This is a genomic window from Ancylobacter tetraedralis, from assembly GCF_014195655.1.
GTDB classification, from domain to species: Bacteria; Pseudomonadota; Alphaproteobacteria; order Rhizobiales; family Xanthobacteraceae; genus Ancylobacter; species Ancylobacter tetraedralis.
In genome coordinates, this window is sequence record NZ_JACICD010000002.1 from 114,346 (window position 1) to 169,407 (window position 55,062).

At 68.9% G+C, this 55,062-nt stretch carries 59 protein-coding genes and 1 tRNA gene (1 of these 60 only partly in view); 39 read left to right on the top strand and 21 right to left on the bottom strand.

What is annotated here, in order from left to right:
* The first annotated feature begins 175 nt into the window (after positions 1-175).
* The 5 genes from FHS55_RS05800 to dnaQ are packed head-to-tail and all read left to right on the top strand — an operon-like array spanning position 176 to position 3,862.
* Positions 176-1,045, top strand: a complete 870-nt coding sequence (locus FHS55_RS05800) for a pyruvate, water dikinase regulatory protein (protein WP_183188767.1) — start codon at positions 176-178, stop codon at positions 1,043-1,045.
* Between the two features lie 19 nt (positions 1,046-1,064).
* A complete protein-coding gene (locus FHS55_RS05805) occupies positions 1,065-1,709 on the top strand; it encodes a Maf family protein (RefSeq protein ID WP_343056068.1) in 645 nt (214 codons plus the stop codon).
* Positions 1,706-2,551, top strand: coding sequence for a shikimate dehydrogenase (locus FHS55_RS05810; protein ID WP_183188769.1), 846 nt, complete (start codon positions 1,706-1,708; stop codon positions 2,549-2,551). Before FHS55_RS05805 ends, FHS55_RS05810 begins: the two co-directional genes overlap by 4 nt.
* A complete protein-coding gene (gene coaE, locus FHS55_RS05815) occupies positions 2,548-3,171 on the top strand; it encodes a dephospho-CoA kinase (protein ID WP_343056008.1) in 624 nt (207 codons plus the stop codon). Before FHS55_RS05810 ends, coaE begins: the two co-directional genes overlap by 4 nt.
* Positions 3,164-3,862: a DNA polymerase III subunit epsilon gene (dnaQ, locus tag FHS55_RS05820; RefSeq protein ID WP_183188770.1), complete on the top strand. Its 699-nt coding sequence runs from the start codon at positions 3,164-3,166 to the stop codon at positions 3,860-3,862. The genes coaE and dnaQ overlap by 8 nt, the downstream gene beginning before the upstream one ends.
* Positions 3,863-3,919: 57 nt before the next feature.
* Here the strand turns inward: dnaQ and secB are convergent, their stop codons facing one another.
* Positions 3,920-4,381: a protein-export chaperone SecB gene (secB, locus tag FHS55_RS05825; protein ID WP_183188771.1), complete on the bottom strand. Its 462-nt coding sequence runs from the start codon at positions 4,379-4,381 to the stop codon at positions 3,920-3,922.
* Positions 4,382-4,782: 401 nt separating this feature from the next.
* Between secB and FHS55_RS05830 the strand changes: the two genes are divergently transcribed.
* From FHS55_RS05830 to FHS55_RS05845, 4 genes are all read left to right on the top strand, one after another.
* Positions 4,783-5,508 carry a Tim44/TimA family putative adaptor protein gene (locus FHS55_RS05830; protein ID WP_183188772.1) on the top strand — a complete coding sequence of 242 codons (726 nt, stop codon included), beginning with the start codon at positions 4,783-4,785 and terminating at the stop codon, positions 5,506-5,508.
* A gap of 186 nt (positions 5,509-5,694) precedes the next feature.
* Positions 5,695-6,903 carry a murein transglycosylase A gene (gene mltA, locus FHS55_RS05835; protein ID WP_246339891.1) on the top strand — a complete coding sequence of 403 codons (1,209 nt, stop codon included), beginning with the start codon at positions 5,695-5,697 and terminating at the stop codon, positions 6,901-6,903.
* 98 nt (positions 6,904-7,001) lie between these two features.
* Positions 7,002-7,583 (top strand): Smr/MutS family protein, encoded by a 582-nt coding sequence (locus FHS55_RS05840; protein WP_343056009.1) that lies wholly within the window; start codon positions 7,002-7,004, stop codon positions 7,581-7,583.
* Positions 7,580-7,945: a helix-turn-helix domain-containing protein gene (locus FHS55_RS05845; protein ID WP_183188775.1), complete on the top strand. Its 366-nt coding sequence runs from the start codon at positions 7,580-7,582 to the stop codon at positions 7,943-7,945. The genes FHS55_RS05840 and FHS55_RS05845 overlap by 4 nt, the downstream gene beginning before the upstream one ends.
* A gap of 87 nt (positions 7,946-8,032) precedes the next feature.
* On the opposite strand, the gene hslU is transcribed toward FHS55_RS05845, so the two are convergent.
* Both hslU and hslV read right to left on the bottom strand, forming a co-directional pair.
* The gene (gene hslU, locus FHS55_RS05850) at positions 8,033-9,343 is read right to left on the bottom strand and encodes an ATP-dependent protease ATPase subunit HslU (protein ID WP_183188776.1); all 1,311 of its coding nucleotides are present in this window, start codon (positions 9,341-9,343) and stop codon (positions 8,033-8,035) included.
* Between the two features lie 137 nt (positions 9,344-9,480).
* The gene (hslV, locus tag FHS55_RS05855) at positions 9,481-10,026 is read right to left on the bottom strand and encodes an ATP-dependent protease subunit HslV (RefSeq protein WP_183188777.1); all 546 of its coding nucleotides are present in this window, start codon (positions 10,024-10,026) and stop codon (positions 9,481-9,483) included.
* A gap of 178 nt (positions 10,027-10,204) precedes the next feature.
* On the opposite strand from hslV, the gene hisB reads away from it, so the two are divergent.
* From hisB to FHS55_RS05900, 9 genes are all read left to right on the top strand, one after another.
* Entirely contained in the window at positions 10,205-10,798 is a 594-nt protein-coding gene (gene hisB, locus FHS55_RS05860) for an imidazoleglycerol-phosphate dehydratase HisB (protein WP_183188778.1), read from the top strand.
* Between the two features lie 26 nt (positions 10,799-10,824).
* Positions 10,825-11,322 (top strand): DUF2628 domain-containing protein, encoded by a 498-nt coding sequence (locus tag FHS55_RS05865; protein ID WP_183188779.1) that lies wholly within the window; start codon positions 10,825-10,827, stop codon positions 11,320-11,322.
* On the top strand, positions 11,322-11,981 hold the full coding sequence (hisH, locus tag FHS55_RS05870) for an imidazole glycerol phosphate synthase subunit HisH (RefSeq protein ID WP_425485797.1): 660 nt from the start codon (positions 11,322-11,324) through the stop codon (positions 11,979-11,981). The genes FHS55_RS05865 and hisH overlap by 1 nt, the downstream gene beginning before the upstream one ends.
* Positions 11,978-12,712, top strand: a complete 735-nt coding sequence (gene hisA, locus FHS55_RS05875; RefSeq protein WP_183188781.1) for a 1-(5-phosphoribosyl)-5-[(5-phosphoribosylamino)methylideneamino]imidazole-4-carboxamide isomerase — start codon at positions 11,978-11,980, stop codon at positions 12,710-12,712. Before hisH ends, hisA begins: the two co-directional genes overlap by 4 nt.
* Complete coding sequence (gene hisF, locus FHS55_RS05880; RefSeq protein WP_183188782.1) at positions 12,709-13,527, top strand: imidazole glycerol phosphate synthase subunit HisF; 819 nt, start codon at positions 12,709-12,711, stop codon at positions 13,525-13,527. Before hisA ends, hisF begins: the two co-directional genes overlap by 4 nt.
* Positions 13,528-13,559: 32 nt before the next feature.
* A complete protein-coding gene (locus FHS55_RS05885; protein ID WP_425485787.1) occupies positions 13,560-13,871 on the top strand; it encodes a phosphoribosyl-ATP diphosphatase in 312 nt (103 codons plus the stop codon).
* A gap of 130 nt (positions 13,872-14,001) precedes the next feature.
* Complete coding sequence (coaA, locus tag FHS55_RS05890) at positions 14,002-14,961, top strand: type I pantothenate kinase (RefSeq protein ID WP_183188783.1); 960 nt, start codon at positions 14,002-14,004, stop codon at positions 14,959-14,961.
* 15 nt (positions 14,962-14,976) lie between these two features.
* Entirely contained in the window at positions 14,977-15,630 is a 654-nt protein-coding gene (locus FHS55_RS05895; RefSeq protein ID WP_183188784.1) for an alpha-ketoglutarate-dependent dioxygenase AlkB, read from the top strand.
* 136 nt (positions 15,631-15,766) lie between these two features.
* On the top strand, positions 15,767-16,741 hold the full coding sequence (locus FHS55_RS05900; protein ID WP_246339893.1) for a hypothetical protein: 975 nt from the start codon (positions 15,767-15,769) through the stop codon (positions 16,739-16,741).
* 49 nt (positions 16,742-16,790) lie between these two features.
* Here the strand turns inward: FHS55_RS05900 and grpE are convergent, their stop codons facing one another.
* Positions 16,791-17,405 (bottom strand): nucleotide exchange factor GrpE, encoded by a 615-nt coding sequence (gene grpE / locus FHS55_RS05905; RefSeq protein WP_183188785.1) that lies wholly within the window; start codon positions 17,403-17,405, stop codon positions 16,791-16,793.
* A gap of 79 nt (positions 17,406-17,484) precedes the next feature.
* On the bottom strand, positions 17,485-18,582 hold the full coding sequence (gene hrcA, locus FHS55_RS05910) for a heat-inducible transcriptional repressor HrcA (protein WP_183188786.1): 1,098 nt from the start codon (positions 18,580-18,582) through the stop codon (positions 17,485-17,487).
* Between the two features lie 177 nt (positions 18,583-18,759).
* On the opposite strand from hrcA, the gene rph reads away from it, so the two are divergent.
* The 3 genes from rph to hemW are packed head-to-tail and all read left to right on the top strand — an operon-like array spanning position 18,760 to position 21,345.
* Positions 18,760-19,473 (top strand): ribonuclease PH, encoded by a 714-nt coding sequence (rph, locus tag FHS55_RS05915; RefSeq protein WP_183188787.1) that lies wholly within the window; start codon positions 18,760-18,762, stop codon positions 19,471-19,473.
* 14 nt (positions 19,474-19,487) lie between these two features.
* Positions 19,488-20,171: an RdgB/HAM1 family non-canonical purine NTP pyrophosphatase gene (gene rdgB, locus FHS55_RS05920; RefSeq protein WP_183188788.1), complete on the top strand. Its 684-nt coding sequence runs from the start codon at positions 19,488-19,490 to the stop codon at positions 20,169-20,171.
* Positions 20,164-21,345, top strand: a complete 1,182-nt coding sequence (hemW, locus tag FHS55_RS05925) for a radical SAM family heme chaperone HemW (RefSeq protein ID WP_246339895.1) — start codon at positions 20,164-20,166, stop codon at positions 21,343-21,345. The genes rdgB and hemW overlap by 8 nt, the downstream gene beginning before the upstream one ends.
* A 51-nt stretch (positions 21,346-21,396) precedes the next feature.
* On the opposite strand, the gene FHS55_RS05930 is transcribed toward hemW, so the two are convergent.
* Positions 21,397-22,626 carry a penicillin-binding protein activator gene (locus tag FHS55_RS05930; protein ID WP_183188790.1) on the bottom strand — a complete coding sequence of 410 codons (1,230 nt, stop codon included), beginning with the start codon at positions 22,624-22,626 and terminating at the stop codon, positions 21,397-21,399.
* 190 nt (positions 22,627-22,816) lie between these two features.
* Between FHS55_RS05930 and rsmI the strand changes: the two genes are divergently transcribed.
* From rsmI to gshB, 3 genes are all read left to right on the top strand, one after another.
* Complete coding sequence (rsmI, locus tag FHS55_RS05935) at positions 22,817-23,734, top strand: 16S rRNA (cytidine(1402)-2'-O)-methyltransferase (RefSeq protein ID WP_183188791.1); 918 nt, start codon at positions 22,817-22,819, stop codon at positions 23,732-23,734.
* 37 nt (positions 23,735-23,771) lie between these two features.
* Positions 23,772-24,134, top strand: a complete 363-nt coding sequence (locus FHS55_RS05940) for a YraN family protein (protein ID WP_183188792.1) — start codon at positions 23,772-23,774, stop codon at positions 24,132-24,134.
* Positions 24,135-24,356: 222 nt separating this feature from the next.
* Positions 24,357-25,301, top strand: a complete 945-nt coding sequence (gshB, locus tag FHS55_RS05945) for a glutathione synthase (protein ID WP_183188793.1) — start codon at positions 24,357-24,359, stop codon at positions 25,299-25,301.
* Between the two features lie 138 nt (positions 25,302-25,439).
* Here gshB and FHS55_RS05950 read toward each other — a convergent pair whose 3' ends face one another.
* The 4 genes from FHS55_RS05950 to FHS55_RS05965 all read right to left on the bottom strand — a co-directional run bounded on the left by FHS55_RS05950 (position 25,440) and on the right by FHS55_RS05965 (position 30,304).
* A complete protein-coding gene (locus FHS55_RS05950) occupies positions 25,440-25,724 on the bottom strand; it encodes a BQ00720 family protein (protein ID WP_183188794.1) in 285 nt (94 codons plus the stop codon).
* Between the two features lie 45 nt (positions 25,725-25,769).
* A complete protein-coding gene (locus FHS55_RS05955) occupies positions 25,770-26,192 on the bottom strand; it encodes an Hsp20 family protein (protein WP_183188795.1) in 423 nt (140 codons plus the stop codon).
* A 452-nt stretch (positions 26,193-26,644) separates the two neighbouring features.
* Complete coding sequence (olsB, locus tag FHS55_RS05960) at positions 26,645-27,700, bottom strand: l-ornithine N(alpha)-acyltransferase (RefSeq protein WP_246339897.1); 1,056 nt, start codon at positions 27,698-27,700, stop codon at positions 26,645-26,647.
* Positions 27,701-28,771: 1,071 nt separating this feature from the next.
* On the bottom strand, positions 28,772-30,304 hold the full coding sequence (locus tag FHS55_RS05965; protein ID WP_183188796.1) for a YifB family Mg chelatase-like AAA ATPase: 1,533 nt from the start codon (positions 30,302-30,304) through the stop codon (positions 28,772-28,774).
* Between the two features lie 234 nt (positions 30,305-30,538).
* Between FHS55_RS05965 and FHS55_RS05970 the strand changes: the two genes are divergently transcribed.
* From FHS55_RS05970 to FHS55_RS05995, 6 genes are all read left to right on the top strand, one after another.
* Positions 30,539-31,012, top strand: a complete 474-nt coding sequence (locus FHS55_RS05970) for a formate dehydrogenase subunit gamma (RefSeq protein WP_183188797.1) — start codon at positions 30,539-30,541, stop codon at positions 31,010-31,012.
* An 11-nt stretch (positions 31,013-31,023) separates the two neighbouring features.
* Positions 31,024-32,583, top strand: coding sequence for an NADH-ubiquinone oxidoreductase-F iron-sulfur binding region domain-containing protein (locus FHS55_RS05975; RefSeq protein WP_183189234.1), 1,560 nt, complete (start codon positions 31,024-31,026; stop codon positions 32,581-32,583).
* A 14-nt stretch (positions 32,584-32,597) separates the two neighbouring features.
* A complete protein-coding gene (fdhF, locus tag FHS55_RS05980; RefSeq protein ID WP_183188798.1) occupies positions 32,598-35,453 on the top strand; it encodes a formate dehydrogenase subunit alpha in 2,856 nt (951 codons plus the stop codon).
* A 16-nt stretch (positions 35,454-35,469) separates the two neighbouring features.
* Positions 35,470-36,318: a formate dehydrogenase accessory sulfurtransferase FdhD gene (fdhD, locus tag FHS55_RS05985; protein ID WP_183188799.1), complete on the top strand. Its 849-nt coding sequence runs from the start codon at positions 35,470-35,472 to the stop codon at positions 36,316-36,318.
* Positions 36,308-36,604: a formate dehydrogenase subunit delta gene (locus FHS55_RS05990; protein ID WP_183188800.1), complete on the top strand. Its 297-nt coding sequence runs from the start codon at positions 36,308-36,310 to the stop codon at positions 36,602-36,604. The genes fdhD and FHS55_RS05990 overlap by 11 nt, the downstream gene beginning before the upstream one ends.
* A 309-nt stretch (positions 36,605-36,913) precedes the next feature.
* A complete protein-coding gene (locus FHS55_RS05995) occupies positions 36,914-38,752 on the top strand; it encodes a monovalent cation:proton antiporter-2 (CPA2) family protein (protein ID WP_183188801.1) in 1,839 nt (612 codons plus the stop codon).
* A gap of 51 nt (positions 38,753-38,803) precedes the next feature.
* Here the strand turns inward: FHS55_RS05995 and FHS55_RS06000 are convergent, their stop codons facing one another.
* The 3 genes from FHS55_RS06000 to gnd are packed head-to-tail and all read right to left on the bottom strand — an operon-like array spanning position 38,804 to position 42,182.
* A complete protein-coding gene (locus tag FHS55_RS06000; protein ID WP_183188802.1) occupies positions 38,804-39,631 on the bottom strand; it encodes an HAD family hydrolase in 828 nt (275 codons plus the stop codon).
* Positions 39,628-41,172 carry a glucose-6-phosphate dehydrogenase gene (gene zwf / locus FHS55_RS06005; RefSeq protein WP_183188803.1) on the bottom strand — a complete coding sequence of 515 codons (1,545 nt, stop codon included), beginning with the start codon at positions 41,170-41,172 and terminating at the stop codon, positions 39,628-39,630. Before zwf ends, FHS55_RS06000 begins: the two co-directional genes overlap by 4 nt.
* Positions 41,173-41,204: 32 nt before the next feature.
* Positions 41,205-42,182 carry a phosphogluconate dehydrogenase (NAD(+)-dependent, decarboxylating) gene (gene gnd, locus FHS55_RS06010; RefSeq protein ID WP_183188804.1) on the bottom strand — a complete coding sequence of 326 codons (978 nt, stop codon included), beginning with the start codon at positions 42,180-42,182 and terminating at the stop codon, positions 41,205-41,207.
* A 254-nt stretch (positions 42,183-42,436) separates the two neighbouring features.
* Here gnd and FHS55_RS06015 point away from each other — a divergent pair, with 254 nt between their 5' ends.
* Positions 42,437-42,652, top strand: coding sequence for a hypothetical protein (locus tag FHS55_RS06015; RefSeq protein WP_183188805.1), 216 nt, complete (start codon positions 42,437-42,439; stop codon positions 42,650-42,652).
* 438 nt (positions 42,653-43,090) lie between these two features.
* Here FHS55_RS06015 and FHS55_RS06020 read toward each other — a convergent pair whose 3' ends face one another.
* Positions 43,091-43,381 (bottom strand): stress-induced protein, encoded by a 291-nt coding sequence (locus FHS55_RS06020; RefSeq protein ID WP_183188806.1) that lies wholly within the window; start codon positions 43,379-43,381, stop codon positions 43,091-43,093.
* A 220-nt stretch (positions 43,382-43,601) separates the two neighbouring features.
* On the opposite strand from FHS55_RS06020, the gene FHS55_RS06025 reads away from it, so the two are divergent.
* The gene (locus FHS55_RS06025) at positions 43,602-43,787 is read left to right on the top strand and encodes a hypothetical protein (protein WP_183188807.1); all 186 of its coding nucleotides are present in this window, start codon (positions 43,602-43,604) and stop codon (positions 43,785-43,787) included.
* A gap of 19 nt (positions 43,788-43,806) precedes the next feature.
* Here the strand turns inward: FHS55_RS06025 and FHS55_RS06030 are convergent, their stop codons facing one another.
* The 3 genes from FHS55_RS06030 to FHS55_RS06040 form a co-directional block, all read right to left on the bottom strand.
* On the bottom strand, positions 43,807-44,244 hold the full coding sequence (locus FHS55_RS06030; protein ID WP_183188808.1) for a PCC domain-containing protein: 438 nt from the start codon (positions 44,242-44,244) through the stop codon (positions 43,807-43,809).
* 348 nt (positions 44,245-44,592) lie between these two features.
* Positions 44,593-44,668, bottom strand: a tRNA-Ala gene (locus FHS55_RS06035).
* A gap of 166 nt (positions 44,669-44,834) precedes the next feature.
* Positions 44,835-45,230: a TIGR02300 family protein gene (locus tag FHS55_RS06040; RefSeq protein ID WP_183188809.1), complete on the bottom strand. Its 396-nt coding sequence runs from the start codon at positions 45,228-45,230 to the stop codon at positions 44,835-44,837.
* A gap of 323 nt (positions 45,231-45,553) precedes the next feature.
* On the opposite strand from FHS55_RS06040, the gene aroA reads away from it, so the two are divergent.
* The 5 genes from aroA to FHS55_RS06065 all read left to right on the top strand — a co-directional run bounded on the left by aroA (position 45,554) and on the right by FHS55_RS06065 (position 49,207).
* Entirely contained in the window at positions 45,554-46,897 is a 1,344-nt protein-coding gene (gene aroA / locus FHS55_RS06045) for a 3-phosphoshikimate 1-carboxyvinyltransferase (protein ID WP_183189235.1), read from the top strand.
* On the top strand, positions 46,894-47,523 hold the full coding sequence (gene cmk, locus FHS55_RS06050) for a (d)CMP kinase (protein ID WP_183188810.1): 630 nt from the start codon (positions 46,894-46,896) through the stop codon (positions 47,521-47,523). Before aroA ends, cmk begins: the two co-directional genes overlap by 4 nt.
* A 2-nt stretch (positions 47,524-47,525) precedes the next feature.
* Complete coding sequence (locus tag FHS55_RS06055) at positions 47,526-47,972, top strand: carboxymuconolactone decarboxylase family protein (protein WP_183188811.1); 447 nt, start codon at positions 47,526-47,528, stop codon at positions 47,970-47,972.
* Positions 47,969-48,850, top strand: coding sequence for a precorrin 6A synthase (locus FHS55_RS06060; protein WP_183188812.1), 882 nt, complete (start codon positions 47,969-47,971; stop codon positions 48,848-48,850). Before FHS55_RS06055 ends, FHS55_RS06060 begins: the two co-directional genes overlap by 4 nt.
* A 120-nt stretch (positions 48,851-48,970) precedes the next feature.
* Positions 48,971-49,207 (top strand): hypothetical protein, encoded by a 237-nt coding sequence (locus FHS55_RS06065; protein WP_183189284.1) that lies wholly within the window; start codon positions 48,971-48,973, stop codon positions 49,205-49,207.
* Between the two features lie 49 nt (positions 49,208-49,256).
* Here the strand turns inward: FHS55_RS06065 and FHS55_RS06070 are convergent, their stop codons facing one another.
* Positions 49,257-50,831, bottom strand: coding sequence for an EAL domain-containing protein (locus FHS55_RS06070; protein WP_183188813.1), 1,575 nt, complete (start codon positions 50,829-50,831; stop codon positions 49,257-49,259).
* 612 nt (positions 50,832-51,443) lie between these two features.
* Here FHS55_RS06070 and rpsA point away from each other — a divergent pair.
* Positions 51,444-53,150: a 30S ribosomal protein S1 gene (gene rpsA, locus FHS55_RS06075; protein WP_183188814.1), complete on the top strand. Its 1,707-nt coding sequence runs from the start codon at positions 51,444-51,446 to the stop codon at positions 53,148-53,150.
* A 154-nt stretch (positions 53,151-53,304) separates the two neighbouring features.
* Here the strand turns inward: rpsA and FHS55_RS06080 are convergent, their stop codons facing one another.
* Complete coding sequence (locus tag FHS55_RS06080) at positions 53,305-53,571, bottom strand: hypothetical protein (RefSeq protein ID WP_183188815.1); 267 nt, start codon at positions 53,569-53,571, stop codon at positions 53,305-53,307.
* Positions 53,572-53,755: 184 nt separating this feature from the next.
* Between FHS55_RS06080 and FHS55_RS06085 the strand changes: the two genes are divergently transcribed.
* A complete protein-coding gene (locus FHS55_RS06085; protein ID WP_183188816.1) occupies positions 53,756-54,283 on the top strand; it encodes a YqhA family protein in 528 nt (175 codons plus the stop codon).
* 9 nt (positions 54,284-54,292) lie between these two features.
* On the opposite strand, the gene FHS55_RS06090 is transcribed toward FHS55_RS06085, so the two are convergent.
* Both FHS55_RS06090 and hemH read right to left on the bottom strand, forming a co-directional pair.
* Entirely contained in the window at positions 54,293-54,829 is a 537-nt protein-coding gene (locus FHS55_RS06090) for a sugar O-acetyltransferase (protein WP_183189236.1), read from the bottom strand.
* Between the two features lie 216 nt (positions 54,830-55,045).
* Positions 55,046-55,062, bottom strand: partial view of a ferrochelatase gene (gene hemH / locus FHS55_RS06095; protein ID WP_183189237.1) — the 3' end only. It continues 1,051 nt past the right edge of the window; only the last 17 of its 1,068 coding nucleotides appear in the window; the start codon falls outside the window, past its right edge; the stop codon is at positions 55,046-55,048.

Consider the following 55,062-nt stretch of genomic DNA (forward strand, 5'->3'; position numbering starts at 1 on the left):
TACCATTGTCAGTGGCTTGCGCGGAGCCTGCGATTTATCCACGCAGTTCGCCGGACGGTGCGTAAAGATTCGCACAGCGGCCGGCCCTGTGGAGAGAACGCGCCTCTGTCCCCAGGCCGCACTTGCTAACCGCTCTGCCACGTGGCTTGTTCCCATTCCATACACAGGCCTGTGGATGACCGGCGTGACTGACGCGACCCGCGAGTCGGAAAGCTATTACCACTTGCACCTCGTCTCGGATTCCACCGGCGAGACGCTGATCAGCGTCGGCCGGGCGGCGGCGGCGCAATACAGCTCGGTCCGGCCGATCGAACACATCTATCCGCTGGTGCGAACCCACAAGCAGCTCGACAAGGCCATTCAGGCGATCGAGGAATGTCCGGGCATCGTGCTCTACACGCTGACCGATCCGGAATTGCGCAACCGGCTGAAGACCTATTGCCAGACCAACAGCGTGCCGGTGCTCTCGGTTCTGGCGCCGGTGGTGCGGCTGTTCCAGGCCTATATTGGTGGCGCGCCGGAGCCGCGCGTGGGCGGCCAGCACCAGCTGGACGGCGAATATTTCCGCCGCATCGACGCGATGAACTACACCGTCATGCATGATGACGGGCAGCATACGGACGGGCTGGAGGGGGCGGACGTGGTGCTGCTCGGCATTTCCCGCTCCTCCAAGACGCCAACCAGCATCTATCTCGCCAATCGCGGCATCAAGACCGCCAATATCCCGCTGGTGCCCAACATCCCCGTGCCTCCTGGTCTGTCGGACCTGAAGCGCCCGCTCGTGGTGGGGCTGGTGGCCAGTGCCGAGCGGGTGATCGAGATCCGCCGCAACCGGCTGCTCGGGCTGAATGCCAACCAGCCCAACGACGCCTATATCGATCGCGAATCGGTGGCGGAGGAAATCAGCTTCTCGCGCCGGCTCTGCGCCAGGCATGGCTGGCCGGTGATCGATGTCACGCGCCGCTCGATCGAGGAAACCGCCGCCGCCATTATCGGCCTGCTGCAGGAGCATCGGCGCCGTATCTCCGAGAGCACCGGTGGCTGAGCGCGTGTGTGAAATCCAGGTGCCGGAATCGCCGCCGGAGCCCCACGCGCCCAATCCGCTCTGGCGCGGTGGCGCCCCGCTGGTGCTGGCCTCCAAGAGCCCGGCACGGCGCGCCCTGCTGGACGCCGCCCGGCTACCGCACGAGGCGTTCGGCGTGGATGTGGACGAGCGGGGGCTGGAAGCCGATGCTGTTGGCTCGGGGGCTGGCCCGGCCGAGGTCGCCAGCGTGCTGGCGCGGGCCAAGGCGCTGGCCGGCAGCCGGATGCGCCCCGGCCGGCTGGTGATCGGCGCCGACCAGACGCTGGCGCTGGGCGTCGAGGCCTTTCACAAGCCGGCGGACCGTGCCGGCGCGAAGGCGCAGATCCGCCGGCTGGCCGGCCACACCCATGCGCTTCATGCGGCGATCGCCGTCGCGCGGGATGGGAACATCCTGTTCGGATGCATGGAAACCGCCTTTCTCAGCATGCGGGAGCTCGATGACGCCGCGATCGAGGCCTATCTGACGGCGGCCGGGGAGGCGGTGTCCACCAGTGTCGGCGGCTATCAGCTGGAAGGGCTCGGCATCCACCTGTTCGAGCGGATCGAGGGCGACCATTCCGTGATTCTCGGCCTGCCGCTGCTGCCGCTCCTGGCCTTTCTGCGGCGTCAGGGAGACCTGCTGTGACCCGCCGCGCCGCCGTTATCGGCCACCCCATCGCCCATTCGCGCTCGCCGCTCATCCATGGCTACTGGCTGGAAAAGCACGGCATTGACGGCAGCTATGGCCTGCGCGACGTGCCGCCCGCCGCGATCTCCGGCTTTCTCGCGGATTTCGCCGCCAGCGGGCTGGTCGGCGGCAATGTGACGGTGCCGCACAAGGAAGCAGCCTTCCGCGCGGCGCGGGAACTCGATCCGGTCGCGGCGGCGCTGGGGGCGGTGAATACGCTGTGGCTGGCGGAGGGCGTTCTGCACGGCGCCAATACCGATGTGCACGGTTTTCTCGCCAATCTCGATGCCGGCGAGCCGCAATGGGCGCGGGCGCTGGGCGAGGCGGTGGTGCTGGGTGCCGGCGGCGCGGCGCGGGCCGTCGTTCACGGTCTCGTCACGCGGGGCATCGACCGGGTGGTGGTTGCCAACCGGACGCTGGCAAGGGCCGAGGCACTGCGCGCGCAATTCGGCCCGCGCGTGCACGCCATCGACTGGCGCGACCTTGCCGGCCGGCTGAATGGCTGCCGCCTTTTGGTCAACACCACCTCGCTCGGCATGAAGGGCCAGCCGCCGCTCGATATCGACCTGTCCGCCCTCTCCCCCGACGCCTTGGTGACGGACATCGTCTATGTGCCGCTGGAGACGCCGCTCTTGACGGCGGCCAAGGCGCGCGGGCTCAAGACCGTCGACGGGCTCGGCATGCTGCTGCACCAGGCCGTGCCCGGCTTCGAGCGCTGGTTCGGCGTGCGCCCGCAGGTGACGGGCGAACTGCGCGCCCGCCTTGTTGCCGATCTGGCGGCCAAGGGCCAGCTGACGTGAGCGACGAGCGCCCGGCGGGGCGCCCCTTCCGCCTCGGCCTCACCGGCTCGATCGGCATGGGCAAGTCGACCACCGCTGCGTTTTTCCGCGACTTCGGCGTGCCGGTCCATGATGCCGATGCGGCCGTGCATGCCATATACGGCGCGGAAGGGGTGGCGCCGGTGGAGGCCGCCTTTCCCGGTGTGGTGAGCGGCGGGCAGGTCGATCGCACCCGGCTGGGCGCCCATGTGCTGGGCGATCCGGCGGCGATGAAGCGGCTGGAGGCCATCGTCCATCCTTTGGTGCGAGCGCGCGAGCGCGCTTTTCTCGACGCGGCGGCCGCGGCGGGTGAGGCGATCGCCGTGCTCGACATCCCGCTGCTGCTGGAAACGGGGACGCAGGAGCGGGTCGACGCCGTTCTCGTGGTCACCGCGCCGGAATCGGTGCAGCGCGCCCGGGTTCTGGCGCGTCCGGGCATGACGGATGAGAAATTCGCGGCGATCCTGTCGCGGCAGATGCCCGACGCGGAAAAACGCCGCCGGGCCGACTACATCATCGATACCGGCCATGGGCTGGAGCCCGCCCGGACGGCGGTCGCCGAACTCATCGCCCGCCTGCGCAGGAAGAAGACAGATGCGTGAGATCGTCCTCGATACCGAGACCACCGGCCTTAACCCGCTGACCGGCGACCGGCTGGTGGAAATCGGCTGCGTCGAGATCCTCAACCGCATCCCGACCGGCCAAGTCTACCATGTCTACCTGAACCCCGAGCGCGACATGCCGGTGGAGGCGTTCAACGTTCACGGCCTGTCGCGCGAGTTCCTGTCGGACAAGCCGCTCTTCGCCCAGGTCGTGGATGACTTCCTCGCCTTCATCCAGGGCGACCCGCTGGTGATCCACAACGCGGCCTTCGACATCGGCTTCATCAATGCGGAACTGGCCCGGCTCGGCCGGCCGGCCCTCACCTTCGACCGGGTGGTGGATACGCTGAGCCTCGCCCGCCGCCGCCATGCGGGCGCCTCGAACCGGCTCGACGATCTGATGGCCCGCTACGGCATCGATAGCTCGCGCCGCACCAAGCATGGCGCGCTGCTGGATTCCGAATTGCTGGCGGAGGTCTATGCCGAACTGTGCGGCGGCAAGCAGACCGCGCTCAGCCTCACCGTGGTGGAAAGCGGGGCGGTTCTGGCCGAGCGCCGGGAGGCCGGCCCGCGCCAGCGTCCGCGCCCCTTGGCGCCGCGCCTGAGCCCGGAGGAAATCGCCGCGCACCAGGCCTTTGTCGCCGGGCTGGGCGAAAACGCGATCTGGAAGGAATACGCGGCCGAGACGTGACGGCCCGGCCGCGCGAGAAGGGCAGGGCGCCTCAATGGGCGCCGTCGAGGCGCGCCTTCAGGAGGCGAGGACGCCGCTCGGCGGCACCTGCGCCATGCGCTGGCGGTAGAGCGTGACGAAATCCACCGGATCGATCATCAGCGGCGGGAAGCCGCCATTGCGCACCGTGTCGGCGACGATCTGCCGCGCGAACGGGAACAGCATGCGCGGGCATTCGATCATGATGAAGGGGTGGATGGTCTCCTGCGCCACGTTCTGCGCGCGGAAGATGCCGCCATAGGCGAGTTCGAGCGCGAACAGCGTCTTGCCGTTCAGCTCGGCCTTGGCGTCGATCTTGAGGACCACCTCATATTCGCTGCCGATCGGACGGGCATTCACGTTGATCTGGATGCCGATCTGCGGCTGGCCGCCGATGGCGAGGGTTTCCGGCGCGCCGGGATTCTCGAAGGAGAGATCCTTCGTGTACTGCGTCAGCACCTGCAGGGTGGGCAGCGGTGCGGCGTTCTCGTTCTCGGCCATCAAGGTCTCCGTGTCCGCCGGTGCCCTTCAGGCCCCGCCGGCATGGGCGCCGCGCGCTGGATCCTGCCTGAGGTCGGCGGTCTTCAAGATAGGGCGGGTGTCGCTAACACGGTTGCCTCCCGCTCACAAGGCAGCCACTGGCGCGGGGCCTGCGGATGGGGTTGGCCTCGGTGGCACGCTTCCGTTAGTCTCGGTCGGGAAAGCCGGCGAAAGCCGCGCTTTCCGCATGAAGTGATGACCTTGCGGCATCCGCAGGCTGGTGAAATCGGCCGGACGTCGTAAATAGACCGGAGCGTGCCGGATGATCGGGTCCATTGGAATCGGTCGCGGTGCGCACCACATTGTCCCAAGGGCCCTACCGGAAGCGGTTTCGGTGGCGGGTAAAAACGGCGGCGTGAAACGTGTTCGACATCTATACGATCATCTTCCTGGCCCTCGCCGTATTCATCTTCATACGGCTGCGCAGCGTGCTGGGACAGAGGACCGGGCGCGAACGGCCGCCCTATGATCCCTATTCGCGCCGCGATGCGGCCAAGGCGCCGGCGGGCGCCACCGACAAGGTGGTGAATTTCCCCGGTACGGCCGAGCCGGCCAACCTGCCCGAGCCGGTCGAGCCGGCCGATCCCGAGGCGCCGCTGCCGGCGCGCTGGGCCGGGGTGGCGGAGGTCGGCTCCGCGGTGGCGAACGGGCTCGACGCCATCGCCGCCCAGGAGCGCGGCTTTGATGTGCAGCATTTTCTCAGCGGTGCCCGCTCGGCCTATGAGATGATTGTCGTCGCCTTCGCCAATGGTGACCGCGCGACGCTCAAGGAACTGCTTGCCCGCGAGGTGTTCGACGGCTTCAACGCCGCCATAGCCGAGCGCGAGCAGCGCGGCGAGAAGATGGAAACGCAGTTCGTCGGCATCAACCGCGCGGACATTCTCGACGCCGGCGTCAAGGGTCGCACCGCCCAGATCACCCTGCGCTTCCTGTCGCAGCTGATCTCGGCCACGCGCAGCCGCGACGGGCAGGTGATCGACGGCGATGCCGACCAGGTGGTCGACGTGACCGATGTGTGGACCTTCTCGCGCGACCTCGGGGCGCGCGACCCGAACTGGAAGCTGGTCGCCACCGAAGCGGCTTCGTGAGAAGATGACGGGGTGCGCGCGCCTCTTCTCATCACCTTCGCATCCTGTGTCCTGACGGGATTGCTGCTTTTGCCCGGATTGCCGTTTCTGACGGCGGCCGGGCAGGGCGGTTCTGCGCAGGCAGCGCCCACCGGCCGCCATAGCCCGCCGCCGCCGCCGCTCTTTCCCGAAGCCGGGCTTGAGCCCTTGAGCTATCGGGATTTGCCGGGCTGGCAGACCCACGGCGTGGGCGAGGCGCTCGCCGCCTTTCGCCGCAGCTGCACGGTGATCAAAGCCAAAGACGATTTGGTAACGCCGCCCCGCCCGATGTTCACCGCCTTGCGCGGCATCTGCCGGCGGGCGGCGCATCTGCCCTCCCATGTGTCGGAACACCGGGCGCGGGCCTTTTTCGAGATGGAATTCCGGCCCTTCCGCATCACCCCGCTCGATCAGAAGCAGGGTTTCCTCACCGGCTATTACGAGCCGGAGATCGAGGGCTCGCGGGTGCGCACGGACGACTATGCGACCCCGCTTTACCGCCGCCCGCCGGATCTCATCCTCGAGGCGCCACCTTCGGGCGGGCAGCCGGCCAATCGCGGCAAGGCCTTTCGCCGCCAGGCGGGCGATGGCTCGAGCGATGCGTCGGGCGATGCCTCCGGCCAGCTGGTGCCCTATTACGACCGCGCCGCCATCGAGGACGGCGCGCTCGCCGACAAAGGGCTCGAACTGGTGTGGATCAAGGAGCCGGCCGATGCCTTCTTCGCGCAGATCCAGGGTTCGGTGCGCGTGCGTCTCGCCGATGGCGAGGTGCTGCGGCTGAACTATGACGGGCACAACGGCCAGCCCTACACGCCGGTCGGGCGGATCCTCATCGAGCAGGGGCTGGTGACGCGCGAGAAGATGTCGATGGACGTGATCCGCGCCTATATCACCGAGCATCCCGAGGCGGGGCGGGCGCTGATGCGGCAGAACCGCTCCTATGTCTTCTTCCGCGTGGCCCGCGAGCTGAAGGCCGGCGACGGCGCGGTGGGCGCGCAGGGATTGCCGCTTGCCGCCGGGCGAGCCATCGCGGTGGACAAGCGCATCCATGTCTATGGCACGCCCTTCTTCATCACCGCCGAACTGCCGACCGGGGAGGGCGGCGCGCTGGAGAGTTTCAGCCGGCTGATGATCGCCCAGGATACCGGCTCGGCCATTGTCGGCCCGGCGCGGGCCGACATCTTCTTCGGCGCCGGCGGGCAGGCCGGCTCGGTGGCCGGCCGCATCCAGCATCCCGGCGAGTTCGTCGTGCTGCTGCCGCGCACGCTCGACCCCACGCGCCGCCATGTGCCGCTGCCCAAACCGCGCCCGGCAATCCCTCCGCCCGCGATGCCTCGCCCCGTCACCCCGGCTGCGAACGTTTCGGGCGCGCAATGAACGGCGGGGAGGGGAAAGGCCGGCCGGGTACGAAACCCGGCTCGAAGAAAAGTGGGAAGAACGGCGCCAAGAGTGGCGTGCGGGCGGAGCCGAAACCCGTGGTGCGAATCGCACGCCGGCGCACGCTGGCGCCGGAGGAGACGGCGCTGTGGGAGCATGTCACCCGCGCCGTGAGCCGGCTGCGCCCGCTCCCGGTCAAGCCAGTGGAGCCGATTGCCGTCGCGCCCGAACCGGCTCCGGAGAGTCCGCCTCCGCCGCTCAAGGCGCCGGCCCATCCGCCGGCGCGCATGCCGCCGCTGCCCGCCCGTCCACCCATCACCCCGCTCGCCCCGCTGGAGCCGAAGATGCGCCGGCGGCTTACGCGCGGGGCGGAGGTCGATGCCCGGCTGGACCTGCACGGCCTGACGCAGGCCGCCGCGCATGGCCGGCTGATTTCCTTCCTGCGCGGCGCGCAGGGCGCGGGCCACTCGCTCGTTCTGGTCATCACCGGGAAAGGCGATGCCTCGGCCTATCTTCACGGCGAAGGCGGGCGCGGCGTGCTGCGGCGGCTGGTGCCGCAATGGCTCGCGGCCCCGGAGCTGCGCACCGTGGTGATCGGCTTCGAGACCGCCGGGCGGGGCCATGGCGGGGAAGGCGCGCTCTATGTGCGGGTGCGCCGGACACGGGAGGGCGGGCGATGACCCCGTTCGGTCGCCGCATGCGCGAATTGCGCGCCGAGCGCGGCGTGACGCTGTCGCAGATGGCGCAGGCGATCGGCGTCTCGGCGGCCTATCTCTCGGCGCTGGAGCACGGCAAGCGCGGCCAGCCGACCTTCATGATGCTCCAGCGCATCATGGCCTATTTCAACGTCATCTGGGACGAGGCCGAGGCGCTGCGGCTGCTGGCGGAAATCTCCGATCCGCGCGTGGTGGTGGATACGGCGGGCCTGTCGCCGGAGGCGACCGAGCTCGCCAACCTGCTTGCCCGCGAGATCGCCACCCTGCCGCCCGACGCTGTGGCCGAGCTGCTGGGCCGGCTGAAGATCCTCAGCCGGCCGGGCTGACGCGACCGCCCTCCTCGCGACGGGTGGTTTCACGTGAAACCACCCCGCAGGTCGCGGAGGGTGCGACAGGATCATTCCGGAACCGATTCAGAGGATGTAGCGGCTGAGATCCGTGTTGCCGGCGAGGTCCGCCACGCGCTCGCGCACATAGGCGCCGTCGATCACGATGACCTCCCCGGCGCGATCCGGCGCGGTGAAGGACAGGTCGTCCAGCACCCGCTCGATCACCGTCTGCAGCCGTCGCGCGCCGATATTCTCGACGCTGGCATTCACCTGCACCGCGATGTCGGCGATCGCCTCCACCGCGTCGGCGGTGATGGAGAGCTCCACCCCTTCCGTGCCCATCAGCGCCACCGACTGCTTGACGAGGCTGGCCTCGGTCTCGGTGAGGATGCGGGTGAAATCCTCGCGGGTCAGTGCCTCCAGCTCGACGCGGATCGGCAGGCGACCCTGAAGTTCCGGCAGCAGGTCCGAGGGCTTCGACACATGGAAGGCGCCGGAGGCGATGAACAGGATGTGGTCGGTCTTCACCGGCCCGTGCTTGGTGGAGACCGTGGTGCCCTCGATCAGCGGCAACAGGTCGCGCTGCACGCCTTCGCGCGAAACGTCCGCACCGCCGCGCCGCTCCGAGCCGGCGATCTTGTCGATCTCGTCGAGGAAGACGATGCCGTTCTCCTCCACCGAGCGGATCGCTTCCTGGACGATGGCGTCCTGGTCGATCAATTTGTCGGCTTCCTCCGACAGCAGCAGCGGGTGCGCGTCCTTCACGGTGACGCGGCGCGGCTTGGAGCGCCCGCCAAACGCCTTGCCGAGCATGTCGCCCAGCGAGACGGCGCCCATCTGCGCGCCCGGCATGCCGGGAATTTCGAACATGGGCATGCCCTGCCCGCCGCCGGAGGTGATCTCGATCTCGATTTCCTTGTCGTCCATCAGCCCGTCGCGCAGCTTCTTCCGGAAGCTCTCGCGCGTGCCGGGCGAGGCGGTGGCGCCGACCAGCGCGTCGAGCACGCGCTCCTCCGCCGCCAGATGCGCCTTGGCTTCCACGCCCTTGCGGCGGGCATCGCGGATGAGGCCGATGCCGACTTCCACGAGGTCGCGCACGATCTGCTCGACATCGCGCCCGACATAGCCGACCTCGGTGAACTTGGTGGCCTCCACCTTGAGGAAGGGCGCGCCGGCCAGCTTGGCGAGGCGGCGGGAAATCTCGGTCTTGCCGACCCCGGTCGGCCCGATCATCAGGATGTTCTTGGGCAGAACCTCCTCGCGCAGCTGGCCCTCCAGCTGCTGCCGCCGCCAGCGGTTGCGCAGCGCGATGGCCACCGCCCGCTTGGCCTTGTGCTGGCCGACAATGTAGCGATCGAGTTCGGAGACGATTTCACGCGGTGAGAAATTGGTCATGAATCCGGTCTTCTGATGGGAGCCGTCATCCCGGCCAAAGCCGCGGGGCACTGGACCGGGATCGTAAGCCGAGGCGGGCGGAAGCTCAAAATGCACCCGGCCAGGTGCGGCGGCCCGTGCGGGACGCCGGGCGCGGGCTAGCCGATGGTTTCCACCACCACATTATGGTTGGTGTAGATGCAGATATCGGCGGCGATCGACAGGCTCTTGCGCACGATGGCCTGCGCATCCTGCCCGCTATCGGCCAGCGCACGCGCCGCCGCCAGCGCGAAACCGCCGCCCGAACCGATGGCCGCGATGCCGTTTTCCGGCTCCAGCACATCGCCGGTTCCGGTGAGCACCAGCGTCACATTGGCGTCGGCGACGATCATCATCGCCTCCAGCCGGCGCAGGTAGCGGTCGGTGCGCCAGTCCTTGGCGAGTTCCACCGCGGCGCGCTGCAGCTGGCCGGGATACTGCTCCAGCTTGGCTTCCAGCCGCTCGAACAGGGTGAAGGCATCGGCCGTGGCGCCGGCGAAGCCGCCGATCACGTCGCCCTTGCCGAGCCGGCGCACCTTGCGCGCATTCGACTTCATCACCGTGTTGCCGAGCGTCACCTGCCCGTCGCCGCCAATGGCGACGCGCCCGCCGGAGCGGACCGAGACGATGGTGGTGCCGTAGATCGTGTCGGGGGAATGGCTCATGAAAGGCTCTGCTGTCGAGGGCTCCGGTCGAAACCCTTACTTAAGCCGTCAAAGCGCCAGCGCAACTCGCCGGGCCGGCCGGCATGTCCGCCGCGTGCATGGCGGCCGAGCGGGCGCATATGGCATCCCAGGAACTTAGCTGCTAAGACGCCGGCTCTTCCGGGAGCTCGATCCGCCCATGCGTACGGCCAGCATTACCCGCGCCACCAAGGAAACGCAGATCCGCCTCGCCATCGATCTCGATGGCACGGGAAAGGCGACGATCGCGACCGGGGTCGGCTTCTTCGATCATATGCTGGACCTGCTCGCCCGCCATTCGCGCATCGACATGGACATCCAGGCGACTGGCGACCTGCATATCGATTTCCATCACACGGTGGAGGATGTCGGCATCGCGCTCGGTCAGGCGCTGCGCCAGGCGCTGGGCGACATGCGCGGCATCACCCGCTATGCGAGCCTCCATCTGCCGATGGACGAGACGCTGACCCGCGTCGCGCTCGACATTTCCGGCCGGCCCTTCCTCGTCTTCCGCACGGAATTCCCGGCGGCCAAGATCGGCGAATTCGATACCGAGCTGGTGCGCGAGTTCTTTCAGGCCTTCGCCATCCATGCCGGCCTGACCCTGCATGTGGAGACGCTGTACGGGCTGAACGCCCACCACATCGCCGAGAGCTGCTTCAAGGGCCTCGCCCGCGCGCTCCGGGCGGCGGTGGCGATCGATCCGGCGAGCGCGGGCGAGATTCCCTCCACCAAGGGCAGCCTCGGGGGCTGAGGCGCGGCTGATTTCGGAGGCTGAACATGACGGTGTGGACGGTTTTCGAGCCGGACGGCGCGGATGAGACGGCGAACACGCTCGATTGGGCGGACGGCGTCGTCCTCGTGCCGGAGAAATTGTCGTGGACCGCGATTGTCCTCGCGCCGCTGGTGCTTCTCGTCCATCGACTGTGGCTCGCCCTGATCGGCTACGTGCTGCTGCAGGGGCTGATCGGTTTCGCGGCGAGCCAGCTGGAGCTCGAGCGCGGCGTGCCGCTGCTGGCGCTCATGGTCAATATCGCGGTCGCCATCGCGCTGCCGTCGCTGCGCCGCTCGAGCCTGGCATGGCGCGGCTTCGAGGAGGCCGGGGCTGTGGCGGCGCCGACGCTGGAAGCGGCCGAGCAGCGCTATTTCGAGGCCCGGCTCGGCGGGGCGGGCCTGCGCCCGCTCGCCCGCAGCCCGGGCTCCCCTCTTGCTGTCACGCCGGTTCCGCGCCCCACGGCGGGCCCGGTGCTCGGCCTGTTTCCGGAGGCTGGCCGATGATGCCGCCCGCACCCGTCGCCCTGATCGATTATGGCTCGGGCAATCTTCATTCCGCCGGCAAGGCACTGGAGCGCGCCGCCCGCGAGAGCGCCGGCAACCGCACCGTGCTGGTGACGGCCGACCCGGAAGTGGTGCTCCGCGCCGATCGCATCGTGCTGCCGGGGGTCGGTGCCTATGCCGACTGCCGTCGCGGGCTGGACGCCGTGCCGGGCATGGTGGAGGCGCTCACCGAGGCGGTGCTCGGCCGGGGGGCGCCGTTTCTGGGCATCTGCGTGGGCCTTCAGCTGATGGCGACGCGCGGGCTTGAGCATGGCGAAACGCAAGGCCTCGGGTGGATCGAGGGCGATGTGGTCAAGCTTGCCCCCACCGATCCCGCGCTGAAGATCCCGCATATGGGCTGGAACGCGCTGGATGTGGTGCGCCCGCACCCGATCCTCGCCGGCATCCCCACCGGGCCGGCCGGCCTCGACGCCTATTTCGTTCATTCCTATCACCTCGACGCGGCGCGCCCCGACGACGTGATTGCCACCAGCGACTATGGCGGCAAGGTCACGGCGGTGGTCGGCCGCGACAACATTGCCGGAACCCAGTTCCATCCGGAGAAGAGCCAGCGCCTCGGCCTCGCCCTTCTCGCCAATTTCCTCGCGTGGACGCCGTGATCCTCTTTCCCGCCATCGATCTCAAGGAAGGCAAGTGCGTGCGCCTGCAACAGGGCGACATGGCACGGGCCACCATCTTCAACCACGATCCCGCGCAGCAGGCGGCCGCCTTCGAGGCCCAGGGCTTCCGCTATCTGCACATCGTCGATCTCGACGGCGCCTTCGCCGGCAAGCCGGTGAATGCCGGCGCGGTCGAACGCATCCTCGAGACCGTCGCCATGCCGGTGCAGCTCGGGGGCGGCATTCGCGATCTCGCGGGTGTCGAGGCGTGGCTGGCCAAGGGCATAACCCGCGTCATCCTCGGCACGGCGGCGGTGCGCGATCCCGCCTTCGTCCGGCAAGCCGCCCGGCTCTATCCCGGCCGCGTCGCGGTGGGGCTCGACGCCAAGGACGGGCGCGTGGCGGTGGAAGGCTGGGCGGAGACCTCCGAGCTTACCGCGCTGGAACTGGCGCGGCGCTTCGAGGATGCCGGCGTCGCCGCCATCATCTATACCGACATCGCCCGCGACGGCCTGCTGAAGGGGCTGAATCTGGAGGCCACCATCGCGCTGGCCGATGCCATCTCGCTTCCCGTCATCGCCTCCGGCGGCCTTGCCTCGATCGAGGATGTGAAGGCGCTGCTGGAGCCGCGCGCGAAAAAGCTGGAAGGCGCCATCACCGGGCGGGCGCTCTATGACGGAAGGCTGGATCCGCATGCGGCGCTGGCGCTGGTGGCGGGGTTGCCGGCATGAGCGGGGCAAAGGCCAGCGGGGATTCCAGGCTCAAGGTCCGCGTCATTCCCTGCCTTGACGTCAAGGACGGCCGCGTCGTCAAGGGCGTGAAATTCGTCGACCTGCGCGATGCCGGCGATCCGGTGGAGGCCGCCAAGGCCTATGACGCCGCGGGCGCCGACGAATTGTGCTTCCTCGATATCACCGCCAGCGTCGAGGCGCGCAGCACGCTGATCGACGTGGTGAGCCGCACCGCCGAACAGTGTTTCATGCCGCTCACCGTGGGCGGGGGCGTGCGCACGGTGGAGGATATCCGCGCGCTGCTCAATGCCGGCGCCGACAAGGTGTCGATCAACACCGCGGCGGTGAACCGGCGCGCCTTCGTGCGCGAGGCGGCGGACAAGTTCGGCGAGCAGTGCATCGTCGTCGCCATCGACGCCAAGAAGGTGTCCGCGCCCGGCGAGCCGCCGCGCTGGGAGATCTTCACCCATGGCGGGCGCAACCGCACCGGCCTCGACGCGGTCGACTACGCCCGCGAGGTCGTCGCGCTCGGCGCCGGCGAGATCCTGCTCACCTCGATGGACCGCGACGGCACCGGCGAGGGCTTCGACCTGGAGCTTACCCGCGCCATCTCTGACGCCGTGTCGGTGCCGGTCATCGCCTCGGGCGGTGTGGGCACGCTCGATCACCTGGTCGACGGCATCCGCGACGGCGGCGCCTCCGCAGTGCTGGCGGCGTCGATCTTCCATTTCGGCACCTTCACCATCGGTGAAGCCAAGGAGCGGCTCGCCGCGGCCGGGCTGCCGGTCCGCAGCGGCGGCGGCGACACGTTTTGAGCGAGGCGGATAAGGTGGATCTGAGTGAACGCGTGACTCTGGAACAACTCGCCGCCATCGTCGCGCGGCGGGCGACGGGAGAGGGCGAGGCCTCCTATACGCGCACGCTTCTGGCCAAGGGCGTCGCCAAATGCGCGCAGAAGCTCGGCGAGGAGGCGGTGGAGACCGCGCTCGCCGCGGTCGGCGCTGATACCAAAGCCGTCATTTCCGAAACCGCCGATCTTCTCTACCATCTGGTCGTGCTGTTGCAGGCGCGCGGCGTGCCGCTGGAAGACGTCTATGCCGAGCTGGCCCGTCGCACGCGCCAGTCCGGCCTGGAGGAGAAGGCGTCCCGCCCGGGCTGACGAGCGGGCACGGCCCTTTCCCGCCTTCCGGCCGCGTGACGGCCGTGTGACGGCCCGGGCCGATGTGGTATCGGTCGAACCAACGCCCTGCGATCTCAACGTCCGGGCGACGGGACCGGGAAACGCGCCGATGGAAATGAAGCTCGACGAACGCGGGCTCTCGCCCTACCGCAATTTCACGCGCGCCGAATGGGCGACGCTGCGCGCCGACACGCCCCAACCCCTGCAGCCGGACGAGATCGCCCGCCTGCAGGGGCTGAACGACCGGCTGTCGCTGTCCCAGATCGAGGAGATCTATCTCCCGCTCTCGCGCCTTCTGTCCATGTATGTCGGCGCCACGCAGAAGCTGTTCCGCGCCATGCAGCGCTTCCTCGGCCCGGAGGAAGGCGGCAAGATGCCCTATATTATCGGCGTCGCCGGGTCGGTGGCGGTCGGCAAGTCCACGACGTCGCGCGTGCTGCAGGCGCTGCTCGGGCGCTGGCCGAACACGCCCAAGGTGGCGCTGGTGACGACCGACGGCTTCCTCTTGCCCAATGCCGTGCTGGAGCAGGAAGGGCTGATGGGCCGCAAGGGCTTCCCGGAGAGCTACGACCTGCCGGCGCTGCTGCACTTCCTGTCCGACATCAAGGCCGGCCGCCGGCCGGTGCGCGCGCCGATCTACAGCCATTTCAACTATGACGTGATGCCGAACGAATCGGTCGAGGTCGACCAGCCGGACATCCTCATCGTCGAGGGGCTGAACGTGCTGCAGACCTCGCGTCCCCCGAAGGACGGCAAGGGCATTCCCTTCGTCTCCGATTTCTTCGACTTCCGAATCTATATCGACGCCGACGAGGCGATCCTGGAGCGCTGGTATGTCGAGCGCTTCATGCGGCTGCGACAGACCGCCTTCCGTGACCCGGCCGCCTATTTCCATCGCTACTCCACCCTCTCCGACTCCGAGGCCGACGCCACCGCGCGTTCGATCTGGCACACCATCAACCTCGCGAACCTGCGCGAGAACATCCTGCCGACCCGCCAGCGCGCCGACCTGATCCTGCGCAAGGGCGGCGACCATGAGGTCGAGGCGGTGGCGCTCCGGAAGCTGTGACAAGGAAGCCGTGAAATGAGCGCTGCCCCGGTCGAGATCGCCCCGGGCTGCCTGTGGTGGCCGGGCTGGCTCGACCGGGCCGGGCAGGAGACGCTCGCGCAGGAGGTGCGCGAGGTGCTGGCGCGCGCGCCGCTCTTCACCCCGCTCATGCCGCGCACCGGCAAGCCTTTCTCGGTGCGCATGTCCAATTGCGGGCCGCTCGGCTGGGTGTCGGACGTGGCCGGCTATCGCTACCAGCCCGCCCATCCCGAGACCGGAGCCCCCTGGCCGCCATTCCCCGACCTGCTGGTGCGTGCCTGGGCGGCGTTGGCGGCGACACCGCTGGCGCCGCAGGCCTGCCTCATCAACTGGTACGCGCCGGGCGCCCGCATGGGACTGCATCAGGACCGCGACGAGGCGGAATTCGCGGCGCCCGTGCTGTCGCTCTCGCTGGGCGACACGGCGCTTTTCCGCATTGGCGGGACGGCGCGCACGGATCCCACCCGCTCGATCCGCCTCGCCTCGGGCGACGCGCTGCTGCTGGCGGGGCCGAGCCGGCTGGCCTTTCACGGCATCGATCGCATCCTGCCGGAAAGCTCGACCCTGCTGCGCCAGCCCGGACGCATCAATCTGACGTTACGTCGTGTCCATCCGGCGGATCATGGCGAAATTCCGCCTTCTTGCGCGTAAACAAGGAAGCTCGACCACGCCCCGTGACCACCATTCGTGGCCATGCCTATTGCACCCGCCTCTTGCACACGCCTCTTGCCCGACGCTGCGGGGCACCGGCCTGCCGGTTCCGCCCGCACCATCTGAAGGATAAGGAATGCGCCGCCCGATACGCGCCCCCATCGCCGCCGTTCTTGCCGCGCTGCTGGCCTGCCTGCCGCTCCTGCTGCTCGGCGCCCTGCCGGCCGCCGCACAGGCGGTCTTTCCCAATCAGGGCTCGGTCGGCCTCGAACCGCCGCCGGGCATGGTGGAGATTCCCGGCGTCAGCGGTTTCGAAAATCGCGGCGCTCAGGCGGCGATCCTGATCCTGGAAGTGCCGGCGGCGGCCTATGACGACGTCATCGCCAGCTTCCGCCCGGAGGCCCTGCAGGGCAAGAACATCACCATCGAGAACAAGCGCGATTTCGATCTCGCCAATGGCAGCAAGGGCATGCTGTTCTCGGGCTACCAGAGCGTCGGCGCGGTGGCGCTGAAGAAATGGATCCTGGTCGCCCGCAATGACACCACCGCCGCCATGGTGACGGTGCAGTTCCCCGAAGCGGCCACCGCGGGCTATTCCGACGCGATGATCGAGGCGGCGTTGCGCAGTCTCACGTTCCGGGCGCCGCCGACGCAGGACGAGATGCTGGCGCGCCTGCCCTTCTCCATCGCCAACATGGAGGGCTATCACGTGCTGAAGGTGCTGGGCGCCTCGGCCGTGCTGCTGGTCAAGGGTGAGGGAACCGGGCCGGACGCGGTGGTCGAACACCCCTATTTCATCGCCTCCGTCGCGCGCGGGGATGTGCGCGAGGAGGAGCGCGACAGCCTCGCCAAGCGCGCCATCGCCACCGTGCCGGGCGTGAAGAACCTGCGCATCGAGCGCGGCGGCCCGCTGCGCATCGGGGGGCAACCGGGCATCGAGGTGATCGCCTCGGCGGAGGAAGTGCAGAGCGGCAAGCCGCTCAAGGTCGCGCAGTGGATTCGCTTCAGCCGGGGCAATTACCTGCGCATGGTCGGCGTCGCTCCGGCAGACAGTTTCGACGCCAATTTCGACGCCATGCGCGGCCTGCGCGACGGCATCGAACTGCGGTAAGGGCCATGGTAGGGCGACGAGCGCCGCCGCGGGGTGGCGCTCGTCGAATTCAGTCCTGCGCGGCGGGGGTCTCGACCGGCGCGGCCTTCGGACCGCCCTTGGACACGCCGACCAGGGCAGGGCGCAGCACGCGGCCGCCGATCGTGTAGCCGGGCTGCACCACCTGCACCACCGTGCCGGACGGGATCTCGGTATTCGGCACCTCGAACATCGCCTGATGCAGGTTCGGGTCGAACTTGGCGCCTTCCGGCTCGATCTTCGCCACACCGTGCTTGGTCAGCGTCTGGGTCAGGGCGCGGCTGGTGAGGTCTATGCCGTCGAGCAGCGTCTTCAGCGTGCCCTCGGCCTTGGCGCGCGCATCGGCGTCGATGGCGGCGAGGGCCCGCTCGAAATCGTCGGCGACGGTGAGCACGTCGCGCGCGAAGCCGGTAATGCCGTAGACCTTGGCGTCGGCGACCTCACGCTCGGCGCGGCGGCGCACATTGTCGGCCTCGGCGAAGGCGCGCAGGAACTTGTCCTTCAGGCTCGCGATCTCGGCCTCCAGCCGTTCCTTTTCGGCGGCGAACTGGGCGGCGATGTCCTCCGGCGCCGGCGCGCTCGCCTCGGGGGAAACGCTGGCCGAAGCGTCGGGCTGTTCCGCCGGGTTGCGGGTGTCTTCGCTCATAGGTACCTCGTCGGGAATGGACTACCCGCGCGACAACGCCACGCGGACGCCCGCCATATCGGGTTGCGGGCGCGAAAAATCAAGCCGCGTCAATCCCCGGGCCGGCCAGAACACGGCTCACCACCCGGGCGGTGAAATCCACCATGGGCACGATGCGGGCATAGTTCAGCCGTGTCGGACCGATCACCCCGAGCACGCCGACCACCCTTCCCTGCCCGTCGCGATAGGGCGCGACGATGGTGGAGGAGCCCGAGAGCGAGAACAGCTTGTTCTCCGAGCCGATGAAGATGCGCAGGCCCTGCGCATCCTCGGCGCGGCCCAGCAGGTCGACCACTTCCTGCTTGGATTCGAGGTCGTCGAACAGGAGGCGGATGCGCTCCAGGTCCTCGATGGCCCTGAGATCGTGCAGCAGCCGTGTCTGCCCGCGCACGATGAGCCGGCGCTCGGCCTTGTCGCCGCCGGACCAGCTGGCGAGGCCGGTCTCGACCACGCGGGCGGTGACCTCGTCCAGCTCGGCGCGCCGTGCGGTGAGCGAGCGCTCCACCTCATGGCGAAGCTCGGCCAGGGTGCGCCCGCGCGTGCGGGCATTGAGGAAGTTGGTCGCCTCGACCAGCGCCGAGGCAGGCAGGCCGGTGGGCAGCGGTACCAGCCTATTCTCCACCTCCCCGTCCTCGGACACCAGGATCAGCAGCGCCCGCGTCGGATCGAGCGCGACGAACTCGATATGTTTCAGCCGCGTGTCGCTCTTCGTCGTGGTGACGACGCCCGCCCCGCGGGTGAGGCCGGACAGGAGGTTGGTCGCCTCGGCCAGCACGCCTTCCACGGTCTGCGCCTTGGCGGCGGCGCGCACCTGCGTCTCGATCGAGTTGCGCTCGTCCTCCGAGACATCGCCGATTTCCAGCAGCGCATCGACGAAGAAGCGCAGCCCCAGTTCGGTCGGCAGGCGCCCGGCGCTGGTATGCGGCGCGAAGATGAGGCCGGCCGCTTCCAGGTCCGCCATCACGTTGCGCACGGAGGCGGGCGACAGCGTCATGGGAATGAGGCGGGAAATGTTGCGCGAGCCGGCCGGCTCGCCGGTCGCCAGATAGGTCTCGACGATCTGGCGGAAGATCTCGCGCGAGCGCTCGTCGAGCCGGGCGAGCGACGGTGTGGCGGACATGAGAGGGTCGAAGGCCATGATCACGCCTGTCTCTTTTGCGATGCCGGTCCTGTTGGTGGCACACCACATAGTTCGGCAATCGCGGCGCCGGTTCAAGCTTGGGGGGCACGATCGCTTCCCGTGGTGGACGGCGCGGCGTTGCGCACCCGGCGCGCCACCCTTACAAGGGCGCCGACAGTTCAGGAGAATTCAGCCATGCGCCCTTCCCGCCGCTCGCACGACGAGATGCGTGCCGTCAGCTTCGAGCGCGGCGTGTTGCGCCATGCCGAAGGCTCGTGCCTCGTCAAATTCGGCGAGACCCATGTGCTCGTCGCCGCCACGCTGGAAGAGCGCCTGCCGCCCTGGCTGAAGGGGCAGGGGCGTGGCTGGGTGACGGCGGAATACGGCATGCTGCCGCGCGCCACCCATGACCGCACGCGCCGCGAGGCCGCGGCCGGCAAGCAGTCCGGCCGCACCCAGGAGATCCAGCGCCTGATCGGCCGCTCGCTGCGCGCCATCGTCGATCTCGAAAAGCTCGGCGAGCGCCAGATCACCGTCGATTGCGACGTGATCCAGGCCGATGGCGGCACCCGCACCGCCTCGATCACCGGCGCCTGGGTGGCGCTGCATGATTGCCTGAGCTGGATGAAGTCGCGCGGCATGATCTCCACCATCCCGCTGCGCGATCATGTCGCCGCCGTCTCCTGCGGCATCGTCGACGGCGAAGCGCGGCTCGACCTCGACTATGTCGAGGATTCCGATGCGCAGACCGACGTGAACTTCGTGATGACCGGCACCGGCGGTTTCGTCGAGGTGCAGGGCACCGCCGAGAAGATCCCCTTCACGGAAGCCGAGTTCAGCACCATGCTCGGCCTGGCCCGCAAGGGCGTGGGCAAGCTTGTCGACCTGCAGAAGCTCGCCGTGGCCTGAGGGGATCTGCGCCGATGGAACAGCACCGCCGCCTGACCGGCCGGATCGTCATTGCCACGCATAATCCCGGCAAGCTCGAGGAAATGCGCGGGCTGCTCGCGCCCTATGGCGTCGAGGCCGTCTCGGCGGGCGAACTGGACCTGCCCGAGCCCGAGGAGACCGGGCTCACCTTCGGCGAGAATGCCCGCATCAAGGCGATTTCGGCCGCCAATGCCACCGGCCTGCCGGCCTTCGCGGATGATTCGGGACTCTGCGTCGAGGCGCTGGGCGGCGCGCCGGGTCTCTACACCGCCCGCTGGGCCGGGCCGGAGAAGGATTTCTACAAGGCCATGTCGCGGGTCGAGGAAGAGCTGCGCGAGGCGGGCGCCGATGAGCCCGAGGATCGCCGGGGCTTCTTCATTTCCGCCCTCTGCCTTGCCTGGCCGGATGGCCATGTCGAGGATTTCGAAGGCATCGTCGAGGGCACGCTGGTCTGGCCGCCGCGCGGTCCCTCCGGCTTCGGCTACGACCCGATGTTCCAGCCGGATGGTCATGAGCGCACGTTCGGCGAGATGACGGGCGACGAAAAGCACGGCCTGCCCCCGCTCGGGCGCGGCCTGTCGCACCGGGCCCGTGCCTTCATGGCCCTGGCGCAGGCGTCTCTCGGGGCGACCTTCGATGACGGGGACGCTGCCCCGCTTGAAGACCGCCTTGGCTGATCCCCGCCAGCGGCAGACCCCGCCGCCGGCCGATCCCGGCTTCGGCGTCTATGTGCATTGGCCTTTCTGCAAGGCCAAGTGCCCTTATTGCGACTTCAACTCGCATGTCCGCCATTCCCCGCCCGATCAGGCACGCTTCCTCGCGGCGTTCCGCACGGAAATCGCCCATACGCGCGCGCGCATCGGCCAGCGGCGGACGCAGAGCGTGTTCTTCGGCGGCGGCACGCCCTCGCTGATGGAGCCCGGTACGGTCGGTGCCATTCTGGAGGCGATCGATGCCGCCTGGCCGCTCGATGCCCGCGCCGAGGTGACGCTGGAGGCCAACCCCACCAGTGTCGAGGCCGGGCGCTTTCGCGGCTATCGCGCCGCCGGCGTCAACCGCGTCTCGCTGGGCGTGCAGGCGCTCGACGATGCCGCGCTCAAGGCGCTCGGCCGCATGCACAGCGCCGAGGAGGCGCTGGCCGCTGTGGCGGTGGCGCGCGCGGCCTTCGAGCGGGTGTCGTTCGATCTCATCTATGCCCGCCCCGGCCAGACGCCGGAAGCGTGGGGCGCGGAACTCAACCGCGCCATCGGCGAGGGCTGCGAGCATCTCTCGCTCTACCAGCTCACCATCGAGGAGGGCACGCCCTTCGCCGCGCTCCATGCCGCCGGCAAGCTGATCGTGCCCGATGGCGAGCGGGCCCGCGCGCTGTGGGACGTGACGCAGGAGACCACGCAAAAGGCCGGCCTGCCGGCCTACGAGATTTCCAACCACGCCCGCCCGGGCGCGGAGAGCCGGCACAACCAGCTGTACTGGCGCTATGGCGAATATGCCGGGCTCGGCCCCGGCGCGCATGGCCGGCTGGTGGTCGACGAGGACCGCTTCGCCACCTCCACCGAGCGCGGGCCGGAGGCCTGGCTGGCGCGGGTGGAGCGCGAGGGCCACGGCGTCATCGCGGATGAGAGGCTGGCGCGCTCCGAGCAGGCGGACGAATTCCTGCTGATGGGGCTGCGGCTGGCGGAGGGTATCGACCGCGACCGCTTCGCGCGGCTGTCCGGCCGCGATTTCGACCCCGCCCGTCTCATCGCCCTTCTCGAGGAAGGCATGATCGAGGAAATGCCCGGCCGGCGCCTGCGTGTCACCCCGCGCGGATTCCCCGTGCTCGACGCCATCGTGGCGGATCTGGCGGCGTAGCGGCCGAGCCCGCTATTGGGTTCGGCCTGTGCGCGTCACACCACCCGGCGTTTACGTCGCCTGCGCGAAGCTGCGCGGGGCGGGGCTGACGATCTGCGCCGCGCCATTGCCGATCTGCATCACCGCGAGGCCGCGCTGGTTGGTGCCGTCGGCGCGGAAGCGGAAAATGCCGTCAATGCCGGTGAAGCCGGACGGATTCTGGATCGCCGCATCGCTGATGCCGCTCTCGCCATGGGCGGCCACCAGCGCCGCCATCAGCGTCACCGCATCATAGGAGAGCGTGGCGGTGCGCACCGGCTCGCGGCTGTAGCGGGCGCGGTAGCGCTCGGCGAAGGCGCGGAAGCCCGCCGGGTCCGGCGCGGCGAACAGGCCGCCCGCCACCGAGGGGGCGGCGAACAGCCGGCGGTCGTCCCACAGGCCGGTGCCGATCAGCTGCTTGCCCGCGAGCTGGACGCCGGCCGCCTGCAAGGCCTGCAGCGCCTGCGGCACGGCATCGGCGGCGTCCGGCAGGAACAACGCATCGGCCTGCGTGGCGGAGGGAGCGAGGCGCCGCGCGGCCTCCGCGAACTGGGCCGCCCCGCCGGTGCCGTAGCGCTCCAGCCCGAGGATGCGCCCGCCGGTCGCCGGCACGGTCTCACGGAAGGCGGCCTCGACCACCGAGCCATAGGCATTGTCCGGCACGAGGCCGACAAAGCCGCGCCGGCCGATCGAGGCGGCGTAGCGCACGGCGCGCTCGACATCGGTCTGCGGCAGGAAGCTGAGCAGATAGACGCCCTGCGTCGCCACATTGGTATCGGTGGAGAAGCCGACCACCGGCACGCCGCGCGGGCGGGCCACCAGCCCGGCGGCGGCGACCGTGTGGGCGAAGACCGGGCCGATGATGGCGCGGGCGCCTTCGTCCATCGCCTGCTGCGCGGCGGCCTGCGCGCCCGGCCCGCTGCCGCCGTCATCCCTGACGAGGATCTGGATATTGGCGCCGGTGAACTCGGCCATCGCCATCTCGGCGGCATTGCGCAGGGATTGCGCGGCCAGCGCGGCATTTCCGCTGGCACCGAGCGGCAGGATCAGCGCGACGCGCACCGCGCCGCCGCCGATCACATTGGCCGGCTGCTGCGGCGCCACCGGCTCGGCGGGCGGAAGCTGTGCCTGCGGCGGCGCGGCCTCGCGCGTCGAGCCGCAGGCGGCCAGGGTGGCACTCCCGGCCATGAGGAGGAAGGCGCGACGGCTGGTCTGCAAGGCGACGCGGCGCCGGCGGCGGGCGGAAATGAAGCTGTCGTCCATGCGTGCCGGGCTCGGGGCCTGAATTTCCGCCGCTCGTGGCGCGCGTTAACCTATCTTTAGGACGCGTCGACGCGTCCTGTCACGCCGCTCCCTCCGGCGCGGGGCGACATATCCACGGAACGGCCCGTGCCGTGAGCGATTTCGCGCGCTCACGCAGCCGGTTTCGCGGCCGATCTGCTATGAGGAAGGCATGAGCCATACGCCTTCAGACGCACCGCGTCCCCGCCAGTTCACCCTCGCCGGTTCGGTCGTGCCGGCGGCGCGCCCCGAGCCGGGCCTTCACATTGTCGCGACACCGATCGGCAATCTGGGCGATGTGACGCTGCGGGCGCTGCAGACGCTGGCCGGCGCCGACATGATCGCCTGCGAGGACACCCGGGTGACGCGGCGCCTGCTGGATCGTTACGGGATCGAAACGCCGCTGGTGGCCTATCACGACCACAATGCCGAGCACATGCGGCCGCGACTGATCGGCCGGCTGCTGGAGGGCGGCGTGGTGGCGCTGGTGTCGGATGCCGGCACGCCGCTGGTCTCCGATCCCGGCTACAAGCTGGTGGAGGCGGCGATTGCCGGGGGCTACCGCGTCATTCCGGTGCCCGGCGCCTCGGCGAGCCTCGCGGCGCTGGTCGCGGCCGGGCTGCCCACGGACCGCTTCTTCTTCGAGGGTTTTCTGCCGCCCAAGAGCGGCGCGCGGCGCACCCGCATCACTGAGTTGAAGGGCCTGCCGGCGACCTTGGTGCTGTATGAGAGCGGCCCGCGCCTGCCGGAGAGCCTCGCCGATCTCGCCGCCGGCCTCGGCCCGCGCCCGGCGGCGGTGTGCCGTGAACTGACCAAGGCCTTCGAGGAGGTGCGGCGCGGTCCGCTCGATGCGCTGGCCGCCCATTATGCCGAGGCCGGCTCTCCCAAGGGCGAGATCGTGCTGGTGGTCGGCCCGCCGCTTGCCGAGGAAGCGCGCGCGGAGGACCTTGACGCCGCGCTGCGCCGGGCGCTCGCCTCGCTCTCGGTGAAGGACGCGGCGGCGGCGGTGGCGACCGCGACGGGCCTGCCCAAGCGCGCGGTCTATGCCCGCGCCCTGGCGCTGCAGGACGGGGGCGACGACACGCCATGATTCTCGCGCCCGCGCGACACTGGCCGGAAGGCGTGCCATGACCGAGGCGAAGCGCGCCGCTTTCTCCCGCGGTGTCGATGCCGAGGCGGTGGCGGCCGCGCTGCTGGAGCGACAGGGCTTCGTCATTCTGGCGCGGCGCGTGCGCACCCCGCGCGGCGAGATCGACCTGGTGGCGCGGCGCGACGATCTGGTCGTCTTCGTGGAGGTGAAGGCCCGCGCCTCGCTGGCGCGCGCCGCCGAATCGCTGTTGCCACGCCAGCGCCGGCGCATTGCCGGGGCGGCGGAAGTCTACCTCGCCGGCCAGCCGGACCTCGCCGGGCTGGATCTGCGGCTCGACGTGGTGCTGGTGGCGCCCGGTGCAAAGCCCGTGCATCTGCCCGGCGCCTTCGAGGCCGAATAGCGCCGGCCGGCGGAGGGCCATTCACCGCCCCTGCCGGCGCGCTGGCCTGACGCATCTTCCCTCGCGCACCCTGCCTGAAAACGCGCTCGCGCGGGTGCCGCGCCACCATGGCGTCCGGGGCGCGGAGGGATTACATCAGGAGCCGACATGCCGGTTTTCCCGCCGGCCCCCTCGTGCGTGCACTTACAGCCCGCGCATGCCTTCTGCCGAGACGGAATCGCCATGACTCTCAACGTCGCCATCCAGACGGACCCGTTGGATCGCATCAACATTGCCGGGGATTCCGGTTTTGCGCTGATGCTGGAAGCGCAGGCGCGCGGCCACCGGCTCTCCTATTACACCACCGATCGCCTCGCCATGCGCGACGGCGAGGTCTTCGCCACCGTCGAGCCGGTCGAGGTGCGCGACATCAAGGGCGATCACTACACGTTGGGCGCGCGCGAACGGGTGCGGCTCGACAGTTTCGACGTGATCCTGATGCGGCAGGATCCGCCCTTCGATCTCAACTACATCACCGCGACCCATCTTCTGGAGCGCGTGCACCCGAAGACGCTGGTGGTGAACGACCCGGCCGAGGTGCGCAACGCGCCGGAGAAGATCTTCGTCACCGAATTCCCGGACCTGATGCCGCCGACGCTGATCACCCGCGACCTCGAGGAGATCAAGGCGTTCCGTGAGGAGCACGGCGACATCGTGGTCAAGCCGCTCTATGGCCATGGCGGCGCGTCGGTGTTCCGCATCACCCGCGACGACCTCAATTTCGGCTCGCTCTACGATCTGTTCGCGAACGTCTTCCGCGAGCCCTGGGTGGTGCAGCGCTTCCTGCCGGCGGTGAGCGAGGGCGACAAGCGCATCATCCTGGTGGACGGCATGTTCGCCGGCGCGGTCAACCGGGTGCCGAGCGCGGGCGATCTGCGCTCCAACATGGTGCGCGGCGGCGCGGCGAAGGAAACCGACCTCACCCCGCGCGAGCGCGAGATCTGCGAGCGGCTCGGCCCCTCGCTGCGCGCCAAGGGCCTGCTGCTGACCGGTATCGACGTGATCGGCGGCTTTCTCACCGAGATCAACGTCACCGCCCCCACCGGCATCCGCGCCGTGCGTCGGCTCGGCGGGCCGGACATCGCCGCCCGCGTGTGGGACGTGATCGAAGCCAAGCGCCGCTTCTGAGCGGACATGCCGCCTCGCGCATCATTCCGTATCCGGAATGATGCGCGGCTGGCGTCAAGAAAAAACCCGCCCGGCGCCTGGGCGCCGAACGGGCTCTATCCAATCAGCGGCGGTGGCGGAGGGTGCCGCCGCGCGCGCTCAGTGAAGGCTCACGGTCATCAATTCGTTCTGCGCGGCGCTGGCGATGGCGGCCTCGCGGCTGTCGGTCAGCATCATCGGCGTGCCGTCGGCCGCGTGCAGCGTGTAGAGCTGCAGCCCGGGCGCCAGCCGCGCCTGCGGAAAGAGGGACGAGGCCTCCTCCGAGGTGATCGGCTTCACATAGGCGATCTGGCCGCCGCCGAGATTGGCGAAGGCTTCCGGCGAGAGGCCGCCGGCCAGGGCTTCGCTGGCCGAAGCCGCATTGAGCTGGAAATCATTGGTCATGGTCCGACTCCTGTTCGAGCTGTCGAGACCGGCTTGGGAAAGCCCTCACTCGTCCGTCGCAATGGAGATACGCCGGACGACACGTTCAGGTTCCGGGCGGACGAGGTCAACCGATAAAAGTCCGTTCTTCATCTCGGCACCCAGAACCCGCATGCCATCGGCCAGCACGAAGGTGCGCTGGAACTGACGGGCGGCGATGCCTCGGTGAAGATAGACCCGCTCGGGCTCGTCGGCCTGGCGGCCGCGAATGACGAGCTCCTTCTCCTCCAGAGTCACCTCCAGCTGGTCGCGGGTGAACCCGGCGACCGCCAGCGTGATCCGGAGCCGCTCCGGCAGGCCCGGCTGTGCCACCCGCTCCACATTATAGGGCGGATAGCCGTCCGAGCCCTTGATGACGCGATCGAGCGCCCGCTCGACCTCATCAAAGCCGAGCAGGAAGGGGCTCGACAGCGAGGGAATACGCGACATGCTCCCAAAGTCCTTGTCTGAAGCGACTTTGTGTTGTGGGACCCCGCAAGGGCATCCCGTTGCGACAGATATGGGCGGGCCAGCCAAGGTGCGCAAGCCCGGCAAGAGGGCGGGCTGGCGAAAATGCCGCGCGCGATGGATTCGTGCCGGCGCGGGCCGCGCATCGGCACCCAGGCCCCCGCCTGGCGGCCCATCGAGCATCCCGTCGTCGCTCCGCTGCCGCCGATATTTGGCGTCGAGGCGCCACGCCCGTCCAGCGCGAGGATGCAAGGAGCCTTGAGATGGGTACGGGTTCCGCGTCGTCGGCCGCGTCGCCGATCGCGACGTGCCGAGCCGGCACGAGACCGTGCGCAAATCCAGGAAGACGGCGGCCCTCGGTGTACCGCACGCGCGGGTGTGAACCCGGATACGCGATGGCCGGCTCTCGCGGCGAAGCGTCTGGACGCCGCGCCTCAGGCGGCGTGGCGCTCGGCGTTGACGCCGAAATGGTCGAGATAGCGCGGGTTGATGCGCTCGATGGGCAGCACGATCAGCACGTCCGTGGTGCCGAACTGGTGATCGACCACCGCCGTGCGGCCGATCATGGCGCCGAGCCGCAGATAGCCCTTGATGAGCGGGGGCAGTTCGTTCAGTGCCGCCCTGGCGTCCAGCCCCTCGCGCGGCAGCCGGTCCATCGTGGCGGCGTGGCGCGGCAGCGCATCCGCCAGCCACCCGGCCTCGGTGGGGGCGAAATGGTGCAGGAAGGCGAGCGGCCGGGCCAGTGCCCGCGGATCGGTGCCCTCCAGGCTGGCGCAGCCGAACATCACATCGATGCCGTGGCGGCGCACATAGGCCCAGATGCCGTGCCACAGCAGTTCGACCGTGCGCTTGGTGCGATAGGGCGCGAGCACGCAGGAGCGGCCGAGTTCCAGGAAGCGGCGGTGCGGATGGCGGGCGAGCAGCGGGGCGATGTCGAACTCGCCGGCGGTGTAGAACCCGCCATGGCGCGCGGCGATTTCCTGCCGCAGCAGCCGGTAGGTGCCGACAACTTTCGGCACCCGGCGCCCGCGCACCATGCGGCAATTATCGTGGTCGAGCACCAGAAGATGATCGCAAAACGCATCGAACGCGTCGAAATCCCTCCGGGCGAGGCGCACCGTCGCCGCCGGGATGGCCGACATCTCCTCGTAGAACACCTCGTAGCGCAGCCGCTGGGCGCGCCGCACGTCGGCCGCAGTGGTGGCCAGCCGAACCTCCAGCGCGCCGATGCGCCCCAGGCTCGCCGGGCCCGGATTGGCGCGGCTCTCGCGATGGCGCAGGCCGGAATAGGAGCGCAGCGCCGGCATGAAACGGGAGGGCGCGAAAGCCGACGGCATGAAGGGCAGCGGGGCGCCCGCCGGCCGATAGCCGGGCGTGAGCGATTTCAGCAGCGCGGGGGAGAGAAAGGGGGGCTTGAACAGCGCCCGCAGCGCCGGGGAAGCGCCGGGTGGACCCGCCTCGACATTCGCGTCGCCAACCACATCGGTCATGGCAATGTCCCCAGCCTCGAATTGCACTTATAGCGCCATCTTATTGGAATCACATCTGTAGGACGCGCATGTGACAGGTCGCGACGACGGTTTCTTTCGCGCTTGCCCGCCGGCTGGCTCGCGCGTCCCCGGGGCGTGCGCGCTGCGATCTCCATGCCGTGTGCGCTGCATGAGCGGCTCGGGACCGTCGCCCGGCTGCGAACGGCACCCGCATCGGTGCCGCGCCGCGCAGCCGCTGCGGGGCACATCGGCGCCCGCCGCGCCGGATGGCCCGAACCTGCCCGCTCGCCCGGCCCGTCTTGCTCCGCGCGGTTCCCGTCGCGGCGGCAGGTGACGGCGGCAGGTTAAGGCGGCAGGTTAAGGCGGCAGGTTAAGGCGGCAGGTGATGGCGGCCCTGTGGCGCACCCAGGCTGGACGCACGGCTCCGCCCGCGCGGGGTGTCGACACCGCCGGGGCGGGACGCGCGCGCGCAAAGCGGTTCGCACCGATCCCCGGGATAGCGCAGCGCTCCCGCTCTGGATGCTGGCCGAACTTGCGCATCGCATGACCGCAAACGCGCGCGATGGGGGCGCGCATCACGACCCGTATTCCGCGTCCGACTTCGGGTTGTGGGCGCGGGGGCCGGATAGGCAGCTGCGCGACCCTGACGGCTGGAAGCGTGCGGGCTCGACATCACATCGGGGCCGCGCAGCGGGGCCCGCCATATCCGCGCGTTGGCGCATCGGGGATGGTCATCCCGTCGACATCCAAGACGTGTTCCGCGGGCGGTGTCCGTCCGCGGGATGCGCAGAACCCGCCGATTTCCATCGGGTCCCGGTTCTTTGAGCGCGCATTCGGGGTCCGGGCTTTGCGCGGGCGAACACCCGCCGGGCGGCCACATTCCGGCCTTTGGAGCGCCAGCCTCCTTGGAACGCGCGTTGGAACGCGCGCGTGCGCATGCGTGGTACGGCTTCCAGGATCTGCCCATGCGGTCGCGGCGTGCGCATGCCGGGTGCCGGATGCCGGATGCGGCCCCCAAACCCGGCGCGGCCGACCCTCGCAGGTGTTCGACGGCGTCGCGCCCCGGCTTTCTCAGGCCGCGGCGGTGGTGCGGTCGGCGCTGGCGCGATAGGCCAACGCTTCGGCGAGGTGGGCGCGGCCCACGCTTTCCGCACCGGCGAGGTCGGCCAGCGTGCGCGCCACCCGCAGCACCCGGTGATAGCCGCGCGCGGACAGCCGCATCAGCCGCGCGGCGTCGGCCAGCAGCGCCGCCCCGTTCGCGTCGGGCGCGGCGATCTCTTCCAGGATGGGCCCGCTCGCCTCGGCATTGGTGAACAGGTCCGGCCGGTCCAGCGCCAGGAAGCGCTCGCGCTGGGCGTGCCGTGCCTCCGCGACGCGGGCGGCGACCACCGCGCTCGCCTCGGCCGGGCCGGGGCGCACCAGGTCGATGGCGGAGACCGCCGGCACGTCGAGATTGAGGTCGATGCGGTCGAGGAAGGGGCCGGACAGCCGCGCCTGATAGTCGCCGGCGCAGCGCGGGCCACGGCGGCAGGTATGGCCGGGCTCGCCGGCCCGCCCACAGCGGCACGGGTTCATGGCGGCCACCAGCTGGAAGCGGGCGGGATAGGCGATGCGATGATTGGCGCGGGCGATCACCGCCTCGCCGGTCTCCAGCGGCTGGCGCAGCGAATCCAGCACGGCCGGGGCGAATTCCGGCAGTTCGTCGAGAAACAGCACGCCATTATGGGCGAGCGAGACCTCGCCGGGCCGCGCCCGCATGCCTCCGCCCACCATCGCCGCCATGCTGGCCGAATGGTGGGGCGCGCGGAACGGGCGCCGGTTGGTCAGCGCGCCGCCCTGCAGCGTGCCGGCCACCGAGGCGATCATCGAGACTTCGAGCAGTTCGGCCGGGGCGAGCGAGGGCAGGATGGAGGGCAGGCGCTGCGCCAGCATCGACTTGCCCGAGCCCGGCGGTCCGCAGAGCAAGAGGTTGTGGCGCCCGGCGGCAGCGATTTCCAGCGCCCGCTTGCCGGTCTCCTGGCCCTTCACGTCGGAGAGGTCCGGCAAGGCCGCCGCCCCGCCATCGAGCCGGGGTTCGGGACGGGCAAGGTTCTGCCGGCCCGCGAAATGATTGACCAGCTGGATGAGCGATTGCGGCGCCAGTACCGCGAGGTCCGGGCTCGCCCAGGCCGCCTCCGGCCCGCAGGCGGCCGGGCAGATGAGGCCGTGGCCGCGGGCATTGGCGCCGATCGCCGCCGGCAGCACGCCGGCCACCGGGGCGATGCGCCCGTCGAGCGCCAGTTCGCCCACCACGGTGAAGCCGTCCAGCGCTTCGGGCGGGAAGGCGCCGATCGCCGCCATCAGCCCGAGCGCGATGGGAAGGTCGTAATGGCTGCCTTCCTTGGGCAGGTCGGCCGGGGCGAGATTCACGGTGATGCGCTTGGCCGGCAGGGCGAGGCCGGAGGCGATGAGCGCCGCGCGCACCCGCTCCTTCGCCTCGGTGACGGCCTTGTCGGCCAGCCCGACCAGATTGAAGGCCGGCAGGCCTGGGCTGACCTGCACCTGCACGTCGACCGCCCGTGCCTCGACGCCTTCGAATGCCACCGTCGCCACGCGCTGGACCATGCCGCGCCCCCACCGCTCGCCGGAAACCGTGCCTCCGTAACGTCAGCGTAGCGGCTTACCGGATGTCGTCAAGAACATTTGAGGAACAAAATCGACGCCGCCATCCACAGTTGCGATGCGGCCGCACCTTGACGATAGAAAAATTCTATCAAGGCACGGAACGCCCGGATTGATTTCGGTTTCGCTGCGCGCGATGGTTCCTTTGGAAAACTTTAAAAGAAGGCTCGGGAGAAGATGCCGCATTACGAACCCTGGAGCGAGGGGCGCGCCCGCGCGGTGATCGAGGAATTCTCGCACCTCGAAGGCCCGCTGATGCCCATGCTCCACGCGGTGCAGGAGACGTTCGGCCACGTGCCCGACGCCATCGTGCCGATGCTCGCCGAGCTGCTGAACATTTCCCGCGCCGAGGTCCATGGCGTGGTTACCTTCTATCATGATTTTCGCCATGAGCCGGCCGGCCGCCATGTGCTGAAGCTCTGCCGGGCCGAAGCCTGCCAGGCCGCCGGCGGCGATGCGCTGGCCGACCATGCCGAGCACCGGCTCGGCTGCAAGCTGGGCGAGACGACCGCCGACGGGCGCGTCACCGTCGAGCCGATCTATTGCCTGGGCCTGTGCGCCACGGCGCCCTCCGCCATGCTGGACGGGCGGATCGTGGCCCGTCTCACCGAGCGCCGTCTCGATGCGCTGATCGCGGAGGCCCAGTCATGACGAGCAATCCCGTGAGCATTCGCATCTATGTTCCCAAGGACGCCTGCGCCATCGCTTGCGGTGCCGACGAGGTGGTGGCTGCCATCGCGGCTGCCGCGGCCCGGCGCCAGCAGGCCGTCGAGATCATCCGCACCGGTTCGCGCGGCATGCTGTGGCTGGAGCCGCTCGTCGAGGTCGGCACGCCGGAAGGCCGCATCGGCTATGGTCCGGTCGAGGAAGGCGATGTCGAGGCCCTGTTCGAGGCCGGCTTCCTGACCGGCGCGGCGCATGGCCTGCGCATCGGCAAGCCGGAAGAACACCCCTTCATGGCGAAGCAGACGCGCCTCACCTTCGCGCGCTGCGGCATTGTCGACCCTGCTTCCTACACCGATTATCGCGCCCATGGCGGCTACAAGGGGCTGGAGCGCGCGCTGCAGCTCGGCCCGGTCGAGATCATCGAGGAAGTCAAGAAGTCGGGCCTGCGCGGACGCGGCGGCGCCGGCTTTCCGACCGCCATCAAGTGGAAGACGGTGGCCGACGCCAAGGCGGACCGCAAATACATTGTCTGCAATGCCGACGAGGGCGACAGCGGCACCTTCGCCGACCGCATGATCATGGAAGGCGACCCCTTCGAGCTCATCGAGGGCATGACCATCGCCGGCATCGCGGTGGGCGCCACCAAGGGCTTCGTCTACACCCGCTCGGAATATCCGCACGCCATTGCCGCGATGGAAAAGGCGATCCAGGTCGCCCGCGCCCATGGCATGCTCGGCGTCAACATCGCCGGCTCGCAGCACAGCTTCGACATGGAAGTGCGCATGGGCGCCGGCGCCTATGTGTGCGGCGAGGAGACTGCGCTGCTCGACAGCCTGGAAGGCAAGCGCGGCACGGTGCGTGCCAAGCCGCCGCTGCCCGCGCATAAGGGTCTGTTCCAGAAGCCGACCGTCATCAACAACGTGCTCTCGCTCACCGCGATTCCGCACATTCTCGCCGGCGGCGGCGAGTTCTACGCCAATTTCGGCATGGGTCGCTCGCGCGGCACGATGCCGATCCAGATCGCCGGCAACGTGAAGTTCGGCGGCCTGTTCGAGACCGCCTTCGGCATCACGCTGGGCGAGCTGGTCAACGACATCGGCGGCGGCACCGCCTCGGGCAAGCCGGTCAAGGCCGCGCAGGTGGGCGGCCCGCTCGGCGCCTATGTGCCGACCTGGCAGTTCGACCTGCCCTTCGACTACGAGGCCTTCGCCGCGAAGGACGCGCTGATCGGCCATGGCGGCATCGTCGTGTTCGACGAGGGCGCCGATATGGCGAAGATGGCGCGTTTCGCCATGGAGTTCTGCTCGGTCGAGAGCTGCGGCAAGTGCACGCCCTGCCGCATCGGCTCGACCCGCGGCGTGGAGTTGATGGACCGCATCATCGCCGGCCAGCGGGTGGAGGCGAACCTCGCGACGCTGACCGACCTCTGCCAGACCATGAAGCTGGGATCCCTTTGCGCCCTTGGCGGGTTTACCCCCTACCCGGTGCTGAGTGCCCTGAAACATTTCCCCGAGGAGTTCGGCGCCCCGCCGCGCCGCCTCGAAGCCGCCGAATGAGAAGGACGCCACCCATGTCTCTCGTCCATGAGATCGACTACGGCACGCCCGCTCCCAAGACCGACAAGCTGGTGACGCTCACCATTGACGGGATGGAAATCTCGGTCGCCGAAGGTACCTCCATCATGCGCGCGGCGATGGAGATGGGGACGCAGATCCCCAAGCTCTGCGCCACCGATTCGCTGGATGCGTTTGGCTCTTGCCGGCTCTGCCTCGTCGAGATCGAGGGTCGCGCCGGCACGCCGGCCTCCTGCACCACGCCGGTCATGCCCGGCATGAAGGTGCACACCCAGACGGCGCGCCTCGCCCAACTGCGCAAGGGCGTGATGGAGCTCTATATCTCCGACCACCCGCTGGATTGCCTCACCTGCGCCGCCAATGGCGATTGCGAGCTGCAGGACATGGCCGGCGCGGTCGGCCTGCGCGAAGTGCGCTACGGCATGGAGGGCGCGAACCACTTCGCCCCGACCTCCGAGCTCGTCATGCCCAAGGACGAGTCGAACCCCTATTTTACCTATGACCCGGCCAAGTGCATCGTCTGCAATCGCTGCGTGCGCGCCTGCGAGGAAGTGCAGGGCACGTTCGCGCTGACCATTTCCGGTCGCGGCTTCGGCTCGCGCGTCTCGCCCGGCCAGTCGGAAGCCTTCCTCACCTCCGAATGCGTGTCCTGCGGCGCCTGCGTGCAGGCCTGCCCGACCGCCACGCTTTCCGAGAAGCGGCTGATCGAGATCGGCACGCCCGAGCATTCGGTGGTCACGACCTGCGCCTATTGCGGCGTCGGTTGCACCTTCAAGGCGGAAATGCGCGGCCAGGAAGTGGTGCGCATGGTGCCGTGGAAGGATGGCAAGGCCAATCGCGGCCATAGCTGCGTCAAGGGCCGTTTCGCCTGGGGCTATGCCACGCACCAGGACCGCATCACCAAGCCGATGATCCGCGCCAAGGTCACCGATCCGTGGCGGGAAGTGTCGTGGGAAGAGGCGATCAGCCACACCGCGTCCGAGCTGGCGCGCATCCAGGAAGCCTATGGCCGCAAGTCGGTCGGCGGCATCACCTCCTCGCGCTGCACCAATGAGGAAGCCTATCTCGTCCAGAAGATCATCCGCGCCGGCTTCGGCACCAACAATGTCGACACCTGCGCGCGCGTCTGCCACTCGCCGACCGGCTATGGCCTGAACCAGGCCTTCGGCACCTCGGCCGGCACGCAGGATTTCGATTCGATCGAGGATACCGACGTCGTCCTCATCATCGGCGCCAACCCGACCGACGGCCACCCGGTGTTCGGCTCGCGCATGAAGAAGCGGCTGCGCCAGGGCGCCAAGCTGATCGTGGTCGATCCGCGCCGCATCGATCTGGTGCGCTCGGCCCATATCAAGGCCGATTTCCACCTGCCGCTGCAGCCCGGCACCAATGTCGCCGTCGTCACCTCGCTGGCCCATGTGGTCGTGACCGAGGGGCTGGTGAACGAGGCCTATGTCCGGCAGTTCTGCGACTGGGACGAGTTCCAGGACTGGGCCGAGTTCGTCGCCGACAAGCGCCATTCGCCGGAAGAGGTCGAGAAGATCTCCGGCGTGCCGGCGGAGCTGATCCGTGGCGCCGCCCGGCTCTATGCCACCGGCGGCAACGGGGCGATCTATTACGGCCTCGGCGTCACCGAGCACTCCCAGGGCTCGACCACGGTGATGGCCATCGCCAACCTCGCCATGGCGACCGGCAATATCGGCCGTCGCGGCGTCGGCGTGAACCCGCTGCGCGGCCAGAACAACGTGCAGGGCTCGTGCGACATGGGCTCCTTCCCCCATGAGCTGCCGGGCTATCGCCACATCTCGGACGACGCCACCCGCGCCACGTTCGAGGCCATGTGGGGCCGTCCGCTCGATCCCGAGCCGGGCCTGCGCATCCCCAACATGCTGGACGCCGCCGTCGACGGCACCTTCAAGGCGATCTACATCCAGGGCGAGGACATCCTGCAGTCCGACCCGGACACGCATCACGTCGCCTCGGGCCTCGCGGCCATGGAACTCGTCATCGTGCAGGACCTGTTCCTGAACGAGACGGCCGCCTACGCCCATGTCTTCCTGCCGGGCTGCACCTTCCTCGAGAAGGACGGCACCTTCACCAATGCCGAGCGCCGCATTCAGCTCGTGCGCAAGGTGATGGCGCCCAAGAACGGCTATGGCGACTGGGAAGTCACGCAGCTGCTCGCCAATGCGATGGGCCTCGGCTGGAACTACACCCACCCCTCGCAGATCATGGACGAGATCGCCGCGCTCACTCCCACCTTCGCCGGCGTCTCCTTCAAGAAGCTGGACGAGATGGGCTCGGTGCAGTGGCCGTGCAACGATGCCAATCCCGATGGCATGCCGATCATGCACATCAACGGGTTCGCGCGCGGCAAGGGCAAGTTCGTCGTCACCGAATATGTGCCGACCGACGAGCGCACCGGCGCCCGCTTCCCGCTGCTGCTGACCACCGGCCGCATCCTCAGCCATTACAATGTCGGCGCGCAGACCCGCCGCACGGCGAACGTGGCGTGGCATCCGGAAGACGTGCTGGAGATCCACCCGCACGATGCCGAGCAGCGCGGCGTGCGCGACGGCGACTGGGTGCGCGTCGACAGCCGTGCCGGCGGCACCACGCTGCGCGCGGAGATCACCGACCGCGTGGCGCCGGGCGTGGTCTACACCACCTTCCATCACCCGGGCACGCAGGCCAACGTCGTCACCACCGACTTCTCGGACTGGGCTACCAACTGCCCCGAGTTCAAGGTGACGGCGGTGCAGATCTCCCGCTCCAACGGTCCGTCCGAGTGGCAGGAGGATTATGACGCCTTCACCCGCCAGAGCCGGCGCATCGCCGCCGCGGCGGAGTGAGCGGAGCACGGGTCCGATGATCCCCCCGGTCGTCCGCGTCTCGCGCCTTGCCGTCGGCCCCTCGGGGGCGATGGCGGGCGAGCGGGCGATCCCCGAGGAGACGCCCGTCGCCATCGTGCATAACGGCTCCACCTATGCCGTGATGATGGCGACCCCCGGCGACCTCGAGGATTTCGGCTACGGCTTCAGCCTGACCGAGGGCGTCATCGGCCAGCTTTCCGACGTCGAAACGGTCGAGACGCTGGAATTCGACCACGAGGACGGTGTCGTCGGCGTCGAGATTCGCCTGTGGATCAATGCCGAGCGCGCCGGCCAGATGGTGGCGCGCCGCCGGCAGATCGCCGGGCCCACCGGCTGCGGCCTGTGCGGCGTGGAAAGCCTGGAACTCGCGGTCAAGCCGGCGCGAGCGGTGGGGGAGGGCCGGCGCTTCACGGCGGCGGACGTCTCCCGCGCCATCGCCGCGCTGCCGCCGGCGCAGACGCTCAACCACCAGACGCGCGCGGTGCATGCCGCCGCCTTCTGGGAGCCGGGCGCGGGGCTGGTGGCGGTTCGCGAGGATGTCGGCCGCCACAATGCGCTGGACAAGCTGGTTGGCCATCTCCTGCGCGAGGGCCACGCGGCGGGGGGCGGCATCGTGCTGCTGACCAGCCGTGTGTCGATCGAAATGGTGCAGAAGACCGCCATGCTCGGAGCCTCCGTGCTGGTGGCGGTCTCCGCGCCCACCGCTCTCGCCGTCCGCACGGCGGAAGCGGCGGGCATCACGCTGGCGGCCATCGCCCGCGATGACGGATTCGAAGTGTTCACCCACCCCCATCGCATCGCGCTGGACGGGGCAGAGAAGGAGCGGGCCGCCCATGTCGGCTAACACGATGGAACGGCTCGTCTATATGGCGAACCAGATCGGCAAGTTCTTCGAGGCGCAGAAGCATGATCGCGCCGTGCCGGGCATTGCCAAGCACATCAAGGATTTCTGGGATCCGCGCATGCGCGCGCGCATCGAGGATCACCTGGCGGCTGGCGGCGAAGGCCTCTCCCCGCTGGTGTTCGAGGCGCTGAAGACCCTGCCGCCGGTGAAGCGCGATTCGATCCCCACGGCCCATCCCACGGAAAACCCGCCCGGCCCGACCTCGGCGCATCACCCGGCGCATTGAGAACACCGGCACGCGCCCGTGCCGGACCATAGCGGATCGCGACGACGGACGCCCGGCCCAGCCGGGCGTTTTGGCATGGGCGCACCAATTTACGGGCGCACAAGCGCCCCGCTGTTGCGTCCGCACGGTCATCTCGCGCCTTCCCTCGCGCGATGACGCGCAGGCCTTTTTCTCCGTGCCGAAAGATGCTCCGATGGGGCAGCGGACCAGCGCCATAAGGTCCATAAAGCACCATTGTTCTGCCATGCGGCGGCAGCATCCCTGGCGGTAGAACGGCGCGGCGGGCAGTGGCGAGGGAGCGGATGAGCGATGCATGGTGAGGGCCAGGGATTCCTGATCGCGGCGCTGATCTTCCTGGCGACCGCCGTCATCGCGGTTCCCGTCGCCCGGCGTCTCGGGCTCTCGCCCATAGTCGGCTATCTTCTTGCCGGCGTCGCCATCGGCCCTTCCGGCATCGGCGCCTTCCGCGATCCCGAGCGAATCCTCACCGTCGCCGAGATCGGCGTCGTGCTGCTGCTGTTCATCATCGGGCTGGAACTGCAGGTCTCGCGCCTGCTGGCGCTGCGCAAGGCGATCTTCGGCATGGGCACGGCCCAGCTGGTGTTCACCGGCACGGCCGTCGCCGTGTTGACCCATTATGCCGGCGACAGTTTCGACTGGCGCGCCGCCACCGTGGCGGGGCTCGCGCTGGCGCTGTCGGCGACCTCGATCGCGCTGCAACTGCTGGGGGAAAATAACGGCCTCGCCCAGCCCTATGGCCAGCGCGCCTTCGCGGTGCTGCTGTTCCAGGACATGGCGGTGGTGCCGCTCATCGCCTTCCTGCCGCTGCTGGCGCCTGGCGGGCATGAGGAGCAGACCTTCACCGAGTCGATGGGCCATGTGCTGATGATCGTGGCGGCCATCGCCGTCGTCATCGGCACCGGGCGCTATCTGCTGACCCCGCTGTTCCGCGTGCTGGCCCATTCCGGCGCGCGCGAGGTGATGACGGCGGCGGCGCTGCTCGTGGTGCTGGGCGCGGGAGGTCTCATGGCCTCGGTCGGCATGTCGATGGCGATGGGCGCCTTCCTCGCCGGCGTGATGCTGTCCGAATCGAGCTTCCGCCACGAACTGGAAGCCAATGTCGATGCCTTCCGCGGGCTGCTGGTGGCGCTGTTCTTCATGGGCGTCGGCATGTCGATGAATCTCGACGTGGTGCTCGCCAATGCGCCGCTGCTGATCGTCGGGACGCTGTTGATCACGCTGGTCAAGGCAGTGTCGGTGTGGACCGTGTTCCGCTTCTCCGATGGCAGCCGGGCCGATGCGGTGCGCTCGGCCTCCGTGCTGACGCCGGCGGGCGAATTCTCCTTCGTGCTGTTTCCACTGGCGCTCGGGCTCGGGCTGATCACCGCGCGCCAGAGCGACATGCTGGCCGCCTGTGCCGCCATGACCATGCTGCTCGGCCCGCCGGTGGCGCTTATCGGCGAGCGCATCGCCCAGCGGCTGGATCGCGCGGCGGCCGGCAGCGAGCCGCCCGAGGCCGATTTCAGCGAGGCGCATGGCTCGGTTCTCGTCGTCGGCTTCGGCCGCTTCGGCCAGATCGCTTCGCAATGCCTGCTGGCGCAGGGGCTGGAAGTGACCATCATCGACAATGATGTCGAGATGATCCAGAGCGCCGGGCGCTTCGGCTTCCGCATCTATTACGGCGACGGCACGCGGCTCGACGTGCTGCGGGCGGCCGGCGTCGAGCGCGCGCGCGTGGTGGCGATCTGCGTCGACAAGCGCGACACCGCCGACCGCATCGTCGAGATCCTTCAGGCCAACGTGCCCGGGGTCCGCCTGCATGTGCGCGCCTATGACCGCACCCACGCCATCACCCTGCGGGAGAAGGGCGTGGACTACGAGATCCGCGAAACCTTCGAATCGGCGTTGGCCTTCGGCGAAGCCACGCTGCGCGCCAACGGCATCGATGCCGAGACCGCCCAGGCGACGATCGTGGACGTGCGCCAGCGCGACATCGAGCGCCTGCGCCGTCAGCGCCTGCAGCCGACGGATGACGGTCAGATCGGCTTTGTCGAGCCCGAGCCGCTCATGCCGCCCGAGCGTGCCGCCCAGCCGCTCAACCCCGAGGCGGAAGACGTGCTCAAGCACGAGACCGAATTCTCGGGCTGAGTTTGGCGCGCGGGGCTGTCCGGCTTCATGGCCGTGGCCCCGCGCGGCCTGTTACGCCCGCGGCAGCACGAACTGCTCGATGGCATGGGCGACGCCATCCTCGGCATTGCTCAGCGTGACGAGATCCGCCTGCTGCTTGATCGTGTCGGAGGCATTGCCCATGGCGATGGAAAGCCCGCCGACCTCGAACATCGGCAGGTCGTTCGCCATGTCGCCGATCACCGCCACCTCGTCCAGCGCCACGCCGTAATGGTGGGCGAAGGCGCGCACCGCATGGCCCTTGTCGGTGCCGGGCGGCGTCAGGTCGAGATATTTGTTCTGAGAGCGCCGCGCCGTGGCGCCGTCTCCCACCAGCGCCTGCAGTTCCGGCTCGCTTTTCGCCAGCATGTCGAAATCGGTCGAGGAGAACACGATCTTGCCGGCGCGGGCGAGGTGGTCGCCGAAATCGCTCACCAGCGTCGGCTGGAACGCGACGGTGCGGATTTCCCCGGCGACATAGGTGTTGTCGGGATCGGTGAGATACCACTCATTGTCGGCGAATACCCATACGGAGGCGCCGCGCGGGGTCATGATCTCGATGCAGCGGCGGGCGGCCTCTTCCGCGACGAAATGCTGTTCGAGCACGGAGAAGTCGCCGCTCAGGATGGAGCCGCCATTGAAGCCGCCGAAAATATCCAGCCCCAGCGCCTCGACCAGGATCTTCATGCCGCGCGGCGGCCGGGCCGAGACGGCGGCGAAGGCGATACCCGCCGCGCGCAGCCGCGCCACCGCTTCGACCGTTGCGGGGGCGACCTGCTTCTCGCGGTTCACCAGCGTGCCGTCGACATCCGATACCATGAGGCGGATGCGGCGGGGCAGGTCTTTCTTCATATCGCTCATCGCGGGCGCTCCCGTTCCAGCGGAAGCCACTGGAAACCGTCCTGGGCCAGCATCACGTCGGCCATTGCGGGCCCGTTCGAACCGGCCGAATAGAATTGCACGTCGTCTTCACCGCCCCGCACCGCCTCGATGATCGGCTCCACCGCCTCCCATCCGGCCTCGATCGTGTCGGCACGCTGGAACAGCGTCGGGTCGCCGCACAGGCAGTCATAGATCAGCGTCTCATAACCGGTGGAGGGCGCCGCCTTGAAGTAGTCGGTGTAGCGGAAGTCCATCTCGACCTCGGACAGCCGCACCTTGCGGCCGGGCACCTTGGCGGCGAAGCGCAGCGAGACGCCCTCGTCCGGCTGGACGTGGATGACCATGAGGTTCGGCTTGAGCGCGGTCGGCAGGTGGCGGAACAGCACGCCTGGCGCGCGCTTGAACTGGATGGCGATCTCCGTGCGCCGCACGCCGAGCGCCTTGCCGGTGCGCACATAGAAGGGCACGCCGTTCCAGCGCCACGAATCGACGAAGCATTTCAGCGCCACATAGGTCTCGGTGCGGCTCTTGGGATCGACATCCTTCTCCGCGCGATAGTCCTTCACCGCCTCGCCATTGACGAAGCCGGCGCGGTACTGGCCGCGCACGGCACTGCCGATCGCGTCGCTCGGGCGCATGTGGCGGATGGCCTCGATCACCTTGGTCTTTTCGGTGCGCACGGCGTCGGCGTCGAAGGAATTGGGCGGCTCCATCGCAGTCATGGCGAGGAGCTGGAACATGTGGTTCGGCACCATGTCGCACAGCGCGCCGGTCGCGTCGTAGAAACGCCCGCGCTGCTCCACCGTCACCGTCTCGGCGGCGGTGATCTGGATATGGTCGATATATTCCTTGCTCCAGATCGGCTCGAAGATGCCGTTGCCGAAACGCAGCGCCATCATGTTCTGCACCGTTTCCTTGCCGAGGAAATGGTCGATCCGGTAGATCTGCCGCTCGCTGGCCACCGCCAGCAGGCGTCGGTTCAGCGCCTTCGCCGAGGGCAGGTCGGTGCCGAACGGTTTTTCCACCACGACATGGCGGAAGGCTCCGGTGTCCTCGTTGAGCAGGCCGGCAGCGCCCAGTTGCTCGGAGATGGTGGCGAAGAATCGCGGCGCCACCGCGAGGTAGAACACCGCGTTCCCGGTCTGCGCCGCGCGCGCCTGCTGCCGATCGCGGATGCGCCCGTATGTGGCGGGATCCTCGAAGTCACCGGCAATGTAGCCGATGCGACTCATCAGCCATTTCCAAGTCTCGCCCTCGGTGTCGAGCGAGCCCGGCAGGTTCTTCACCTCGTCCGTGAGATAGGCGCGGTAATCCTCCTCGCTGCGCTCGACGCCATCGACGCCGATGACGGCGAAGTCGTCGTCGAGAACGCCCTCATTGGCGAGGTTGTAGATCGAGGGCAGCAACAGCCGCTTGGTCAGGTCGCCGGAGGCGCCGAAGATGAAGAAGGTCGAGGCCGGTGCCCGCGCCGCATCGGGCGCCAGCACCTTCTGGCCGAGAACGACGGTCTCGCTTCCCATGGAACTTGTCTACTCGCTTGCTGGCCGCGGGATCACTTCTTGAATTCGGTGTGGCCACCGAACTGGAAGCGCATGGCCGAGAGCATCTTCTCGCCGAACGTGTGTTCCTGCCGAGAGCGGAAGCGTGTGTAGAGCGCGGCCGAGAGCACTTCCGCCGACACCGCCTCCTCGATCGCCGCCATGACCGTCCAGCGTCCCTCGCCCGAATCGGCGACTTCGCCCGGGAAGTCCCCGAGGGTGTCGTCCTTGGTCAGCGCGATGGCGGTGAGGTCGAGCAGCCAGGACGAGACCACGCTGCCACGCCGCCACACTTCGGCAATGTCGGCCATGTCGAGCGAGAAACGTTCGTTCTCGGGCAGAGCGGTCGAATCCTTGTGCTTGAGGATCTCGAAGCCTTCGGCATAGGCCTGCATCAGCCCGTATTCGATGCCGTTATGCACCATCTTGACGAAATGGCCCGAGCCGGCCGGGCCGGCATGCATGTAGCCCTGCTCGACCCGCTTGTCGCGCCCCTCGCGGCCGGGGGTGAGCGCAATCTCGCCGCGGCCGGGCGCCAGAGCGGCGAAGATCGGATCCAGATGATCCACCGCCGCCTTGGCGCCGCCGATCATCATGCAATAGCCGCGCTCCAGCCCCCACACGCCACCCGAGGTGCCGACATCGACATAGGCGATGCCCTGCTCGATCAGGCTGGCGGCGCGCCGGATGTCGTCCTTGTAGAAGCTGTTGCCGCCGTCGATGATGATGTCGCCCGGCGCGAGCAGCGCGGCAAGCTCCGTCACCGTCGCCTCGGTCGGTCCGCCCGCCGGCAGCATGACCCACACCGCGCGCGGCGCATCCAGCCGCGCGACGAGGTCGGCAAGACCCGAGGCGCCGGTATTGCCTTCGGCGGCCAGCCCCTTCACGGCGTCCTCGTTGCGGTCCCAGACCACGCAGGCATGGCCGGCCTTCGTGAGCCGGCGTGCAATATTCCCGCCCATGCGGCCAAGACCGACAATTCCGAGCTGCATCGTTGTCTCTCCCGAGTGTCTGGTGCCGAGTGATGGATGCCGACCGGTTCACGCCGGCGGTTCGCGCCGGGCAATCGGCGCCTTCCGGCAACCCTATGCCGGAGATGCGACAATTGAAACGTGGCGCGTGGCGTTAACGGCAATTGCCGACGGCGCAAACAATGCCCGTATGCGTCGCCCTGCTCGCCGGAGCGCCTCGATTTTGTGTGCACTGGTGAACACAAGCGGGAGGTGCCGCATGCTATTGGCGGTAAATGCGTCACACAGAAGAAACCGCCCGCGCCATCTGCACCCTGGATCTCAAGGGGATGGGGGTGCGCGAAGACGAGATCCCCCGTCTGGTGGACCGCTATTGGCCGGTACTCGCCAATGAGATTCGCCAGGGCGTCGCGGTCGGCGCCTGGCCCTTCGCGGCGGAGGAGATCGCCACGCTCAGCCGCGAATACGAAGCCTTGCTGAAGCGCCGCTGAGCGGCGGGCGGAGCGGCCTCCGGCGGGCAGCCGGCGCAGGGTAGTTCCCGGTGGACCGTGCTGGTGGAGCGTGCCGGTGAGCCCGCCGCTGGCCCGACGGACGAGGGCTGCCCCCGCGCGGCAGGCGGTGGTGCTACGGCCGATCCCCGGTGCCCGGCGGGTCGAGCCCCCGCGCGCGAATCGGCTCCAGCCCGCCACGCTCGGCGCTGACGGCGTCCGCCATCGCCTGGGAGAGGGTGGACGCTCCGGCTAGCCGCAGGCGCGTGCGCCGGGTGGATCATCACGCCGCCGCGCAGCCCGCATGGCGACGGGCGGCGCCTCTCGCAAGCCGCGGTCAGGTCCCGATCCGGTTCCATACGCCGCTGCCTACAAGACATGGGAAACCCGCCCCGACACGGGTCGGAGCGGGCTTCACAGGCTCAGCCGAGGCGGGTTGGACTATTTCGTGCCGCCCTTGCCCGGCTCGCCGCCCTTGCGGCCGGCCTCGCCGGCGCGTTCGGGATTTTTGCCGAAACTGCCGGGGTTGTCCTTGGCGTCACCCTGCTGGCCGCCCTGCTGGCGATGATCGCCGCCGGACTGGCTGTGCTGCATGTCGCCCCGGCCGTGCTCGCCGCCCTTGCCCGGCTCGCCGCTCTTGCGGCCGGCCTCGCCGGCATGATCATGGGCCTGGGAGGCTTTGTCGGAGCCGCCGCGATGCTGGTTGTTGTTGGGCTGATTGTTGTTGGACATGGGAAATTTCCTTCCTTGGATGTCCCCCATTCACCCCGCCTTGACCAACCCGCATTGGCCCCCGGCTGTTCCACGGTAAAATCGCCCCGACCGGCGCGTCGCCCTCCCACCGGTCCGCTTTCGGTCGCCTCGGCGAGGAAACCAAAGCCGCACGCTCGGGTTATTTCTGCGGCGTCGCCACGGCGAAGCCGGTTCGCCAGAGCCCCGGGAGGAACAAAAGATGCGGTCAGTCCGCGAACTGCTCTTGGAAGTCGATATCGAGCTGGAGGATTACTCCTTCGCCATCTCCAGGGCGCGCAATCCGGCGCTGTCACCGCAGGAGCGGCTCAAGCTGATTCGCGCCAGTCAGGCGACCTGGGCACGGCTGGAGGCCGCCCGGCGCGAACTGACGAAGGTCGCGGGCTGAGCCGGGCGGCTCGGCCGGCCTATCTCGCGATGAGCGCGAGGCCGCTCGCCGCATCCACCCGCTTGTGCAGGTGAGCGGGCGTCTCGGTCAGGATGATCTCAAGCGTCGGCCGGACCATGCCGTCCTCCAGATGGCCAGCCACCGCGACGCCGCCGCGCTTGCCGAGAACCACGTGAATGTGAACGGCCGGCTTGCCGTCCGGCCCGATCGCCACGTCTCCCGAGAGCGCGGCGACCTCGACCTGCTCGCGCACCGGAATCGTCTCATATTCCTTCCGGTCCCAGTCGAAATAGCTGATCGTGGCCTGGCTGAAGGCGCCGATGGCCGAAACATGGGCCGCCGTCAGGCCCTCCTGCTCGGCGAAGCCGCGCAACGCGGCCATGGCCTCCTCGCCGGTTTCAAGGATGACCGCGAAAGTGCGCAGACCATCGGCTTGCGAAAGCAGCTTGATGAACACGTGATGCCTCTCTGTTACCCCATGGGCAACGAGAGCGATGGCGGGTTGTTCCCTCGCGCCGGGATATCCGACCGGGGAACACGCGCAGCGCAAAGCGAGCAAAGGGTCGGGGTCGCCCGCGTGCGAATCACCCGCCGTGCCTTTGAGGCGCCGGACGTGAAGCCTCCCGACAGGGGCGCGTTTGCGGGGTGGGCGCGTGAAGTCGCCAATCGCCGAACGTGATTCGCGCGTTTTGCCGGGAACGTAGCAGGGGCAGGATACGTAGGCGCGGCGGGATCAATATCCCGGTGCGATGCCGGCGGCCGGCAAGTGTGACTTTCAGGATCCCGAATTTCCGGGAGGGAAGATTGGTGGAGCCAGGCGGAATCGAACCGCCGACCTCTTGAATGCCATTCAAGCGCTCTCCCAACTGAGCTATGGCCCCACCGGGGGTTGCCGGGCGGCGCTGGGCTTTCGCTCAGTGCCTTGGGTGTCTCACCCGGCGGATCGCTTCGGCGCAGTGACCGGAGCGGGATGGTCGTAAACCACAGGACGATGAGGACTGCAAGCCTTCACTTCGTGTTGGCCGCGCTGTCCCCAGCGCTTTTTCCTCAGGCTTCCTCGTCGTCCTCGATTCCGTCGCCGATCAGGTCGGCCACGTCGTCATCGCCATCCTCGTCTTCTTCGAGGAAGGTGTCGTCATCGTCATCGGTCTCGACGTCCTCGTCGATCTCGATGTCGTCATCGACCGCGGCGGCCTTGGTCGGGCTGCCAGCGGCTTCCTCGTCCGCATCCTCGAGCGAGACGAGTTCGACCTCGGCGGTCTCCTCCACCTCGGCTTCCTCGACGGGCCGGGCGGCTTCCGGCCGCACGCGGCTGGCAATGGCCACGGCGATCGGTACGATCTGGCCGGTATAGGGGGAGATCACCGGATCCTTGTTCAGATCGTAGAACTTGCGCCCCGTGACCGGGCAGATGCGCTTGGTACCAAGTTCAGGTTTCACCACGGTTGGCGACCTCGGGAGTGGTGATGAAAAGGGGTGCACCCATTGAACTGCCGTGCCGGTTGAGTCAAGCGCACAATTGCAGGACCGTGACGGCGATAACGCGCTCGTGCTAGGACGGCGCCCGCCGGGATGGCGCGCCGGCGTGCGCCCGCCCCGACGAACTTCGCTCCCGGCGGATATCACTTCCGCTAGGATGGTTGAGACTACCATCGCCGTTTGAGAAGGCTAGCGAGATGACGAGCCCCCTTTCGCCCCGCGCCACGACGGACGCTGCCACTATGGAAGCGGCCACGACGGACGCCGGTGGCCATGCCGGCGCGCCGATGCCCGCGCGTGCCGGCCTCTCGCCGGCGCTCAAGGGCACGGTCCGCGTGCCGGGCGACAAGTCCGTGTCGCACCGTTCGCTTATCTTTGGCACGCTGGCGGTGGGCGAGACCCGCATTTCCGGGCTGCTGGAGGGCGAGGACGTGCTCAACACCGCCAAGGCCTGCGCCGCGCTCGGCGCCACGGTGGAGCGCCTCGGCGAGGGTGAATGGCGCGTCGAGGGCGTGGGCGTCGGTGGCCTGACCCAGCCCGACGCGCCGCTCGATTTCGGCAATGCCGGCACCGGCTCGCGGCTGATGATGGGCGTCGTCGCCGGAAACCCGATCACCGCGACCTTTGACGGCGATGCCAGCCTGCGCCGCCGCCCGATGCGCCGCATCCTCGATCCGCTGGAGCAGATGGGCGTCGAGGTGATGGACGCCGCCGAAGGCGGGCGGCTGCCGCTCACCCTCAAGGGGCCGCGCGACCTGGTGCCGATCACCTATGAGAGCCCCGTTGCCTCGGCGCAGATCAAGTCCGCCGTGCTGCTGGCGGGCCTCGGCGCGCCGGGCGAGACCGTATTGATCGAGCGGGAGGCGAGCCGCGACCATACCGAGCGCATGCTCACCCATTTCGGCGCGGAGGTCACGGTCGAGCCTTATGGCACGCATGGCCGCAAGGTCACGCTCAAGGGCCGGCCCGAGCTGAAGCCCCGACCGATCGCCGTCCCGGCCGATCCCTCCTCCGCCGCCTTCCCGGTGGCGGCGGCACTCATCGTGCCGGGCTCCGACATCGTCATCGAAGGGGTGATGGTCAATCCGCTGCGCACCGGGCTGTTCATCACGCTCAAGCAAATGGGCGCTTCGATCGATTATTTGAACGAGCGCGTCGAGGGCGGCGAGGACGTGGCGGACCTGCGCGTGCGCCACACCGGCCGGCTGACCGGTGTCGAGGTGCCGGCCGAGCGCGCGCCCTCGATGATCGACGAATACCCGATCCTCGCCGTCATCGCCGCCTATGCGCAGGGCACCACCCGCATGAACGGCCTTTCCGAGCTGCGGGTGAAGGAATCCGACCGGCTTGCCGCCGTGGCCGATGGTCTTGCCGCCATCGGGGTCGCCCATCGTATCGAGGGCGACGACCTCCTCGTCGAAGGCAAGGGTTCGGTCTCGGGCGGCGGCCCGGTGGCCACCCATATGGACCACCGCATCGCCATGAGCTTCCTCGTCGCCGGCCTTGCCGCTGCGAACGCCGTGGAGGTGGACGACGTCGCCTTCATCGCCACCTCCTTCCCCAGCTTCCTGCCGCTGATGAAGCGGCTTGGCGCGGTTATCGAGGTGGACACGGCCGGGGGCGCGCGGTGATCATCGCCATTGACGGGCCGGCGGCCTCCGGCAAGGGCACCATTGCCCGCGCGCTGGCGGCGCATCTGGGCCTGCCGCATCTCGACACCGGCCTGCTCTACCGCGCGGTTGGGGCGGCGGCGCTGGAGGCGGGCGTCGCCTTCGAGGACACCGCCGCGCTTGCCGCGCTGGCGGCCGGCCTCGATTCGGCGAGGCTCGATGCCGAGGCGCTCAAAGCCGGCCCGGTGGGCGAGGCGGCCTCACGCGTCGCCGCCGTGCCCGCCGTGCGGGAGAAGCTGCTCAGGCTGCAGAAGGATTTCGCCGGCCAGCGCGGCGGCGCGGTGCTGGACGGGCGCGATATCGGCACGGTGATCGCGCCGCAGGCGCAGCTGAAGATCTTCGTCACCGCGACCCCCGAGGCCCGCGCCGAGCGGCGCTATCAGGAACTTGCCCGGCGCGGCGAGGCGGTGACGTTCGAACAGGTGCTGGCCGACATCGAGATGCGCGATGCGCGCGACAGCGGCCGGGCCAGCGCGCCGCTCATGCGGGCGTCCGACGCCGTGCTGCTCGACAATACCGGCCTCGATCGCGATGCCAGCATCGCCGCCGCGCTCGCGCTGGTGGCGGATCGGACCGGACGGAGCTGACGATGGCGGGCGAGGAAACCACGGTCGGCGAACAGCCGCCCGCCGACGACCGGCTGGCGCGCGGCAAGCGGCAGCTTGCCGCCATTACCGGCCGCTCGGGCGCCGAGGTGATGGCGGCTCTGGGCGACATCGCCCCCGATTTCGCCCGCTATATCTTCGAGTTCGGCTATGGCGACATCTATTCCCGCCCCGGGCTCGACCTGCGCACCCGGATGCTCGCCACGGTCGCCGGGCTGGTCTGCCTCGGCCATGCCGAGAAGGAACTGGAAGTGCATGTCGGCTCGGCGCTCAATGTCGGCGCGAGCCGCGAGGAAGTGGTGGAGACCATCATGCAGATGGCGCTCTATGCCGGCTTCCCGGCGGCGCTGAACGGCCTGTTCGTCGCCAAGCGGGTGTTTGCCGCGCGTGACGCCGAGGCGGGGCCCCAGGAGGGGCTCCAAGCGCGATGATCGACGCTGCCGGGAATGATGCGGCCACCGTGCGGCGCATCCTCGTCATCGGCATCGGCGCCGGCTCCCCGGCCCACCTCACCCTGCAGGCGATCGAGGCGATCAACCGGGCGGATCTGTTCTTCGTCTTCGACAAGGGCGAAGCGGCGAGCGAGCTCGTGGCCGCCCGTGAGGCCATCCTTGCCGCCCATCGCCGCGCACCCTGGCGCGTGGTGCCGGTGGAGAGCCCCCGCCGCCGTGCGGAAGCCCGTGTGCATCCGGCGGCCGAAGGGGGCGAGGAGGGGGGCGCGGCGCCCGCCGATCCCGCCCTTCCCGGCCCGGCCGGGGCCTATCGCGCCGGCGTCGCGGACTGGCACGGCGCCCGCGCCGGGCGGCTGGCACAGGCGATCGCGGCACAGCTCCCGCCCGGCGGGACCGGGGCGGTGCTGGTCTGGGGCGACCCCGCGATCTACGATTCCATGCTGCGGATTCTGGAGCAGACGCGCGCGCATCTGGCGCTGGTCCTTGAAGTGATCCCCGGCATTTCCGCCATCCAGGCGCTATGCGCCGCCCATGGGCAGGTGCTGAACGCGGTGGGCGAAAAGGTCACCATCACCACCGGGCGCCGCGTGCTGGCCGATTACCCCACGGGCGGCGGGAGCCTCGTCGTCATGCTGGACGACGGCTCCGGCCTTGCCGCGCTCATCGCCCGCGAGGCGCGGGCGCGCGCGGCCGGCGCCTCGCCGCTGCTCATCTGGTGGGGGGCGTATCTGGGCATGCGCGAGGAAATGCTGGCGAGCGGCCCGCTCCATCAGGTGGGACACGACATTCTCGCCCGCCGGGCGCAAGCCCGCGCCCGGCGGGGCTGGATCATGGATGTGTGGCTCGTGCGGGGGTGATGCCCGGCCCCGCACGCCTCCGCACGCCGGCTCACGTCTGCTCCCCTGCCGCCGAACCCTTCATTGCCGGTGGCGACCGGGTACGCCTAAACTCGCGGGCGTCCATTCGGAGACAGCTCAATGGCGACCCGTCCGCTTTCCCCCCTCTCCACCGCGCCGTCCGCTCCGCCCGTCCGGGAGCCCGTTCCCGCTCATCCCGAGGAGATAAAGGCGGTGTTCGAGGCGAGGCTTGGCCGATTCGCGACCTTCCAGGCCAGCGCGCGCGTCACGCCCGCCGGGGTGGTGACGGCGGGGATCGCCGGAACCGCCCTGCTGTTCGGCGTCGCGGCCGTGCTGCGCGCCTGCCTGAGGCGGTGAGGAGCTTGAAGGAACGCGGCGTCGCGCAGCAACGGCATGGCTCTGCCGTTCAGGCGATCGTGAAGGCCGGCGGCACCTCCGGCACGCCATGGGCGGCGCGATTGGCGCGGCAGAAGGCGATGTATTCCTGCGCCGGCAGGGCGGGGGAAAACAGCCATCCTTGCGCGAAACCCACCTGCTGCCGGCGCAGATAGGCGGCCTGGGCCTCGGTCTCGACGCCCTCGGCGATGATCTGCAGCATCAGTTCGCGCGCCATGGCGATGATATGGTCGGTCACGTGCCGGGTGGGGGCGTCGGTGCCCACCGCCTCGATGAAGCTCTTGTCGATCTTCAGCGCGTCGACCGGCAGGCGCTGGAGATATTGCAGGCTGGAATAGCCCGTGCCGAAATCGTCGATCGCGGTCATGTGGCCGCGCCGGTGCAACTCGGCGAGCGTGACCCGCGCGCCCTCGATGTCGACGAATCCCCGCTCCGTCGCTTCCACCCAGATCTGCTGCGGCTCGATGCCGGTGCGCGCGAGCTTGTCATCGAGCGCGGCCAGGATACGCCCCGAGCTTATGTCGGCGGCTCCCACATTGATGGAAATGTGCTGGCGGCGGTCATTGCGCAGCAAGTCTCCGAGATCGGCGACCACGGCTTCCAGCACCTGATCGGTGATCGGCTCGATGAAGCCGGTATATTCGGCCAGCGGTATGAACAGGTCGGGCCCCACCAGCGTTCCGTCGGGCCGGCGCCAGCGCACCAACGCCTCCGCGCCGATGCAGCGGGAGGTCGCCAACTCGATGATCGGCTGGTAGTGCACGACGAATTCATGCTGGCGCACGGCCAGTTCCAGTTCGCCGCGCGGTGACAGCCGGCGTCGCATCAGCCAGAAGGCGATGCCCCCGAACAGCACCGCGAGGGGAATGGTGACGCTGAGCAGCAGGTATTTCGTGGCGTTCAGCTGCTGGGAGAAGCTGGGCCTCGGCAGGCGGACGGTCACCTTCCAGCCTTCCGCTTCGCGACTGGCGACGAGGTCCCCCGCGCGCGCCGGCGGCGGCTTGATGTCGGCGTTGCCGGTCGTTCGCTGGGTGGTGGCGAGTGCGATGCCGTTTGGGGCGGTCACCTCGACCCGCGCGTCCGGGTCGGTCGGCTGGAGCACGAAGCGTACCTGCGCGACCACCACGCTGTGCTTGCCGAGCTTGATCACCATTAACGGCCAGCGGCGCAGGGTGTTGCCGGGGAAATTGACGCTGAGACCGATGCCGTCCGGAAGCCAGGCGTGCACTGGCGCGCCTTGAACCGGCCGTGTCATGGGCCCCCAGGCGGTGCAGCGCACGAGGTTGTTGTCCACATAGCCGATATTGTCGGTCGCCAGCGAATTCGCCATGAGTTCGCGCAGGAGGGCGATATGTTGCGGCGAGCAGGGTGGCAGGTCGGTCTCGGTTGCCGCGTGCAGCGTGGCGCGCGCGTCGGCAAACACGGACAGCGCCTGCGCGACGGCCTCGCTGGCCAGCAGATCGACGCGGTCCTGCTGTGCGTTGATGGATACGCGCCAGGACAGAAAAAAGGCGATTGCCAGTGGCAGCAGCATCCCTGCGGCCACGATCAGCATTGCCTCAACGACCACGCGCCACCGACGCACCCGGAGCGTTCCCTCGGCTTTGCGGCGGGAACCCGCCTTCCCCCCTACGCGGACCTCAGCAATTGCCGTTCGCGCAAGCTCCCTCGCTGCGAGAATGCAGCAAAATCATAAAGAAATCCGCTGCAATCGGGTGTCTCGCGTTGTTTCATTTCCTTCGGCGGGGCACGATCTCCCGATCGATCGAGATCGTGTTACCATATTTAGATACCTCTTGTCGCGACCTGTCGACCTTGAACGCGCGGCCCGCGCGCCGCGTTCCACATCTTGCTCTTGGACGCATCTTGCGCTAAGGCAACGCGCGTCCGAGCACCCGTCAGGGTGACGCGGCCGAGGGGAGGGCCGGCGAAGCGGGAACCGCGTCGCCGCAGGCATGGAGGCAGCCCGCCCCGCCGCTATCGAGCATATCAGCCTATTCGATCCGGAATTCCAGGATGGCCGTGCCGTTTTCGGCCGGCGTCGGGGTCCGGGTGCCTCGAAGACCACGTTCCTGACGCCGCGGCCAATGCGCCGGGCTTCGCGAGAGGTTGCAGCGGGAAGCGCCATGTCCCGATGCCCGCGGTGAAGGGAACGATTATCAACCCCGTACCGGTGCCGTGGCGATCAGGAGTATTAATGTCCGCAGCTCAAACCCTGAGTTCCGCGCGCGAAGATTTCGCCGCGCTGCTCGAAGAAAGCTTCACCCTTGCCGAGCCGGCCGAAGGCGCGGTCGTCAAGGGCATCGTGGTCGCGATCGAGAAGGATCTCGCGATCATCGATATCGGCCTCAAGACCGAAGGCCGTGTGGCGCTGAAGGAATTTGCCGGCCCCGGCCGCGACCAGGTCATCAAGGTCGGCGACGAGGTTGAAGTCTATCTGGAGCGCGTCGAGAACGCGCTCGGCGAAGCCGTCCTGTCGCGCGACAAGGCCCGCCGCGAAGAGAGCTGGGTCCGTCTCGAGAAGGCGTTCAACGCCACCGAGAAGGTCACCGGCGTGATCTTCAACCAGGTGAAGGGCGGCTTCACCGTCGATCTCGACGGCGCCGTGGCCTTCCTGCCGCGCAGCCAGGTCGATATCCGCCCGATCCGCGACGTCGGCCCGCTGATGCACAACCCGCAGCCGTTCCAGATCCTCAAGATGGATCGCCGCCGCGGCAACATCGTCGTCTCGCGCCGCACGGTTCTCGAAGAGACCCGCGCCGAGCAGCGTCACGAGCTGGTGCAGAACCTCGAGGAAGGTCAGGTCATTGACGGCGTGGTCAAGAACATCACCGATTACGGTGCGTTCGTCGACCTCGGCGGCATTGATGGCCTGCTGCATGTCACCGACATCGCCTGGCGCCGCGTGAACCACCCGACCGAAGTGCTGAATATCGGCCAGACGGTCAAGGTGAAGATCATCAAGATCAACCACGAGACCCACCGCATCTCGCTCGGCATGAAGCAGCTGCTCGGCGATCCGTGGGAGGGCATCGAGGCCAAGTACCCGGTCGGCGCGCGCTTCAAGGGTCGCGTCACCAACATCACCGACTACGGCGCGTTCGTCGAGCTGGAGCCGGGGATCGAGGGCCTCATCCACGTTTCCGAGATGAGCTGGACCAAGAAGAACGTCCACCCCGGCAAGATCGTCGCCACCTCGCAGGAAGTGGAAGTCGCGATCCTCGAGGTCGATCCGGTCAAGCGCCGCATCTCGCTGGGCCTCAAGCAGACCCTGCAGAACCCCTGGGAAGCCTTCGCCGAGAAGTATCCCTCGGGCGCCACCGTCGAGGGCGAGGTCAAGAACAAGACCGAGTTCGGCCTGTTCCTGGGTCTCGATGGCGATGTCGACGGCATGGTCCACCTCTCGGACCTCGACTGGAACCGTCCGGGCGAGCAGGTCATCGACGAGTTCAAGAAGGGCGACGTGATCAAGGCGGTCGTTCTCGACGTGGATGTCGAGAAGGAGCGCATCTCGCTCGGCGTGAAGCAGCTCGCCGGCGACCCCTTCCAGGATTCCGGCGAGATCCGCAAGGGTGCCATCGTCACCTGCGAAGTGCTCGACGTGAAGGAAGGCGGCGTGGACGTGAAGATCGCCGGTTCCGACCTGACGACCTTCGTGAAGCGCTCGGAACTGGCCCGCGACCGCGGCGACCAGCGCCCCGATCGCTTCGCGGTCGGCGAGAAGTTCGACGCCCGCGTCATCCTGTTCGACCGCAAGGCGCGCAAGGTGCAGGTCTCCATCAAGGCGCTTGAAATCGCCGAGGAGAAGGAAGCCGTGGCGCAGTTCGGTTCGCAGGACTCGGGCGCTTCGCTCGGCGACATCCTGGGCGCCGCGCTCAAGAAGGCGTCCGAGAAGGCCGACTGAGGGACCGGCGCGGGGCTCACCGCCCCCGCCGCCTGACGGCGTGAGAAAGAACGACGGCCGGCGTGGTGACACGCCGGCCGTTTCGTTTTGGGCGGCCCAGGACATTGCCGGTGCAGATCGGTCGCGCCCGGAACCGGCATCCCTTGAGGGCGCTCTAGATCTGCGGCGGCGCTTCGACCGGCGGCGGCAGGCTGTCGGGCGGCAGTTCCTGCGGCGCGTTGCCCGGCAGGATCTCCGGCATGTCGGGGCCGGGCGGGGGGATATCCGGCCCGTTGTCGGGCAGGCCGGGCTCCTCGACCGGCGTCGGCGGGCTGTCGGGCGATTCGGCCGGCGCGGGAATGTCCGGCCCGCCCGGCTCGGGGCTGCGCGGCGGGCTGGCGAAATGGGGAGCGCTGGGCTGGGGAGCGTTGGGCTGGGCCATGGGCAGGTCCTCCGTTTTCCTCTGTCGAGGGCAACGGGCCCGGCGGCGCGTGGTTCCCTTCGTTGCACGCCGGACGAGAGCGATCCCCGGCCAATTGCATGGCGCCACCGGGTTGCGGAACCCGCCGCAAACGGGCCTAAGTGACGCCAGCTTGCGCCGCGGTCCGGCATTGAGGGGGACGTTCATGCCACGCACGGATTCGGGTTCTCTCGCGCGCCTCATCGTGCGGGTCGTGCTGGTGAGCCGCTGGGCGATGGTGCCGCTTTTCGTCGGCCTCGCCATCGGCCTCGTGCTGCTGGTCATCGCCTTCGCGTTGCGGCTGTGGAGCTTCGCGCTCCAGATCACCGCGATGAGCGAGACCGGCGTGATCATGGAACTTCTGACCCTGCTCGACCTCGTGCTGGTCGGCGGGCTGATCGTGATCGTGATCCAGTCCGGCTACGAGAATTTCGTCGAGAAGATCGACCGCCGGCACGCCCCGGATTCGCCCGCCTGGATGACGCGGATCAGCTTTTCCGGGCTCAAGCTCAAGCTGTTCGCCTCGCTGATGTCGATCGCCGCCATCACCCTGCTCAAGGCGCTGATGCGGCTGGAGCTTGATGTGAGCGAGACGCAGGTGCGCTGGCTGATGGCGGCGAGCGTGATCTTTCTCGCCGCCTATGCGGTGCTCGCCTTCACCGACCGCTACACCCATAGCGGCGACGACGGCTGAGCCGGCCCGTCAGCCGCGCAGGCGCGCGGGATTGCCCAGCGCGGTGGCGCCCGGGGGGACATCCTTCGTCACCACCGCGCCGGCGCCGATCACGGCATCGTCGCCAATGGTGATGCCCGGCAGGAGGATGGCGCCGCCGCCGATCCACACATGGCGCCCGATCCGCACCGGACGGCCGAATTCCAGCCCGGTGCGGCGCGTCGCGACATCGCGCGGATGGTCGGCGGTGTAGATCTGCACGGCCGGACCGATCTGCGTGCCCTCGCCGATGCTCACCTCCACCACGTCGAGCACGACGCAGTTGAAATTGAGGAACGCGCCCGCCCCGAGCCTGATGTTGAAGCCGTAGTCGCAATGGAAGGGCGGGCGGATCACCGCACCCGCGCCCACTTCGCTCAGCCGCTCCCGCAAGAGCGCATCGCGCACCGCCTGCGGCGCACCGAGGGCGCCATTATAGCGCGCCATCCAGGCGAAGGCGGCCTCCTGGGCGGCGACGATCTCCGGATCGCCGGCATGGTAGAGCTCGCCCGCAAGCATCTTCTGCATCGGGCTGCGGACGGAAATATCCGGCACGGCGGTCCTCCTTGCGCGACATCCCGGCACGGTGCCGGGGTCGCATGCCGTCCTCTCATTGCGGAGGCGACGGGGAGGCGCAAAACACGTTCGGTTTCGCGATGAAAGGAGCGCCGCGCCGCTCGCGCCAGAATCGCACGCCGGAATCGCGCGGTGCCGAACCGCTGACGATAGGCGCGCCCCGGACCCCTACAGCTCCACCCAGC

Coding starts and splice junctions, on each gene's coding strand:
- FHS55_RS06000 (WP_183188802.1), bottom strand. CDS start 39,631: ATGAGCGATATGAAGAAAGACCTGCCCCGCCGCATCCGCCTCATGGTA.
- FHS55_RS06060 (WP_183188812.1), top strand. CDS start 47,969: ATGATCGACGCTGCCGGGAATGATGCGGCCACCGTGCGGCGCATCCTC.
- FHS55_RS06055 (WP_183188811.1), top strand. CDS start 47,526: ATGGCGGGCGAGGAAACCACGGTCGGCGAACAGCCGCCCGCCGACGAC.
- fdhF (WP_183188798.1), top strand. CDS start 32,598: ATGTCTCTCGTCCATGAGATCGACTACGGCACGCCCGCTCCCAAGACC.
- fdhD (WP_183188799.1), top strand. CDS start 35,470: ATGATCCCCCCGGTCGTCCGCGTCTCGCGCCTTGCCGTCGGCCCCTCG.
- FHS55_RS06090 (WP_183189236.1), bottom strand. CDS start 54,829: ATGCAGAAGATGCTTGCGGGCGAGCTCTACCATGCCGGCGATCCGGAG.
- FHS55_RS05955 (WP_183188795.1), bottom strand. CDS start 26,192: ATGTCGCGTATTCCCTCGCTGTCGAGCCCCTTCCTGCTCGGCTTTGAT.
- rdgB (WP_183188788.1), top strand. CDS start 19,488: ATGGAACAGCACCGCCGCCTGACCGGCCGGATCGTCATTGCCACGCAT.
- aroA (WP_183189235.1), top strand. CDS start 45,554: ATGCCCGCGCGTGCCGGCCTCTCGCCGGCGCTCAAGGGCACGGTCCGC.
- olsB (WP_246339897.1), bottom strand. CDS start 27,700: ATGACCGATGTGGTTGGCGACGCGAATGTCGAGGCGGGTCCACCCGGC.
- rsmI (WP_183188791.1), top strand. CDS start 22,817: ATGAGCCATACGCCTTCAGACGCACCGCGTCCCCGCCAGTTCACCCTC.
- FHS55_RS05965 (WP_183188796.1), bottom strand. CDS start 30,304: ATGGTCCAGCGCGTGGCGACGGTGGCATTCGAAGGCGTCGAGGCACGG.
- hrcA (WP_183188786.1), bottom strand. CDS start 18,582: ATGGCCTTCGACCCTCTCATGTCCGCCACACCGTCGCTCGCCCGGCTC.
- FHS55_RS05940 (WP_183188792.1), top strand. CDS start 23,772: ATGACCGAGGCGAAGCGCGCCGCTTTCTCCCGCGGTGTCGATGCCGAG.
- secB (WP_183188771.1), bottom strand. CDS start 4,381: ATGGCCGAGAACGAGAACGCCGCACCGCTGCCCACCCTGCAGGTGCTG.
- coaA (WP_183188783.1), top strand. CDS start 14,002: ATGGAAATGAAGCTCGACGAACGCGGGCTCTCGCCCTACCGCAATTTC.
- FHS55_RS05995 (WP_183188801.1), top strand. CDS start 36,914: ATGCATGGTGAGGGCCAGGGATTCCTGATCGCGGCGCTGATCTTCCTG.
- FHS55_RS06085 (WP_183188816.1), top strand. CDS start 53,756: ATGCCACGCACGGATTCGGGTTCTCTCGCGCGCCTCATCGTGCGGGTC.
- grpE (WP_183188785.1), bottom strand. CDS start 17,405: ATGAGCGAAGACACCCGCAACCCGGCGGAACAGCCCGACGCTTCGGCC.
- gshB (WP_183188793.1), top strand. CDS start 24,357: ATGACTCTCAACGTCGCCATCCAGACGGACCCGTTGGATCGCATCAAC.
- hslU (WP_183188776.1), bottom strand. CDS start 9,343: ATGACCAATTTCTCACCGCGTGAAATCGTCTCCGAACTCGATCGCTAC.
- hisF (WP_183188782.1), top strand. CDS start 12,709: ATGAGCGGGGCAAAGGCCAGCGGGGATTCCAGGCTCAAGGTCCGCGTC.
- dnaQ (WP_183188770.1), top strand. CDS start 3,164: ATGCGTGAGATCGTCCTCGATACCGAGACCACCGGCCTTAACCCGCTG.
- FHS55_RS06020 (WP_183188806.1), bottom strand. CDS start 43,381: ATGTCCAACAACAATCAGCCCAACAACAACCAGCATCGCGGCGGCTCC.
- FHS55_RS06025 (WP_183188807.1), top strand. CDS start 43,602: ATGCGGTCAGTCCGCGAACTGCTCTTGGAAGTCGATATCGAGCTGGAG.
- rph (WP_183188787.1), top strand. CDS start 18,760: ATGCGCCCTTCCCGCCGCTCGCACGACGAGATGCGTGCCGTCAGCTTC.
- FHS55_RS06065 (WP_183189284.1), top strand. CDS start 48,971: ATGGCGACCCGTCCGCTTTCCCCCCTCTCCACCGCGCCGTCCGCTCCG.
- FHS55_RS06015 (WP_183188805.1), top strand. CDS start 42,437: ATGCGTCACACAGAAGAAACCGCCCGCGCCATCTGCACCCTGGATCTC.
- FHS55_RS05865 (WP_183188779.1), top strand. CDS start 10,825: ATGACGGTGTGGACGGTTTTCGAGCCGGACGGCGCGGATGAGACGGCG.
- FHS55_RS05845 (WP_183188775.1), top strand. CDS start 7,580: ATGACCCCGTTCGGTCGCCGCATGCGCGAATTGCGCGCCGAGCGCGGC.
- rpsA (WP_183188814.1), top strand. CDS start 51,444: ATGTCCGCAGCTCAAACCCTGAGTTCCGCGCGCGAAGATTTCGCCGCG.
- zwf (WP_183188803.1), bottom strand. CDS start 41,172: ATGGGAAGCGAGACCGTCGTTCTCGGCCAGAAGGTGCTGGCGCCCGAT.
- FHS55_RS06080 (WP_183188815.1), bottom strand. CDS start 53,571: ATGGCCCAGCCCAACGCTCCCCAGCCCAGCGCTCCCCATTTCGCCAGC.
- FHS55_RS05930 (WP_183188790.1), bottom strand. CDS start 22,626: ATGGACGACAGCTTCATTTCCGCCCGCCGCCGGCGCCGCGTCGCCTTG.
- FHS55_RS05895 (WP_183188784.1), top strand. CDS start 14,977: ATGAGCGCTGCCCCGGTCGAGATCGCCCCGGGCTGCCTGTGGTGGCCG.
- FHS55_RS05970 (WP_183188797.1), top strand. CDS start 30,539: ATGCCGCATTACGAACCCTGGAGCGAGGGGCGCGCCCGCGCGGTGATC.
- FHS55_RS05990 (WP_183188800.1), top strand. CDS start 36,308: ATGTCGGCTAACACGATGGAACGGCTCGTCTATATGGCGAACCAGATC.
- gnd (WP_183188804.1), bottom strand. CDS start 42,182: ATGCAGCTCGGAATTGTCGGTCTTGGCCGCATGGGCGGGAATATTGCA.
- hisB (WP_183188778.1), top strand. CDS start 10,205: ATGCGTACGGCCAGCATTACCCGCGCCACCAAGGAAACGCAGATCCGC.
- FHS55_RS05900 (WP_246339893.1), top strand. CDS start 15,767: ATGCGCCGCCCGATACGCGCCCCCATCGCCGCCGTTCTTGCCGCGCTG.
- hisH (WP_425485797.1), top strand. CDS start 11,322: ATGCCGCCCGCACCCGTCGCCCTGATCGATTATGGCTCGGGCAATCTT.
- hslV (WP_183188777.1), bottom strand. CDS start 10,026: ATGAGCCATTCCCCCGACACGATCTACGGCACCACCATCGTCTCGGTC.
- FHS55_RS05800 (WP_183188767.1), top strand. CDS start 176: ATGACCGGCGTGACTGACGCGACCCGCGAGTCGGAAAGCTATTACCAC.
- FHS55_RS05950 (WP_183188794.1), bottom strand. CDS start 25,724: ATGACCAATGATTTCCAGCTCAATGCGGCTTCGGCCAGCGAAGCCCTG.